Annotated in this window: 49 protein-coding genes and 1 pseudogene (1 of these 50 running past the window's edge); 28 read left to right on the forward strand and 22 right to left on the reverse strand. The window is 47.6% G+C overall.

The window, feature by feature from the left end:
* Positions 1–221: 221 nt before the first annotated feature.
* The 6 genes from Tanf_RS07945 to Tanf_RS07970 form a co-directional block, all read right to left on the reverse strand.
* The gene (locus tag Tanf_RS07945) at positions 222–2678 is read right to left on the reverse strand and encodes a TonB-dependent receptor (RefSeq protein ID WP_014226387.1); all 2457 of its coding nucleotides are present in this window, start codon (positions 2676–2678) and stop codon (positions 222–224) included.
* Positions 2679–2744: 66 nt separating this feature from the next.
* Complete coding sequence (locus Tanf_RS07950; RefSeq protein WP_014226388.1) at positions 2745–3260, reverse strand: KdsC family phosphatase; 516 nt, start codon at positions 3258–3260, stop codon at positions 2745–2747.
* Between the two features lie 5 nt (positions 3261–3265).
* Complete coding sequence (locus Tanf_RS07955; RefSeq protein WP_046825494.1) at positions 3266–4030, reverse strand: Rossmann-like and DUF2520 domain-containing protein; 765 nt, start codon at positions 4028–4030, stop codon at positions 3266–3268.
* Positions 4027–4590 carry a nitroreductase family protein gene (locus Tanf_RS07960; RefSeq protein WP_014226390.1) on the reverse strand — a complete coding sequence of 188 codons (564 nt, stop codon included), beginning with the start codon at positions 4588–4590 and terminating at the stop codon, positions 4027–4029. The genes Tanf_RS07955 and Tanf_RS07960 overlap by 4 nt, the downstream gene beginning before the upstream one ends.
* A 301-nt stretch (positions 4591–4891) precedes the next feature.
* Positions 4892–5980 carry a phosphotransferase enzyme family protein gene (locus Tanf_RS07965; protein WP_014226391.1) on the reverse strand — a complete coding sequence of 363 codons (1089 nt, stop codon included), beginning with the start codon at positions 5978–5980 and terminating at the stop codon, positions 4892–4894.
* A gap of 78 nt (positions 5981–6058) precedes the next feature.
* A complete protein-coding gene (locus tag Tanf_RS07970) occupies positions 6059–6313 on the reverse strand; it encodes a type B 50S ribosomal protein L31 (RefSeq protein WP_041590973.1) in 255 nt (84 codons plus the stop codon).
* 223 nt (positions 6314–6536) lie between these two features.
* On the opposite strand from Tanf_RS07970, the gene Tanf_RS07975 reads away from it, so the two are divergent.
* From Tanf_RS07975 to Tanf_RS08000, 7 genes and pseudogenes are all read left to right on the forward strand, one after another.
* Complete coding sequence (locus tag Tanf_RS07975) at positions 6537–7532, forward strand: class II fructose-bisphosphate aldolase (RefSeq protein WP_041590974.1); 996 nt, start codon at positions 6537–6539, stop codon at positions 7530–7532.
* Between the two features lie 193 nt (positions 7533–7725).
* Positions 7726–9096: a DNA repair protein RadA gene (gene radA / locus Tanf_RS07980; RefSeq protein WP_046825495.1), complete on the forward strand. Its 1371-nt coding sequence runs from the start codon at positions 7726–7728 to the stop codon at positions 9094–9096.
* A 2-nt stretch (positions 9097–9098) separates the two neighbouring features.
* Positions 9099–9458 (forward strand): nucleotidyltransferase family protein, encoded by a 360-nt coding sequence (locus Tanf_RS07985; RefSeq protein ID WP_371706612.1) that lies wholly within the window; start codon positions 9099–9101, stop codon positions 9456–9458.
* Positions 9442–9786: a HepT-like ribonuclease domain-containing protein gene (locus Tanf_RS07990; RefSeq protein WP_014226396.1), complete on the forward strand. Its 345-nt coding sequence runs from the start codon at positions 9442–9444 to the stop codon at positions 9784–9786. Before Tanf_RS07985 ends, Tanf_RS07990 begins: the two co-directional genes overlap by 17 nt.
* Before the next feature lie 28 nt (positions 9787–9814).
* Positions 9815–9973, forward strand: a pseudogene (locus Tanf_RS15565) (DNA repair protein RadA); the annotation flags it as partial.
* A gap of 108 nt (positions 9974–10081) precedes the next feature.
* Positions 10082–11221, forward strand: coding sequence for a hypothetical protein (locus Tanf_RS07995; RefSeq protein ID WP_046825497.1), 1140 nt, complete (start codon positions 10082–10084; stop codon positions 11219–11221).
* Positions 11222–11306: 85 nt separating this feature from the next.
* Positions 11307–12893, forward strand: coding sequence for an NAD(P)/FAD-dependent oxidoreductase (locus tag Tanf_RS08000; RefSeq protein WP_046825498.1), 1587 nt, complete (start codon positions 11307–11309; stop codon positions 12891–12893).
* On the opposite strand, the gene Tanf_RS08005 is transcribed toward Tanf_RS08000, so the two are convergent.
* The 6 genes from Tanf_RS08005 to fabD form a co-directional block, all read right to left on the reverse strand.
* Complete coding sequence (locus Tanf_RS08005; RefSeq protein WP_046825499.1) at positions 12884–13336, reverse strand: hypothetical protein; 453 nt, start codon at positions 13334–13336, stop codon at positions 12884–12886. The genes Tanf_RS08000 and Tanf_RS08005 overlap by 10 nt on opposite strands.
* Before the next feature lie 422 nt (positions 13337–13758).
* Positions 13759–14337 carry a sugar O-acetyltransferase gene (locus tag Tanf_RS08010; RefSeq protein WP_014226402.1) on the reverse strand — a complete coding sequence of 193 codons (579 nt, stop codon included), beginning with the start codon at positions 14335–14337 and terminating at the stop codon, positions 13759–13761.
* Complete coding sequence (locus Tanf_RS08015; protein WP_046825500.1) at positions 14327–15520, reverse strand: class I SAM-dependent rRNA methyltransferase; 1194 nt, start codon at positions 15518–15520, stop codon at positions 14327–14329. Before Tanf_RS08015 ends, Tanf_RS08010 begins: the two co-directional genes overlap by 11 nt.
* Positions 15517–16113 (reverse strand): 3'-5' exonuclease, encoded by a 597-nt coding sequence (locus Tanf_RS08020; RefSeq protein ID WP_014226404.1) that lies wholly within the window; start codon positions 16111–16113, stop codon positions 15517–15519. Before Tanf_RS08020 ends, Tanf_RS08015 begins: the two co-directional genes overlap by 4 nt.
* Complete coding sequence (locus tag Tanf_RS08025; RefSeq protein ID WP_046825501.1) at positions 16110–16649, reverse strand: DUF5063 domain-containing protein; 540 nt, start codon at positions 16647–16649, stop codon at positions 16110–16112. Before Tanf_RS08025 ends, Tanf_RS08020 begins: the two co-directional genes overlap by 4 nt.
* Before the next feature lie 4 nt (positions 16650–16653).
* Positions 16654–17535, reverse strand: a complete 882-nt coding sequence (gene fabD, locus Tanf_RS08030; RefSeq protein WP_014226406.1) for an ACP S-malonyltransferase — start codon at positions 17533–17535, stop codon at positions 16654–16656.
* A 130-nt stretch (positions 17536–17665) separates the two neighbouring features.
* Here fabD and Tanf_RS08035 point away from each other — a divergent pair, with 130 nt between their 5' ends.
* From Tanf_RS08035 to dnaB, 4 genes are all read left to right on the forward strand, one after another.
* Positions 17666–17863: a Sec-independent protein translocase subunit TatA/TatB gene (locus Tanf_RS08035; RefSeq protein WP_014226407.1), complete on the forward strand. Its 198-nt coding sequence runs from the start codon at positions 17666–17668 to the stop codon at positions 17861–17863.
* A 15-nt stretch (positions 17864–17878) separates the two neighbouring features.
* Entirely contained in the window at positions 17879–18730 is an 852-nt protein-coding gene (tatC, locus tag Tanf_RS08040; protein WP_014226408.1) for a twin-arginine translocase subunit TatC, read from the forward strand.
* 193 nt (positions 18731–18923) lie between these two features.
* Positions 18924–21161: a transglycosylase domain-containing protein gene (locus Tanf_RS08045; protein WP_140230647.1), complete on the forward strand. Its 2238-nt coding sequence runs from the start codon at positions 18924–18926 to the stop codon at positions 21159–21161.
* A gap of 96 nt (positions 21162–21257) precedes the next feature.
* Positions 21258–22793, forward strand: a complete 1536-nt coding sequence (gene dnaB / locus Tanf_RS08050) for a replicative DNA helicase (RefSeq protein WP_014226410.1) — start codon at positions 21258–21260, stop codon at positions 22791–22793.
* Positions 22794–22811: 18 nt separating this feature from the next.
* Here the strand turns inward: dnaB and Tanf_RS08055 are convergent, their stop codons facing one another.
* Entirely contained in the window at positions 22812–23456 is a 645-nt protein-coding gene (locus tag Tanf_RS08055; RefSeq protein ID WP_046825502.1) for a 3-keto-disaccharide hydrolase, read from the reverse strand.
* Positions 23457–23495: 39 nt separating this feature from the next.
* Positions 23496–25181 (reverse strand): energy-dependent translational throttle protein EttA, encoded by a 1686-nt coding sequence (gene ettA / locus Tanf_RS08060; protein ID WP_046825503.1) that lies wholly within the window; start codon positions 25179–25181, stop codon positions 23496–23498.
* Between the two features lie 248 nt (positions 25182–25429).
* On the opposite strand from ettA, the gene purH reads away from it, so the two are divergent.
* The 9 genes from purH (at position 25430) to Tanf_RS08105 (ending at position 37034) form a co-directional block, all read left to right on the forward strand.
* On the forward strand, positions 25430–26953 hold the full coding sequence (gene purH, locus Tanf_RS08065) for a bifunctional phosphoribosylaminoimidazolecarboxamide formyltransferase/IMP cyclohydrolase (protein ID WP_046825504.1): 1524 nt from the start codon (positions 25430–25432) through the stop codon (positions 26951–26953).
* A gap of 37 nt (positions 26954–26990) precedes the next feature.
* Positions 26991–28010 (forward strand): rod shape-determining protein, encoded by a 1020-nt coding sequence (locus Tanf_RS08070; protein WP_014226415.1) that lies wholly within the window; start codon positions 26991–26993, stop codon positions 28008–28010.
* A gap of 72 nt (positions 28011–28082) precedes the next feature.
* The gene (gene mreC / locus Tanf_RS08075) at positions 28083–28934 is read left to right on the forward strand and encodes a rod shape-determining protein MreC (RefSeq protein WP_046825505.1); all 852 of its coding nucleotides are present in this window, start codon (positions 28083–28085) and stop codon (positions 28932–28934) included.
* Positions 28927–29445 (forward strand): rod shape-determining protein MreD, encoded by a 519-nt coding sequence (mreD, locus tag Tanf_RS08080; RefSeq protein WP_014226417.1) that lies wholly within the window; start codon positions 28927–28929, stop codon positions 29443–29445. The genes mreC and mreD overlap by 8 nt, the downstream gene beginning before the upstream one ends.
* Positions 29432–31294, forward strand: a complete 1863-nt coding sequence (gene mrdA, locus Tanf_RS08085; protein ID WP_046825506.1) for a penicillin-binding protein 2 — start codon at positions 29432–29434, stop codon at positions 31292–31294. Before mreD ends, mrdA begins: the two co-directional genes overlap by 14 nt.
* Positions 31284–32729, forward strand: a complete 1446-nt coding sequence (gene rodA, locus Tanf_RS08090) for a rod shape-determining protein RodA (protein WP_014226419.1) — start codon at positions 31284–31286, stop codon at positions 32727–32729. The genes mrdA and rodA overlap by 11 nt, the downstream gene beginning before the upstream one ends.
* A gap of 150 nt (positions 32730–32879) precedes the next feature.
* Positions 32880–34616 (forward strand): lysine--tRNA ligase, encoded by a 1737-nt coding sequence (lysS, locus tag Tanf_RS08095; protein ID WP_041591406.1) that lies wholly within the window; start codon positions 32880–32882, stop codon positions 34614–34616.
* Positions 34617–34647: 31 nt separating this feature from the next.
* Positions 34648–35646 (forward strand): NAD(P)H-dependent glycerol-3-phosphate dehydrogenase, encoded by a 999-nt coding sequence (locus Tanf_RS08100; RefSeq protein ID WP_014226421.1) that lies wholly within the window; start codon positions 34648–34650, stop codon positions 35644–35646.
* Between the two features lie 41 nt (positions 35647–35687).
* Complete coding sequence (locus tag Tanf_RS08105; protein WP_014226422.1) at positions 35688–37034, forward strand: glucose-6-phosphate isomerase; 1347 nt, start codon at positions 35688–35690, stop codon at positions 37032–37034.
* A gap of 113 nt (positions 37035–37147) precedes the next feature.
* Here Tanf_RS08105 and Tanf_RS08110 read toward each other — a convergent pair whose 3' ends face one another.
* Complete coding sequence (locus Tanf_RS08110) at positions 37148–38674, reverse strand: capsule assembly Wzi family protein (protein ID WP_236684415.1); 1527 nt, start codon at positions 38672–38674, stop codon at positions 37148–37150.
* Positions 38675–38789: 115 nt separating this feature from the next.
* Between Tanf_RS08110 and rpsF the strand changes: the two genes are divergently transcribed.
* From rpsF to dnaA, 6 genes are all read left to right on the forward strand, one after another.
* Entirely contained in the window at positions 38790–39146 is a 357-nt protein-coding gene (rpsF, locus tag Tanf_RS08115) for a 30S ribosomal protein S6 (protein WP_014226424.1), read from the forward strand.
* Positions 39147–39148: 2 nt separating this feature from the next.
* Positions 39149–39433 (forward strand): 30S ribosomal protein S18, encoded by a 285-nt coding sequence (gene rpsR, locus Tanf_RS08120; protein ID WP_014226425.1) that lies wholly within the window; start codon positions 39149–39151, stop codon positions 39431–39433.
* Positions 39434–39453: 20 nt separating this feature from the next.
* Entirely contained in the window at positions 39454–39900 is a 447-nt protein-coding gene (gene rplI, locus Tanf_RS08125) for a 50S ribosomal protein L9 (RefSeq protein ID WP_014226426.1), read from the forward strand.
* 105 nt (positions 39901–40005) lie between these two features.
* Positions 40006–41148: an N-acetylmuramoyl-L-alanine amidase family protein gene (locus Tanf_RS08130; RefSeq protein WP_046825507.1), complete on the forward strand. Its 1143-nt coding sequence runs from the start codon at positions 40006–40008 to the stop codon at positions 41146–41148.
* Positions 41149–41169: 21 nt separating this feature from the next.
* Positions 41170–42054 (forward strand): MlaD family protein, encoded by an 885-nt coding sequence (locus Tanf_RS08135; RefSeq protein ID WP_041590468.1) that lies wholly within the window; start codon positions 41170–41172, stop codon positions 42052–42054.
* Positions 42055–42417: 363 nt separating this feature from the next.
* The gene (gene dnaA / locus Tanf_RS08145; protein WP_041590470.1) at positions 42418–43821 is read left to right on the forward strand and encodes a chromosomal replication initiator protein DnaA; all 1404 of its coding nucleotides are present in this window, start codon (positions 42418–42420) and stop codon (positions 43819–43821) included.
* Positions 43822–43832: 11 nt separating this feature from the next.
* On the opposite strand, the gene Tanf_RS08150 is transcribed toward dnaA, so the two are convergent.
* Both Tanf_RS08150 and rplS read right to left on the reverse strand, forming a co-directional pair.
* Complete coding sequence (locus Tanf_RS08150) at positions 43833–46226, reverse strand: ABC transporter permease (RefSeq protein ID WP_080948594.1); 2394 nt, start codon at positions 46224–46226, stop codon at positions 43833–43835.
* 357 nt (positions 46227–46583) lie between these two features.
* Positions 46584–46940, reverse strand: a complete 357-nt coding sequence (gene rplS / locus Tanf_RS08155) for a 50S ribosomal protein L19 (protein WP_046825509.1) — start codon at positions 46938–46940, stop codon at positions 46584–46586.
* Positions 46941–47198: 258 nt separating this feature from the next.
* On the opposite strand from rplS, the gene Tanf_RS08160 reads away from it, so the two are divergent.
* Together Tanf_RS08160 and Tanf_RS08165 are read left to right on the forward strand one after the other, a co-directional pair.
* The gene (locus Tanf_RS08160) at positions 47199–50201 is read left to right on the forward strand and encodes a serine hydrolase domain-containing protein (RefSeq protein WP_046825510.1); all 3003 of its coding nucleotides are present in this window, start codon (positions 47199–47201) and stop codon (positions 50199–50201) included.
* 398 nt (positions 50202–50599) lie between these two features.
* Complete coding sequence (locus tag Tanf_RS08165) at positions 50600–51337, forward strand: lysophospholipid acyltransferase family protein (RefSeq protein WP_041590472.1); 738 nt, start codon at positions 50600–50602, stop codon at positions 51335–51337.
* A 20-nt stretch (positions 51338–51357) separates the two neighbouring features.
* On the opposite strand, the gene Tanf_RS08170 is transcribed toward Tanf_RS08165, so the two are convergent.
* The 5 genes from Tanf_RS08170 to Tanf_RS08190 form a co-directional block, all read right to left on the reverse strand.
* Entirely contained in the window at positions 51358–52827 is a 1470-nt protein-coding gene (locus tag Tanf_RS08170) for a phytoene desaturase family protein (RefSeq protein WP_046825511.1), read from the reverse strand.
* Positions 52828–52866: 39 nt separating this feature from the next.
* On the reverse strand, positions 52867–54093 hold the full coding sequence (locus Tanf_RS08175) for a beta-ketoacyl-[acyl-carrier-protein] synthase family protein (RefSeq protein WP_074452610.1): 1227 nt from the start codon (positions 54091–54093) through the stop codon (positions 52867–52869).
* Between the two features lie 104 nt (positions 54094–54197).
* The gene (locus tag Tanf_RS08180; RefSeq protein ID WP_046825513.1) at positions 54198–55913 is read right to left on the reverse strand and encodes an SGNH/GDSL hydrolase family protein; all 1716 of its coding nucleotides are present in this window, start codon (positions 55911–55913) and stop codon (positions 54198–54200) included.
* Between the two features lie 20 nt (positions 55914–55933).
* A complete protein-coding gene (locus Tanf_RS13855) occupies positions 55934–57403 on the reverse strand; it encodes a hypothetical protein (protein ID WP_052449053.1) in 1470 nt (489 codons plus the stop codon).
* A gap of 6 nt (positions 57404–57409) precedes the next feature.
* Positions 57410–57671 carry the end of a M13 family metallopeptidase gene (locus tag Tanf_RS08190; protein ID WP_046825514.1) on the reverse strand. It continues 1772 nt past the right edge of the window, so 262 of the gene's 2034 nt are visible here — the last part of the coding sequence; its start codon lies off the right edge, out of view; its stop codon occupies positions 57410–57412.

The raw sequence follows: 57671 nt of genomic DNA on the forward strand, positions 1-57671 counted from the left end.
ACACCCCCCCAGAAAAATCTTTCCTCTATCTTCTTGCAGCAGGCTCTCCTCTCGAAAGCGGGTGCAAAAGTACGGAATATCTTCTTTCCCTACAAATATTTTATGACCTTTTTTTGAAGAAAAAGCGCAAACATCAAATAATCAAGTAAATTAAAAAGCAAAAAAACATGCATTAAATAATGGAGAAAGGAAAAAATGAGTAAGATCATCTAATGATTCGATTAAAAATCGACTGTCAGACGAAAATTAAGCTGACGACCGGTTAAATAATTTGGCACCGCATACTGATGACTATACACATCCGTGATCCAATAATAAGAGCTCGTATTGTAAATATCGAATATATTAAATACATCAAGTCCTAACCAGATACTTTTGAAATTTCGAAAAAATCCCCGCTCCATCCAAGCATCTTCTCCCCCGGCCAGTTGGTAAGTAAAGCCGAGGTCTATACGACGATAAGGCGGTGTTTTGTAATTGCTTCCGTCATATCCCCGACGGGGCACGGTGACCGGTAGTCCCCCGGTCAGCACACCGCGCAGATTAAGCATGGCCCGACGGTAACCGGGAAAATAGTCCTGAAAATAGAGTGAAATATTATAGGCAGGGCTATTGGGCATTGACGCACTGACTGTTTCACGGCCATTCCGCTCAATCGTCTGGCGTGATTTCATCAACGACAAACTAATCCAGGAATCGGTTCCGGGCACAAATTCGCCGAAAAGTTTCATATCCAATCCGGCAATGTAGCCTTTCGCACAATTCTCCCCATAATATCGTATCTTCACATTATCTAATGTATAGGGGTTAATATTGCTCAGATTCTTATAATACAGTTCCGTCGTCAACTTAAAGTTCCGGCTGCCGACCTTAAATCCGTAATCGCCTCCCAAAATAAAATGAATCGACCGTTGCGATTTCAATTGATCATTCAGCCGGATCACCGTATTTCCATCTTTATCCTTCACCTCGGTGCGTAATTCTTTATAGAAAGGAGACTGGTAATACAGTCCGGTCGCAAAACGAAGGGTCAAGTCCTGATTGGCATTCGGAATAAAGCCCAGCGAAGCGCGCGGACTGAAAAGAAACTCCTTGCTATATGTCCAGTAGCTGCCACGCAGACCACCAACAAGCGTGAACAGTCCCTGCTCGGTACGAAACTTGAACACATCCTGAAAATAAGCTGAAAAACGGCTACTGTTCAATTTGTTATCTGAAAAAAGATTCGCAATCACATTCACCTCCTTACCGGTCTGTGGTAACGAATAACCGGACGAATCACGGCTTTCCCATTCACTGATTTTATCGATGATACGTTCCATCTGCGCATTGACACCCCATTTCAATGTTTGATGAGCTGTAAGCTGTGTCATCCCATACAGTCCGACATGACCAACGGTCGCTTGCAACCTGTTTCGTGCATGTTCATGATAGGATGCCAGAGCAATGGATTGTTCCCCCTCAGCAGTCTTTTCATCTCCCTCCTCACCGGCTTTATCCAGACGATAATTTCCGGTCAAATCGTAACTTTCCTCTTCGTTGCTCCGAAAAGCAAAAGCTTGCAATCCCAGTTCCGATTTTACACTTAACTGATGTTTCAACGTCAAAGCCCCATAGATCGTTTCAAACTTGTCACGTTCCCGACCCTCGAAAAACACATGAAACTTTTGCCTATTCTTCACCGTTCCAAATGTGGTTTCCAACTCGATCGGAATATATTTGTAATGGTTAGACGAGAGGTTTCCCAGGAAATTAAGCTCCCATTTCGGCGCAGGTTTATAAGTCATAAACGTTTGCATATCTACGAAACGCGGCACATATTCGGCACGGCCGACTAAATTGTTCAAAAGCGAGCTTGACATCTTGTAACGTATGCCCGTAACCTGTGTAAACTTATCATTTCCTGTTCCCACATAAGCACTGGCAGTGCTTATGTTCATATTCGAAGCGCCAAGCACACCGACCGAAGCCGATCCTTCCAGTTTTACAGGTTTCTTATATGAAATATCCAAGACAGAACTCATCTTATCTCCATAACGAGCATCGAAACCGCCAGCCGAGAACTGCACCTTTTCTGTCAGGTTCGGATTGACAAAGCTCAATCCTTCCTGCTGGCCCGAGCGTATCAACAAGGGACGAAAGACCTCCATCCCGTTCACATAAACCAGATTTTCATCAAAGCTTCCGCCCCGCACCGAATATTGAGTGCTCAGTTCATTGTTCGACGACACTCCTGCATACGTTACAATCAGACTTTCGATACTTCCCCCCGAAGGATCGGGAAGAATCTTCAAACGACCGGCATCGAGCGTCTCCATCGTAGTCGTCTGCCTGCGAATTGCCGTAACCGACACTTCATTCAGCTGAAGAGAAGTATAGTTCATTTGTACGTTCACACGCATATCTTGTGCCAAACGCGGAATGACTCGCTCTGCTTTATTGTATCCGAGACACGAGAAAAGCAGCACAACGGAATCGCCCGGCGAAACCGACAACGAATAGAAGCCTTTTTCATCGGTCATCGCCCCAATCAGCGTATGCTTCACTTGTACGGCAACCAATTCTAACGGATTTCCGTCAGCATCCCGCACATTTCCAGAAACTTTCACCTTGCCCTGAGCATTTAATCCCAGGACCATCCACAAAAACAGGAGCGATGCCAACGTACGATTTCTCATTTTTCCTTTATTTTACGTGAGTATTAACGTAAAAAAAGCCCAATGCGTATATTCCGAACGCAATTTTCACCAACCGAAAGCTTTATCCGTCATCCATAGTTGCTGTGCTTTCATCGTTTGTTCAATCACTTCGCGGGCAATACCGTCGCCACCGCTCAAGGGTGAGATATATTTTGCGATGTGTTTGATCTCCGGTGCTGCCGTAGCCGGCGCAACAGGCAAGCCGACACGGCGCATCACTTCATAGTCCGGGATATCGTCGCCGGCAAATACGATCGATTCTTCTTCCAGCCCGGTCTTCTGAAGAAAATCTTCGTAATCTTTTATTTTGACGGTGCTACACATATAAATATGCTGCACCCCGAGACGTTCAAAACGGAGACGTACATTTTCCGTGTAGGCACCGGTGATGATGCCCACCTGATAACCATGCTTAACAGCCAATTGCAACGCATAACCGTCTTTGATGTTGACGGTTCGGGCCGGATCGCCATGGTCGGTCAGCGGAATTTTGTCGGACGACAGTACACCGTCCACATCGAACAGAAAAGCTTTTATTTTTGTCAAATCATAAGGTATCATAATGTTCAAGACTGAGATAACAGGTGAATATTCTTACTGATTAATTCGTACAGTTCACGCACAACCGGTTCGGTCAGCATGGCCGATTGTTGTTCAATCACCTTGTGATCGTATCGTACCGCCGGCCCCGTCTGTGCATCAGCAGGAGAAAGGGTATGTATTTTTGTGGCCGTTTCATCGATTAGCGGCAACAGCACGGCGGGATCTATCCCCTGCTCACTCAAAATCCGATCAGCAAGGACATACATGTGGTTTGTAAAGTTACAGGCAAAAACTGCGGCCAGATGCAAATAACGCCGTTTTTCGAAAGAGAGCAGCCGTACATCGGAAGAAATCTTTTCGGCAAGTGTTCGCAGACGCTGTTCGCTTTGTGCTGAGTCAGCTTCGATAAAGCAAGGAACATTCCGAAAATCGACCGGTCGTTTTTTTGAGAACGTCTGTAACGGATAAAGCACGCCATAGCGGCGGGCATATCCGCGAAAAATATCCATCGGCACACTACCTGCCGTATGCAACCAAAGCCCTTCGTTCGGGGAAACCTGTGTGACGATTTTATGCAAAACCGCGTCTTTCAGAGCAAAGACATATAGATCGGCATCCGAACGTAGCGCGCCGGTATCCGTTGTCCACGCACACGCGTGCTCTGCAGCCAGCCTTTGTGCATTTTTTTCGGTACGGCTATAAATCTGACAGATACATAGTCCGGCCTGCCGCATCGCTGCGGACAGATGAGTCGCTACATTTCCGGCTCCGATAAAGACGACCTTCATGCCTGAGTCGCTTCCTCCGATGTACCGGGCAACGCGAATTTACCGATATGTACCTTCTCCCACAGCAGGTGCGATTCATCGAACGGTTTACGTTCCTGGTCCTTGTGCCCGAAACCAATGATGCACAGGACCCCCATCTGATACGGTATATCCAACAAATCGCGGACATATTGCTCCGAGTCGCGTTCATCGGCCGTCAGACGGTTTCGGACATGACACCAACAGCTTCCAATTCCTAAATCCTCAGCCTGCAACTGCATATATATCGCGGCAATGGAAGCGTCTTCGACCCACACATCGCTTATCGTCATATCCCCCAACACCACAACGGCCAACGCACATCCTTCAAGAAACCCGCCCCCGGCACTTTTACACCTCGCCAACTGCGTCAACATATCCTTATCTTCGACCGTGATAAACTGCCACGAATGCGAGTTCTTCGATGTGGGAGCCATCAAGGCGGCTTTCAAGAGTTGCTGCACTTCTTCCGGTGCGATCAGTTCGTCCGTAAACTTCCGCGTGCTGCGTCGACGGGTAATCAGAGCATTGAAATCTTCCATACCATAATATTATAATAATGCGAGGACAAAATTAGAGAAATTTTCCGAAATGGAGCTCTTCGGAAAGATTAACACAACGAAAAAAAGAACACCTCGCCACCAAAAAACTTCGAGGGTGTGTCAAAACGCAATGTTTGGACACACCCTCTTTAGGTATGTAAGAATGGGTGAAATTGGGAGGCGCTAAGGATGAGAGCGAGGGAGCATACTAACGTATGTGGCCGAGCTCGCATTCCGCAAACAACGAAGCAGTTCGCTCGTTATGACATACTGCCGAGTCTGTATAATGTTCTGCGGCTGGCTACAGCCATTCTTTCATAAACGCATTCATCTCCTCGGCATGCGCCTCAAGACTTTGCAACAATTTAAACTGAGCGCGTGTACGAATCAAGTTATGCTTCGGCTTGTGCGTTTTATAATACGTGTCGCCATTGAGGTAATCGGTCAGGAAACGTACCGTCTGCATATACGTCAACAGACGTCCTCCGTAAGGAAGCAAACCGATTTCGAGCGGCGTAAGGAAAGATTTCGCCTTTTCCATGTATCCGCGCGTATATGCTTTGAAGATCTCCATGTTTACCTCCACACGATCAAGCTGCTCATCATCTTCGGCTCCCGTATTGGCTCCGGTACGGATAAAATCGCCGATGTCGGACAAGACAAACCCCGGCATTACGGTATCCAAATCAATCACACATAACACCTTCCCATCTTCGTCGAACAAGATATTGTTGACTTTCGTATCGCAATGATTCGTACGTTTTTTCAGTTTGCCTTCACGATACAGTTCTTCCTGAACGCACATTTCCTCGGCACGCTTCTCAATTTCATCAATGAGGTCTTTCACCTCATCCGCACGTCCGGCTGCATTCGCCTGAACCGCTTCGTGAAATTGCTGCAACCGGAATTCCATATTATGAAAGTTCGGGATTGTTTCGCCCAATGCTCCTTCGGGCAAATCGGACAACATCGATTGAAAATCGCCAAAAGCGCGTCCGGCTTCATAAGAAGAAGAAGGATTCACTTCTTCCAAACTTCGACTTCGAGGAATCATCAGGCAAACGCGCCAATAACTTTCGCCATCGAAATAATACCGTTTCCCGTCATCGGCCGGAAGGAAAGTCAGCACCTTACGATCGATGTCCTCCTCTCCGCGTTCCTGCAATTTCGCGCGGATATGCGATGTAACCGTATGAATATTATTTTGGAGCATCTCCACATTGGTGAAGATGTGATGATTAATACGTTGTAAAACATAACCGGGCATACCGGATGCGACAGTTACTTTCAACGTATCGTTGATATGTCCGTTACCGAGAGGTTCGACAGACAGAATCTTTTCTTTAATACCAAATCGACTGAGGATTTGTAGATATTTTTCGTTTGTCATGGCTCTGAATCATGCTTATGCAGACCCAAAAAAGGACGCTCCTTCGGCGTCCTCTTCTCGATCGTACATGTTTTACATTTACTTTTTGTTCCGGTTGCCGTAACGGCTCATAAACTTGTCCACACGACCGGCCGTATCCACCAATTTCGCCTTACCCGTATAGAACGGATGCGAACTGCTGGAGATTTCCAGTTTAACCAGCGGGTAAGTAACCCCGTCAATCTCTATCGTCTCTCTCGTATTGATCGTAGAACGTGTGATAAACACTTCTTCGTTCGACATGTCTTTGAAAGCAACCTGACGGTAATTTTCCGGATGAAGTTCCTTTTTCATTATTCTTCTATTTTTTATTGTTATGATTTTACTTCCAAAATATGGGGTGCAAAAGTATTCATAATTGTTTAAACAAGCAAGAAAAAAACGGTAAAATTCTAATTCATAGCATTGCCCCGTATGATTTATACACACAGCCATAAAAAAAATGACGTGCATGAATTCATTCCTAATTTTTTTCGTACCTTTGAACCTGATTTTTTCACCTATAACACAAGAAACAATGATAAATTACAAAGACTTAGGCTTGGTGAACACGCGTGAAATGTTCAAAAAAGCAATCCATGGGGGCTATGCTATTCCGGCCTTCAATTTTAACAACATGGAACAGATGCAAGCCATTATTCAGGCTGCAGTAGAAACAAAATCGCCGGTGATTTTACAAGTTTCGAGCGGGGCGCGAAAGTACGCTAACCAAACGATTCTGCGTTACATGGCCGAAGGAGCCGTTGCTTATGCCAAGGAACTCGGATGCCCGAATCCGCAAATTGTTCTCCATCTCGATCATGGTGATACTTTCGAACTATGTAAAAGTTGCATTGACATGGGATTCTCTTCCGTCATGATCGACGGTTCGCATCTTCCGTATGACGAGAATGTTGCACTGACTAAGCAAGTCGTTGAATATGCTCATCAGCACGATGTGACAGTAGAGGGCGAATTAGGTGTTTTAGCAGGTGTTGAAGATGATGTCGCAGCAGAACATCATACCTACACGAGGCCGGAAGAAGTCGTTGACTTCGTAACGAAAACCGGCTGTGATTCACTGGCAATCTCGATTGGTACCTCGCACGGCGCCAATAAGTTCAAGCCCGAACAATGCAAACGTGATGCAAACGGACGCCTTGTACCTCCACCTTTGGCTTTCGATATCTTAGAAGCAGTAGAAAAAGAATTACCGGGCTTCCCGATTGTACTCCACGGCTCGTCGTCCGTACCGCAGGAAGATGTAGACACCATCAACAAATACGGCGGTGCCTTGAAAGATGCGATCGGCATTCCGGAAGAACAGTTGCGTAAAGCTGCCAAATCGGCCGTTTGCAAGATCAACATCGACTCCGACAGCCGCTTAGCCATGACAGCAGCCATTCGCAAAGTGTTTGCCGAGAAACCGGCCGAATTTGATCCGCGTAAGTATTTAGGTCCGGCACGCGATGCAGCCAAGGCCCTTTACATCCACAAGATTAAAAATGTATTAGGGTCGGACAACAAGCTTTAATCGATACGATAGCATAAGCGCAAAAAGGGGCTGCCTGAAGAAAAACGGACCGTCCTTTTTTGTGCTGTCATTTTAGTCCCCCTCTCCTACCTCCTTTCAATTCACCACCCTGATCCTTGTATATTCCACTCCACGAAAAGGGAACAACATATCCGATATTTTTCTTACCTTTACCTCTTCGAAAAAATAATGTATGGCTAAAGTTAAATCGGTATATATCTGTTCCGACTGCGGTGCCGAATCGCCCAAGTGGGTCGGCAAATGTCCGTCGTGCGGCGCGTGGAACACCTATGTAGAAGAACTTGTAAAGAAAGAACCTGCTGCATGGCGGTCTGTTCCGGGAATCGTACATGAAGGCATGAAGCCCCGGCTGCTGCGCGACGTCACGGCAAAAGAAGAAACACGTATCGATATGCACGATGCGGAGTTGAACCGTGTGTTAGGCGGCGGGTTAGTCAAAGGTTCGCTGGTACTTGTCGGGGGAGAGCCGGGCATCGGAAAATCTACGCTGGTATTGCAAACCGTTTTGCAGATGAAAGATTTGCATACGCTCTACGTTTCGGGCGAAGAGAGCGCTCAACAGTTAAAGATGCGTGCCGACCGTCTGGCCGGAAAAGACACCAATATGGGCAATTGCCATGTGTATTGCGAAACGAATCTCGAACAGGTTTTCGTACAGGCGCAGAACCTCCAACCCGATCTCTTGATCATCGATTCCATCCAGACGATGTTTACCGACCGGGCCGAATCGTCGCCGGGCAGCATCACTCAGGTGCGCGAGTGCAGCGCAGCCGTGCTGAAGTTTGCCAAAGAGACGGGAACGCCCGTGCTGATGATCGGACATATCAATAAGGAAGGCAGCATAGCCGGGCCGAAGGTACTCGAACACATTGTCGATACGGTATTGCAGTTCGAGGGCGACCAGCACTACATGTATCGCATCCTGCGGAGCATCAAGAACCGTTTCGGAAGCACTTCCGAGTTAGGCATCTATGAGATGCGGCAGAGCGGATTGCGGCAGGTCGAGAATCCCTCCGAACTGCTTCTGACCGAAGGTCACGAGGGACTTAGCGGCGTAGCCATCGCGGCAGCAATGGAGGGCGCCCGTCCTTTTCTGATCGAGACGCAGTCGCTCGTCAGCAGCGCTGTATACGGGACGCCTCAGCGCAGTGCGACGGGGTTCGACCTCCGGCGGATGAATATGTTGCTGGCCGTGCTGGAAAAACGCGCCGGCTTTAAACTCGTACAGAAAGATGTTTTCCTGAACATCGCAGGAGGGCTGCGTGTAAGCGATCCGGCCATCGACCTGCCGGTGATCAGCGCCGTATTATCGTCGAGTTTGGATATCCCGATTGATCGCAGCACGTGCATGGCGGGCGAAGTGGGGCTTTCGGGCGAGATACGTCCGGTCAACCGTATCGAACAACGCATTCAGGAGGCAGGGAAGCTCGGATTCACACGCATGATCGTTCCGCAGATGAAAGGATTGGAAGCGTTGAAAAGCAAGATGAAAATCTTTCAGGTCAGAAAAGTAGAAGAAGCCTTCCGGGAGTTATTCGGATAAGGATGATTTTAACAGGCGAATTAAACACATTATCTTTGTATCCGCATAACAATGACAGAAAAGATATGGACAAATTGATGATTGATAAATTATCCGATTTTTTCCGGACACAACCGGTAGATAAAGCATGGATTTTTGGATCTTATTCGCGCAACGAAGAAGAAGAAGGAAGTGATATCGATGTACTTGTTCGTTTTTTAAAAGGAATAAGAATTACCTTATTTTCCTATGCCTCTATGCAATATAAGATAGAACGGTTATTGAATAAAAAGATAGACTTGGTCGAAGAAGGACAACTGAAAGACTTCGCCGAAGATAGTGCCAATGCCGATAAAATACTGATATATGAGAGAAAAAAATAAAGATAAAGCACGTTTGTTGCACATCATTGAAGCGATTGATAATATTTTCGAGTTTACGAATAACAAAACATTTGAAACATACAGGCAAAATAAAATGTTGCGTTTTGCTATCATTAAGAATCTGGAAATTATAGGCGAGGCAGCCTACTTGCTGACGAATGAGTTTAAAAAAGAATATTCGGAGATAGAATGGCATGCTCTCATAGGGATGCGACATGTATTAGTTCACGGCTATTATCAAATCCGGGATGAGATCGTATGGGCTACCATAGAAACCGATTTACCCCCTTTGAGAGAAAAAGTTCAACTGATTCTAAAAACATTATAAAGAATGCTGTGTTGTCGTCAAGCTATGCCCTGTCAACCGTATCGAACAACGCATTCAGGAGGCAGGGAAGCTCGGATTCACACGCATGATCGTTCCGCAGATGAAAGGGCTGGAAGCGTTGGAAAGCAAGATGAAAATCTTTCAGGTCAGAAAAGTAGAAGAAGCCTTCCGGCAGCTATTCGGATAAGGATGATTTTAACAGGCAATACAGATAGCGGAAGTTTTTTGATCTACTGCTGCAAGATTGCGAATAATCGATATATTTTCGCCTGTAATTGCATACAAAACGAAGCATATGACCAATCGTATTTTGTTTTACCTCTGTGGATGGTTCCTTGGTTGGGGAGGCTTCTGTTCGTGTCAGCATCCTGACGGAGTTGATCCTGATGGTCGTGTGGGGCAACTTGTTGCAGACGCAGGCATAACAGACCGACAACTGATAAAAGCAAATGAGTTTAATGCAGCGCTGACGGCCGGAGGAAAAAAACAAGCCAGCGTATATGTCTATCATCGGCATACGATCGTACGTTATCCCGGAGAAAAAAGTGCTCGAAAATTAGCGGCGCGGATCGTATTGATGGGGTACACCGATGTATTATTGTCCGTTCATCCTCAAAATGGGAAATCTTTTGCAGAGTTGGCTAACAAGGCATGGATACGAATTTTCAACAGTTATTTAAACAGCCATAATGTACGTGTACATGCTCTAATGTTTAGCGAAGCGTCTCAGTTCGATAGAGCGAAGAACAAAGAAATCTATATCCATGCATCCGTTATTCAGCAATACAATCGCACAGTGCATGCGAATGAACGCTTCGCAGGAGCTTCGGCCGATTGGGAGCCTCATTCGCTTAAACCGAACAGTACATTGTCTTCGGAGGCAAATCTGCTTATGCTCGACCGATGGAATAATGATCGGTATGGTAAACATGCGGCAAATGATCGTTTATTAAAACGAACGCTTGAAATGTTAGCTTTGGCGAAATTTTATTTAGACGAAATTGGCCGTGTGTATCATTTACCGGAGCTTTCTCTGAATGAAGCAATCAACTATTCTTTTCAGGAACGACAAAACAAGGGCCAGTTGAGCTTTGGCGATATAAGCCGGTTTATAACGGACGGCCACTGCAAGGATGTAAATGTGATGGCATATAATCATAATAAGGAAGAAGTTTGGCGTCGAGCACAAAGCAACCTTGCCGCCGCGGATAAAGGAGGTCATACGAATAGTGTTTATATCTGTATTAAAACACGGTTGGGAGACGATGAATCCGATGCTACGTCGCTTAAGCCGCAAGGATGGGATTATCTGATTGAAACATTCTATTACTTGCACAAACAAGCTGCCGGATATGCCTCTATGAAAGGAATCGCGGTCTACGATTACAGCGATACGGAGCAAATGTGGCTTCAACAATCATCTGTCGCTTTTTAATACAGTCATGAAGCGTTGTTTTGCAGAAACCTCATAAAAGCATATAGCGCCTCTCATCTATTTCAATAAATAATTCGTTTTAATTATGATCAAAGAACTGTCATTACGTATATTACCCGAAGAAGCGGCGAACGAAGCATCGTTGCGCAGAGTCGTTTGCCGCGAAACGGGCGAGAAACCCGAAACCGTATGTGCCGTGCGCGTACTGAAACGCTCGATCGATGCGCGACAGCATACGGTCTGGGTCAATGTAACGGTGCGCGCCTTCATCGATGAAGAACCGGCAGAGGCCGAATTTATGCCCGTCGAATACCGCGACGTATCGACGGCCAAACCCGTCGTTGTCGTCGGAGCCGGGCCGGGCGGACTGTTCGCGGCCTTGCGATTGATCGAACTGGGGTTGCGCCCCATCGTCATCGAACGCGGAAAAGACGTGCGGCGGCGCAAGATAGACATCGCCCGGATCAGTCGTGAACACACGGTCAACCCCGAATCGAACTACTGCTTCGGCGAAGGCGGCGCCGGCGCCTACTCCGACGGCAAACTCTATACCCGAAGCAAGAAACGCGGCTCAGTCGATCGCATCCTCCGCATTTTCTGCCAGCATGGCGCCAGCACAGCCATCCTCTCGGATGCTCATCCCCATATCGGGACGGATAAACTCCCGCGCGTCATCGAAAATATGCGCGAGCAGATTTTGCGTTGCGGCGGAGAGGTGCATTTCGAGACTTGCATGGAGGCTCTCCTCTTACAAGCGGACGAAGTGAAAGGCATACGAACGCGTGACGGACGCGAGTTTCACGGCCCCGTAATCCTTGCCACCGGACACTCGGCACGCGACGTTTATCGTTACCTCGCAGCACGGAACATCCCCATCGAAGCCAAAGGAATTGCCGTCGGCGTGCGGCTCGAACATCCGCAGCAACTGATCGACCGCATCCGTTACCATCGCAAAGACGGACGCGGAAAATACTTGCCCGCCGCCGAATACAGCTTCGTGACGCAAGCCGCCGGACGAGGCGTATACTCCTTCTGCATGTGCCCCGGAGGATTCGTCGTGCCGTCGGCCACCTCGCCCGACGAGGTCGTCGTCAACGGCATGTCGCCCTCCAACCGCGGATCGCGATGGGCCAACGCCGGATGGGTCGTCGAAATCAGACCCGAAGACCTGCCCGACTACCTTTGCCAAGGCATGCCCGAAGGAGACGCCTCCCTCCCACCCGTTTTATCCGTCATGGACTTTCAGGAACGCCTCGAACGCCTCTGCCGCCTGAACGGTGGGATGACCCAAACGGCTCCCGCCCAGCGCATGGCCGACTTTGTACAGAAAAAGAACTCGTCGCACCTGCCCGTTTCGTCCTATACACCGGGATTGCTTGCCTCGCCGCTTCATTTCTGGATGCCGGAGTTCATCACGACGCGTCTACGCGAGGGATTCCGCCATTCCGACCGCGTGTCGCACGGTTTTCTCACCAACGAAGCCGTACTGATCGGGGTCGAAACGCGCACCTCCTCGCCTGTGCGTATCCTGCGAAACAGAGACACCTTGCAGCACGTCACGCTTCAAGGCCTCTTCCCTTGCGGCGAAGGAGCCGGTTATGCCGGAGGAATCGTATCGGCAGCCATCGACGGCGAACGCTGCGCCGAACAAGTGGCCGAGGCTTATGGCTGAGGCCCTTCTTCTTTCTTCTTCCACGTACCCAGATCAACGATAATGCGCGCGCTCCGATAGTCCGTCTCGAATCGTGTACCCGAAAACAGACTCATTAAACTGTCTAATTTGTAAACGCAGCGACGCAAATCGCGCAAAAGCTCCGAAAGACTTTGGTTATGTCCTTTCCGCTCCACGATTAAATCGCGCGGACGCGTTATATACGCATCGTAAGCATCGATCAAACGCTTGCATTCGTCCAAAACCTCCTCCGTAATGCCATAATCGGCCAAATCACGCTTTATCGCCTCCATACGCGTATACATATCCTTCGCCTTGGCCAGCGAAACCGTGTCCGGCATGTTCGATAACGCACCTTTACTCGTTCGCAAATGGTCATGCAACTCCTGATTATCATGATCCAATGCATAAACAGACGCCCGTTTACCCAAATCCGTCACCATCGAAAAAAGTCTCGAAGCGGCCTCTGCCTTGTCAGCCGTTGCTCCCGTCGTAACAATCAGGCTTTCCCCGCCCGCTTGCTGAACTTTGCCTAAAAGATCACCAAAAAGAATACGTTCCTTTACAAAACGTGTATTACTCTACCATACGGTTTCGTGTGCAACCAATACACCCTCTACACTCCTACGCATCGATACGTAATTTTCATTTTTCGTTGTCATAACTCCCTTCATTTAAACTTTATATACAACGATCCGGGAATAAAAAAATTTAACAAAACTCACTCTTTTTATCTTTCTTACACAACAAGATTTGATTCTACCCCTGTCAGAACGATAAAACGCCCTGCCCAAAGAGAAAAATGCCATGGCAGAACGAAAAAACGCTCCGTCAGAGGCAAAAAAAGCCTTCCCCCTTCTTTTTTTTACGTCAGCCGACGGATAACACGGCAGGGATTGCCGACGGCCAATGAGTCGTCAGGGATATCTTGTGTTACGACGCTTCCGGCGCCGATCACGCAACGGTCGCCAATCGTAACGCCGGGACAGATCACGGTGCTGCCGCCGATCCAGCAGTCAGCCCCGACGGTAACGGGATAAGCATACTCCCTTCCCTCGCGCCGCAGGCGATAATCGAGTGGATGATGTGGCGTATAAATCTGCACGTTGGGAGCAATCAGCGTATGCGCGCCGATGCGGATATAAGCACCGTCGAGAAACGTACAGTTGGCATTGATAAAAACGTGCTCGCCGAGGATGATGCCGTGTCCGTGATCGCAATGAAACGGTGGGCAGATGACGGTCGAGGCAGGGATACCGGGGATCAACGCTTCGAGCACGGCTCGGTACCCGTCGTCGTAAGTCGACATCATACGCAGCTTTGCCAGCAGCTGCTTGGCATGCTTGAAACCGGCCTGCATGCCCGCATCCGAAAAATCCGGCCATTCGCCGTTGCGCATCTTCCGGATTTCGGCATTCGTCAGCGCCTGCTCTTTACTCCACATGCAGCACCAATCCTTTCAGATACTCCCCTTCGGGATGATAGATATTGACCGGATGATCGGCCGGCTGAGTCAACTGATGCAGAATCCGCACATGGCGTCCCGATTGCGCCGCCGCACTGAACACGGCCAGCCGGAAATCGTTGCGGCTGACCACCTGCGAGCAGGAGAAAGTAAACAAAAGGCCGTTGGGACGAATCTTTTCAAACGCAAGCGCGTTGAGTTTGCGATACCCCTGCAAGGCATTGCGAAGCACGTCGCGATGCTTGGCAAATGCGGGCGGATCGAGGATGATCAGATCGTACAAATCGCCCGCTCGGTCAAGATAATCGAACGCATCTTCGGCAAACGCTTCGTGACGCAGATCGTCCGGGAAGTTCAACGCCACGTTCTCTTTCGTCAGCGATATGGCCTTGGCCGAGCTGTCGACCGAATGCACAACCCGTGCGCCTCCCTGCATGGCGTATGCTGAAAATCCGCCCGTATAACAAAACATATTCAGCACCGAGCGTTCCCGCGCATACTGTTCAACCAGCCGGCGGCTCTCGCGCTGATCGATAAAAAAGCCTGTTTTCTGCCCCTTCTCCCAGTCCACACGAAACTTCAGCCCGTTCTCGACGGCGATATGCGCTTCCGTCCGATGCCCACCGTACAGATACCCGTCCATCGAATCGAGACCGGCTTTATAAGGCAACGTCCCTTCCGACTTGTAATAAATATGATGAATCACCTCGCCGAGCACTTCACGCAGCGCCTCGGCGATCTCCTTTCGCAGATGATGCATCCCCACGGAATGTGCCTGCATCACCGCCGTGTCGCCATATATATCGATCACGAGGCCGGGCAGACGGTCGCCCTCTCCGTAAACGAGACGATACGTGTTGTTGTCGGCGCGGCCTGCCAGCCCGAGCATCCGACGCACCCGGCAGGCCGTCCGTATCCGTTCCGTCCAAAACGCATGATCGATCGACACCGGCTCGAGCGAGAGCAAACGCACGGCAATGCTTCCGATCTGATAGTGTCCGATACCGAGGAAAGACCGCCCGGCACTGTACACTTCGACCAAGTCGCCTTCACTCGGTTTCCCTTCGATATGAGCAATGGCACCGGAGAAAATCCACGGATGAAAACGCAGCACCGATTCCTCCTTCTTCGGCTTAAGGTAGATTTTACAGTATGATGTCATGATTCTTCGGATTTCAACAGTTGATAGATGCGCAGACAAGCCCACGCGTCAAGCGCGGCGTAATTCTGCTGGGCGTCCGTCAGAATATCGGCATCCCAATTCGTAAGACGTGTACGTTTCGAGATTTTTTTCCCGAACAGAATCGCGTAGATTTTTTGCAGGCTCGCCTCTTCGATGCCATACGAAGGCATGATTTTCTGCAAGTCGATAAAGCCCGCCGGTCTGAGGTCTTTGACGCGCTCGCGCATCATGTGGAAGTCGTCCGGTAACGACAACCCGATTTTCGTAATCCGTTCGTCTTTCAAAAACGCAATCAATGGTTCAGGGATGCCTCCCAGATGATTAAGCCTGAAAAGATAGCAGACATTTTCGGTCGAGAGTTGCATAAGTGCGACTTTGTGATGCTGATTTTTTTTGAAGCTCGGGCGTGTTTCCGTATCAAATCCCACACAACGGCTTGCCGACAGGATACGAACAGCCTGCCCGACCTCCTCAGGGCGATCTACCACGACGATATGCCCCGGAAACGACTCCACAGGCAACGTCACAATTTCTTCTTTCGTAATTTTCGAAAGGTTCGGAGTATACGTCATACCGTCTGTTCTGTCAGGTACATATCTTCGTTATACCGCACGGCATGGAGCGCCTTCAAGGCGTTGAGGAGCGATTGTCCCCAGTACATCCGGAAATTCTCCGTACAGAGTGCCAGCGACAGACGCATCGTTTCTTCATAGCCCTGCCGGAAGAGCGAAACGAAGTTACCGAGGTCCTGATACATGTCGGACAGGTTTTCGGAAATAAACGCCGCAACAGGCGTATCGCTGTATTGCATGTCGGGCACAAAAGTCTCCAGATACGTATCGTATTCGCCCAGCAGCGCAGCGAGGCGATCGCGGAGGGCATGATACGTCTCTTCTGTGACGAAGTGCAAGACTTCGGCATCGTCATCCGCCTCCGTATCGGGCAGCAGCGTTGCTTTCAAATAAAGTAGAGGAAGCAACTTGGTCGCCTTGTCGACAAAGGCCGGCAAGTCATGCCCGACGGATTCCATCCACGAGCAAAACTCGAACGCCACGGTAACAAATTCCAGCGTATTCTTGTCGTAAACCGGGTTGCTTCCCTTCTCCATCGGATTATTGTTTTCCTTCGGTTGCAACGTTACCGCTTATTTTCTTGATCAGTCCCTGCAACACGTTACCTGGCCCCAGTTCGACGAAACGCGTAGCGCCGTCGGCCACCATGTTTTGCACGGTCTGTGTCCAGCGCACGGGCGAGGTAAGTTGAGCGACAAGGTTTTTGCGGATCACGTCCGGATCGGTTTGCGGACGGGCGTCCACATTCTGATAGACCGGGCAAACAGGCTTGCTGAATGCGGTTGATTCAATCGCCTCGGCCAGCTCGGCACGTGCCGGCTCCATCAGCGGCGAGTGGAATGCTCCGCCTACCTTCAGCTTGAGCACACGTTTCGCGCCGGCAGCCGTTAACTTCTCGCATGCCGCATCAATACCGGCCATGCTCCCGGAAATCACGATCTGCCCCGGGCAGTTATAATTGGCGCAGACCACGACTTCACCCGTAATCTCAGCGCATATTTTTTCGACGATCTCATCCGGCAGTCCAATCACGGCAGCCATCGTCGACGGCGTCAGCTCACACGCCTTCTGCATGGCTTGCGCCCGTTCTGAAACCAGTTTCAGACCATCTTCAAACGACAATGCCTGCGCTGCTACGAGTGCAGAGAACTCACCTAAGGAATGTCCGGCCGTCATATCGGGTTGAAAGTCGGCTCCCAACGTGCGGGCCAAAATAACCGAATGCAGAAAAACAGCCGGTTGAGTAACTTTCGTCTGTTTCAAATCCTCATCCGTTCCGGCAAACATCAGATCCGTAATACGGAACCCGAGAATGGCATTCGCCTGTTCAAAAAGTTCTTTAGCAAGAGGGTTCTGATCATACAGATCTTTTCCCATTCCAACGAATTGTGCCCCTTGTCCGGGGAATACGTACGCATTCATAACAAATTCTTCTCTTTTATTTTTAGATGCTGCAAAAGTAATAAATTTAGTAAAAAGGATCGTCGAATCATTTTCAAATTGTATCTTTGCCTTCCGGACAAAACGAATTATTAATTTTATTTATTTACATATGAACCTGTTATTGTTTTTGGGAAATTTAGGTACCGGTGAAATCATCATTATTGCCATCATCGTTTTATTACTCTTCGGTGGGAAAAAGATTCCCGAACTGATGAAAGGGTTGGGCAAAGGCATTCGGAACTTCAAAGACGGAGTCAAAGGTATTGAAGACGATATCAATTTGAACGACACGGACACGACAAAATAAAAGCACGCAATAAACATGTCACAGCTAAATGACGAAATGTCTTTCTGGGATCACCTGGAAGCACTTCGGTGGACTCTGTTTCGCTGCATTTTGGCTCTTTTTGTTTTTACGATTGCTTCTTTCTCCGTGATGCGTTATCTATTCGATCATGTTATCATGGCTCCTTGTTACGGCGATTTTGCCACCTACCGGCTGATGTGTAAGGTGACGTCGAGCGTATCGTTCCTGCCGGACTTTTGTGATTCGGCTTTTAAGGTAAACATCGTCAACATCAAACTGGCTACACAGTTTTTCACGCACATGTCTTCTTCTTTCTGGCTGGCATTGCTTCTGACGTTTCCTTATTTAGTGTATGAGGTCTGGAAGTTTATTCGTCCTGCGCTCTACGAGAATGAGATGAAAAGTGTTCGGTGGGTTTTTTCGTTCGGGACTCTGATGTTTTTTATCGGATGCAGCGTAGGGTATTTTATCGTGTTCCCGATGACGCTGCGCTTTTTGGCAACTTATGAGTTGAGTACGGCTATCACGGAGCAGGTTTCGCTCGAATCGTATATGGACAATTTTCTGATGATGATCTTCATCATGGGCCTTGTTTTTGAGATGCCGTTGCTGTCGTGGCTGCTTTCGCAAATAGGCATTTTGAACCGCTCGTTCTTCCGTACCTATCGGCGTTATGCCATCGTGGGTTTATTGGTGGCGGCAGCGTTTATTACTCCCAGTGGTGATCCGTTCACCCTGTCGCTTGTCTTCTTCCCCTTGTACAGCTTGTATGAGTTGAGCGCTTTCTTTGTCAAAAAAGCTCCGGAAGAAGCGGGAGATGATTCGGATGAGCTGCTGTCGGCAATACCTGCCGAAAAAGATTTGTAATGCAATGACAAAAGAGAAAATCAAAACGATCCTGCCCAAAGCGATTGCCGGCTATCGCAAAACATCGGCATGGATAAGTCGCAAACTGCATTTGACGCCGAAGCGACGCAACTATCTGATCACCACACTTTGGTCGCTGACAGGGGTGTTTATTTTTGTAAGTGTCCTTGTCTTTATAACCATCGGAAAAGGAATGATCGGTTATGTTCCTCCTATCGAACAGTTGGAAAACCCGATCGACCGTTATGCGACACAGGTCATCTCGTCCGACGGTAAGATGCTGGGCAGCTACTCGTACGGCAAGGATAATCGCATCTATGTCAGCTATAACGATTTGTCTCCCGAACTCGTCAAGGCATTGATTGCGACGGAAGATGTTCGTTTTACGAAGCATTGTGGCATTGATGTACGCGGTCTGTTTCGCGCCGTTGTCAAACGTGGCTTGCTGATGCAAAAAAGCGGCGGCGGCGGCAGTACGATCACTCAGCAGTTAGCCAAACAACTGTTTTCTCCTCGTGTGGAAAATCTAAGCGAACGTTTGTTGCAAAAACCGATCGAATGGGTGATTGCCGTACGTTTGGAGCGTTACTATACAAAGGAAGAAATCATCAATATGTATCTGAACAAGTTCGATTTTCTTCACAATGCCGTAGGCATTCAGTCCGCTGCCCGTGTTTATTTCGGACAGACACCGAAAACCTTGAAAGTGGAAGAAGCAGCTACCCTTGTGGGGATGTGCAAAAACCCCTCGTACTACAATCCGGTTCGTCATAAGGAGCGTACGCGCAATCGCCGCAATACGGTGCTCCGTCAGATGAAAAAGGCCGGATACCTTGATGCGGCTGCATACGATTCGTTATGCGCTATCCCCCTCGAACTGCATTTCACACGGATGGATCATAGCGAAGGGCCAGCACGCTATTTTCGTGAATATCTCCGTCTGATGCTTACGGCAAAAAAACCGATACGAAGCGATTATGCGGCATGGCAATCACAAAAATTTTCGGACGATTCGCTGGCATGGGAAACCAACCCGTTGTATGGCTGGTGCAATAAAAACAGAAAAGCCAACGGTGAACCGTATAATATCTATACCGACGGATTGAAAGTCTATACGACGATCGATTCGCACATGCAGCAATATGCCGAGGAAGTCGTGGTCGAACATTTGAGCCAGACCTTGCAGCCGGCCTTTTTCAAAGAAAAGAAAGGACGTGATTATGCACCTTTTTCTCAACGTGTTTCCAAAGAACAGCGGGAAGAAATGCTGACGCGCGCCATGGTGCAAAGCGATCGCTACCGTACAATGAAAAACGCCGGTAAGTCGGACCATGAGATTAAGAAGAGTTTTGAAACACCGGTCGATATGCAAGTCTTCAGTTGGTCGGGAACGATCGACACCACCCTGACTCCGATGGATTCGATACGTTATTACAAAAGTTTTCTGCGTACAGCCTTTATGGCTATGGACCCGCGAACCGGATATGTAAAAGCTTACGTAGGCGGGATCGACTACAATTACTTTAAATACGACATGATTTCGACCGGCAGACGTCAGATCGGGTCGACCATGAAGCCTTTCCTGTATTCACTGGCCGTCATCGAAGGAGTTGATCCTTGCGATAAAATGCGACATGTTCAACAGATACTCGTCGATGAAAACGGTAAGGAATGGGCTCCTAAAAATACGGGAGCCAAACATATCGGTGAAGAAGTGACCATTCAATGGGGGTTACAAAACTCATCGAACTGGGTAACAGCATATCTGATGAAACAACTGTCTCCTTACATGCTGGTACGACTGTTGCGTTCGTACGGCATGAAAGGACATATCGACCCGGTCGTTTCGATGTGTTTGGGTACACCCGATATTTCCGTCAGCGAAATGGTAAGCGGATACAGCGTTTTTCCGAACAAGGGGATTCGCGTCGAACCGCTTTACGTGACCCGTATCGAAGATTCGTACGGCAATACGATCGCTTCGTTCTCGGCACAAGTCAACGAAGTACTGTCCGAAGAAGCCTCGTACAAGATGATCGGTATGTTGCGTAGCGTAGTAGATGGCGGTACGGGAAGCCGGTTGCGCTTCCGATATGGTATACGTGCCCCCATGGGTGGCAAAACCGGCACGACACAGAACAACTCCGACGGCTGGTTTATGGGATTTACCCCCAGCCTCGTAGCCGGATGCTGGGTGGGCGGTGAAGACCGTTCGATCCACTTCGACAGGATGAGTGAGGGACAAGGCGCTTCGATGGCCTTACCTGTTTTTGCTTTGTTCATGCAGAAGGTGTATGCCGATAAAACATTGGGATATTCGGAAACGGAAAACTTTGATGTACCGTCGCAATATGCCGTATCGTGCGGTTCTTCAAAAGATAACAAGAGTCAGGAAAACGAGGCAACCGGATTCGACGACTTTTTTAACTGATCGATGTTAATAACCTTGTTATAAATTCTCTTTTTTCAGGGCCTCCGTCTGCCTGAAAACTTGTATTTTTGAGGCCCGAATTATCAAAAACAAGACATGGCAGAAGGACAAAAGAAAAATGCGACACGGAAGAAACCCGCCGTCGTACAAGTCTCCGATGTGGGAAGATTACAGCCGCAGGCTCGCGATCTTGAAGCGGCTATCCTTGGAGCGTTGATGCTTGAAAAGGAGGCATTCTTCAAAGTAAACGAGACACTTAAACCCGAGAGTTTTTATGAAAAAGCCCACGAGCTGATTTATCAGGCGATTTTAGATTTAGCCGCCCGTCAGCAACCCATCGATATGCTAACCGTTGTGGAACAGTTGAAAAAAAACGGCGATCTGGAAACGGTCGGAGGACCGCTCTACATCTCGCGCTTAACCGAAAACATAGCCAGTACGGTGCATCTGGAATACCATGCGCAGATCGTCGCACAGAAATATTTAGCACGTGAATTGATCCGCTATACCGGTATGATTCAAGGGAAAGCATTCGATGAGACGGTCGAGATCAAAGAATTGATGCAGGAGGCGGAAGGTGAACTTTTCAGAATCTCCCAACAAAATATCAAGAATGAAGCGACGCAAATCGATCCGGTGATCAAACAAGCCCGCGAGTTATTAGAAAAAGCAGCCAACCGGGAAGAAAATCTGAGCGGTTTGGCAAGTGGTTTTACATACTTGGATAAAATCACATCGGGCTGGCAAAACTCCGACCTAGTGATTATTGCCGCTCGTCCGGCGATGGGTAAAACGGCTTTTGTGCTTTCAATGGCCAAAAACATGGCGCTCAATTTCAACATTCCCGTTGCAATGTTTTCGCTCGAAATGAGCAATGTGCAACTTGTGAACCGTCTGATCGTAAACGTATGTGAATTATCCGGCGAGAAAATCAAAAGCGGGCGATTGGAAAAGTACGAATGGGAACAGCTCGAATATAAAATCAAAGATTTATACGGTGCCCCGATTTATGTGGATGACACCCCCAGCCTTTCCATTTTCGAACTACGTACCAAAGCGCGACGTTTAGTACGTGAACATGGGATTCAATGTATCTTCATCGATTACCTGCAGCTGATGAACGCCAGCGGTATGAACTTCGGCAGCCGTGAGCAGGAAGTGAGCACCATCTCCCGGTCATTGAAAGGGCTGGCCAAGGAACTCAAGATTCCGATCATTGCCTTGTCGCAATTAAACCGTGGGGTCGAATCGCGTCAGGGAATCGAAGGAAAACGCCCGCAATTAGCCGACTTGCGTGAGTCGGGAGCCATCGAACAAGATGCCGATATGGTATGCTTCATCCACCGTCCGGAATATTACAAAATCTTTGAAGACGAAAAAGGAAACGACCTGCGCGGTCTGGCCGAAATCATCATCGCAAAGCACCGTAATGGCGCCACAGGCGATGTCCGTCTGCGTTTCAAAAGCGAATTTGCGAAGTTTATGAATCTGGACGAAGATCTGGCTGCAAAGGAATATGCGTCGAGCATGAACCAGATCGATCATACGGGAGAGAAAAAAGATATCTCTCCGTATAGACCGAATGTCGAAGACTTTCTTTCCGTGCCGTCGGAGAGTCCCTATCCCTTCTGACCGGAGTGAGGCTAAGTCTCAACCGGCCGGAGTTACCTTCACGGTACGGAACTGGATCAGGCCGCCTTCGCTTTGCAGACCGAGATAGCCTTCTTTCACATTACTCGTTCCGGTGTTCTGCAACAGATCGTTAATGTACACTTTGATAACACCATTTTTAACATCGATTTTGGCTCTGTTCCATTCTCCGACAGGTTTTTCGTTCGAGTCGGCACGTTTTTTAACGACCGGAAATTTCGGACGTTCTTCACCTGCCGGTTGTTTATACTCTGCAAGATCAGCGCCTTCGAGCAGAATAAAGTCACCGGCATCACCGGCATGCAACTGGCATTCGATACCGTTCGGGAACGGAGTCTTCGGATCACTGATCATCAGGAAAATTCCGCTGTTCGAAGGCTTATCAACCCACGCCCATTCGACCTCCAACGTAAAGTCGGCATACTTCTTTTTCGTGTACATATAGCCGAACGGGTTACCTTGAATAAGGATGACACCATCCTGCACGGAAAACACGTCTTCGGCCGGTGTATTTCCGTCAGCTACTACAAAGTTCCAATTCGACAAGTCACTGCCGTTGAACAAAATTTCCGTTTGTGCATGGCTGCTTCCTGCGGTCATACACGCCGCCACGATCACGGACAGCAAAAAATTTTTACGTTTCATGATAGAATAAATATAAAATAGAGATGATACGATCACAGATTATTTGACTAACTGCCTATATCTAATTCGCTTAGGTTCGGTAAAGCCGACCTGCCTGCGCTTGTATTCTTCGTAATCCGAATAACTGCCTTCGTAAAAGACGACTTCCGAGTTCCCCTCAAACGAAAGAATATGGGTGCAGATACGGTCGAGAAACCAACGGTCGTGTGAGATGACAACAGCGCAGCCGGCAAAGTTCTCCAAGCCTTCTTCCAACGCGCGGAGCGTATTCACATCGATATCGTTCGTCGGCTCGTCAAGCAGCAGCACATTGGCTTCGGCTTTCAGAGCAAGCGCCAGATGCAATCGGTTGCGTTCGCCTCCCGACAGCACGCCGCACAACTTCTCCTGATCGGCTCCGGCGAAATTGAATCGGGAAAGGTAAGCCCTCGAATTGATTTCTTTTCCGCCGACACGTATAAAATCATTTCCGCCCGAGACCACCTGATACACAGATTTATTCGAGTCAATATCCTTGTGCGTCTGATCGACGTATCCGACTTTGACCGTCTCGCCGACTTCAAACTCGCCCTTATCGATGGTTTCCTGCCCCATAATCATCTTAAAAAGAGTCGTCTTTCCGGCACCGTTCGGTCCGATGACTCCCACGATACCGTTAGGCGGCAGCATGAAGTTGAGACTGTCGAACAGTAATTTATCTCCGAATGCTTTGGCTACATCATGCGCTTCGATCACCTTATTACCCAAACGAGGACCGTTCGGAATAAATATTTCGAGCTTCGTTTCACGCTCCTTCTGGTCTTCGTTTAGCAACGATTCATAGGAGTTCAGACGCGCTTTCCCTTTTGCCTGACGGGCCTTCGGCGCCATGCGTATCCATTCCAGCTCGCGTTCAAGCGTCTTCCGGCGTTTGCTCGCTTGCTTTTCCTCCTGCGCCATACGTTGTGTCTTCTGATCGAGCCACGACGAGTAGTTGCCTTTCCACGGAATTCCTTCCCCCCGGTCAAGTTCGAGAATCCATCCGGCTACATGGTCGAGGAAATAACGGTCGTGTGTGATGCAAATCACCGTGCCCGCGTATTGTTGCAGGTGCTGTTCGAGCCAGTCGATCGATTCGGCGTCGAGGTGGTTCGTCGGCTCGTCGAGCAGAAGCACGTCCGGCTGTTGTAACAGCAGACGGCACAACGCCACACGGCGGCGCTCACCTCCTGACAACGTATCGACAACCTGATCTTCAGGCGGGCAGCGAAGGGCGTCCATCGCACGTTCGAGTTTGCTGTCGAGGTTCCATGCGTCCATCGCATCGATCTTATCCTGAAGCTCCGCCTGACGGTTCATCAGCGCCTCCATCTTATCCGAATTTTCAAGCACCTCCGGATCCCCGAATTTTTCATTTACCTCTTCAAACTCTTTCAGCAAGTCGACCGTTTCCCGTACCCCTTCCTGCACAATTTCTTTGACGGTCTTACCGGCTTCAAGATGTGGGTCCTGCTCCAGATAACCGACTGTATAACCGGGCGAAAAAACGACCTCGCCCAAAAAGTCCTTATCAAGCCCGGCAATAATTTTCAACAATGTCGACTTTCCGGAACCGTTCAAACCGATTATCCCAATTTTGGCTCCGTAAAAAAACGAAAGGTAAATGTTCTTCAGCACTTGTTTTTGCGGCGGAAAAATTTTGCTTACTCCCACCATCGAAAAAATAATTTTCTTGTCGTCAGCCATATTTTTAGCAGTATTGTTTATGATAGGGCAAAGATAAAAAAAGTTTCCGAATAAGCTGAAAACCCACAAATGCGGCAAGTATAGAAAGATGTTTCATATCATTTTTGAAATCCGAGGAAGAATGATAACATATATTTTGACTATTTTCTACGCTTTTTCCACCTTCATTATGGTGCTATATGAAAATAAATCAATATTTTTGTGCGACTTTTTCGAAAAACAGAAAAAGGTAGAGGCCAATTAGTAGAATGACAGACAGTAGAAAAATTAAACGAGCGCTAGTCTCGGTATATCATAAAGACGGATTAGACGATATTTTAAAAAAGCTTCATCATGAGGGGGTCGAATTTGTATCAACGGGTGGTACGCAAGGTTTTATTGAGTCGTTAGGGCTTCCTTGCGAAGCGGTAGAGACCTTGACGGGCTACCCTTCCATTCTGGGCGGACGCGTAAAGACGCTTCATCCTAAAATTTTGGGGGGAATCCTGGCGCGTCGTGAGCAAGAAGAAGACCGTCAACAACTTTCGCAATACGAAATACCCAGTATCGATCTGGTGATCGTAGACTTGTATCCGTTCGAAGAAACGGTGGCATCGGGAGCCGATGTAGAAGCGATTATCGAAAAGATTGACATCGGCGGTATTTCGTTGATCCGCGGAGCTGCGAAGAATTTCCGAGATGTGGTAATTATTGCTTCCAAAGCACAATATAAACCGTTCATGCACCTGCTCGACGAGAAAGGAGCGCAAACAACGATCGAAGACAGACGATGGTTTGCGAAAGAAGCTTTTGCCGTTTCGTCTGCTTACGATACGGCGATCTTCCGCTATTTCGACGGAGACGAATATTCAGCGTTCCGAGGCACTTTCGATGAGGCCAAACGGATGCGTTACGGTGAGAATCCGCATCAAAAAGGAGTATTTATCGGAAAATTCGACGCACTGTTCGATCAGTTGCACGGTAAAGAGATTTCATATAATAATCTGCTGGATATCGATGCGGCCGTGTCACTCATCGACGAATTTGACGAACCGACTTTCGCCATCCTCAAACACACGAATGCGTGTGGCATAGCCTCACGCCCGACTCTGCTTCAGGCATGGACGGATGCACTGGCAGGCGATCCCGTTTCAGCTTTCGGAGGTATCCTCGTGACAAACGAAGTCATCGACCGCGAAACGGCCGAAGAAATCAACAAAATTTTCTTCGAAGTCATTCTTGCACCCGATTACATGACGGATGCGCTTGACATACTGAAACAGAAAAAAAACCGCATCATTCTGCTGCGAAAACAAAAAGAACAGCAAACGGAACAATTCCGCTCGCTATTGAACGGAGTGCTCATACAGAGCCGCGACCTGAGCATTCAAACGGTAGCAGACCTCGAACCGATGACCTACGAGATACCGGACGAACGCGAGAAAACAGACCTCTTGTTTGCCAACAAGATCGTGAAGCATAGCAAATCAAACGCCATCACGCTGGTCAAGAACAAGCAGCTTTGCGCCAACGGCGTAGGACAGACTTCGCGCGTAGACGCGTTGAAACAAGCCGTTGAAAAAGCGAAGCGCTTCGGTTTCGACCTGCAAGGCGCCGTCATGGCTTCGGACGCCTATTTCCCTTTCCCCGACTGCGTGGAAATTGCAGACAAAGCCGGCATCACCGCGGTAATACAACCCGGAGGATCGGTCAACGACCATCTTTCGGTCGAGTATTGCAATGCACACAAAATGAAAATGGTGAGGACCGGTGTCCGCCATTTCAAACATTAAAAATAACATTTAAAAGATATTAAAAAGATAACGAGATATGGGATTATTCTCTTTCACACAGGAAATAGCCGTCGATCTGGGTACAGCCAATACCATCATTGTTTGCGACGGTAAAATCGTAGTGGATGCGCCTTCCGTCGTCGCGCTGGACCGGCGGACCGACAAGGTGCTCGCCGTCGGAGAGACGGCACGACAGATGCATGGAAAAACGCACGAAAACATACGGACGGTTCGTCCGTTGCGCGACGGAGTGATCGCCGATTTTTACGCTGCCGAGCAGATGATCCGGGGTATGATCAAAATGATCAAGTTCAAGAACCGCTGGTTTTCTCCGCCGCTCCGCATTGTCGTATGTATTCCTTCAGGCAGTACGGAAGTGGAAATCCGCGCCGTACGTGACTCATCCGAGCGCGCCAGCGCACGCGACGTATACATGATTTACGAACCGATGGCCGCCGCTTTGGGGATCGGTATCGATGTGGAAGCGCCCGAGGGCAATATGATCGTCGATATAGGCGGCGGAACGACGGAAATCGCCGTGATCTCACTGGGCGGAATCGTATCGAACAAATCGATACGAATAGCCGGCGATGACCTGACAGCCGACATTATGGAATACATGCGTCGCCAGCATAACATGAAAGTGGGAGAAAGCACGGCCGAGATGATCAAAATCAATGTCGGCTCAGTCTTGACATCGCTCGAAAACCCACCCGAAGATTTCGTCGTGCACGGTCCGAACCAAATGACAGCCCTGCCGATGGAAGTACCAATCTCGTATCAGGAGATTGCACATTGCCTTGACAAATCCATCTCGAAGATGGAAGCTGCGATCCTGAGTGCATTGGAACAAACCCCCCCCGAACTGTATGCCGACATTGTGCGTAACGGCATCTATCTGGCCGGCGGAGGCGCTTTGATGAGAGGACTCGACAAGCGATTGACAGATAAGATCAATATTCCTTTCCATGTCGCAGACGACCCGTTACATGCCGTGGCTAAAGGTACCGGTATTGCATTGAAGAATATAGACAAATTCAAATTCCTGATTAAATAAGCACGTTCAGGCATGCCACACATTCGGCATGCCTGAACTGCGAAAACGTACAGACGAATACTTGTTCCGACTATGCATAAGTTGCTTGAATTCCTGATCGGAAAAAGGCATTGGATTTTATTCTTTCTACTCGAAATTGTTTCGTGCATGCTTTTGTATCACAACCATGCGTACCAACGAAACCTGATGCTCAGTTCATCGAGTACGATAGTCGGGCATATTCTGTCGATTTCCGGCTCAGCAAAGTCATACATGGGGCTGCGCGAAGAGAACAATGTCTTGTTCGAACAAAATGGTCAACTGGAGTTACAAGTCATGGAATTGCAACAGGAAATCGAGCGGCTCAGGGCACAGACACTCTCATACGACAGTTTGTTTACCGACTCGGATACGCTACCTTATCATTACATCACGGCCGAAATTGTCAACAATCGTATTGCCGGCTTATCGAATTATATCACGATCAACAAAGGATCGCGCCACGGAGTGAAGCCCGACATGGGGGTTGTTTCCACGCGGGGCATCGTCGGTGTCGTTTCGACGGTAAGCGAGCATTTTTCGGTCATCATTCCGTTGTTGAACCCCAAATTGAGAATCAGCAGCAGGCTTCAGCGTGGGAGTTTTTACGGTTCGCTCTCGTGGGACGGCCGCGACACACGCTATGCCTATCTCGAAGAATTACCGAGACATGCCGTATTCGAAGAAGGAGATACGGTGGTGACAAGCGGCTATTCGGCCGTATTCCCCCCCGGTGTCATCATCGGTACGGTAGCCGAGTTTGACGAAAAGCGCGATTATACGTTTTACTCGCTAAAGGTGAAGTTGGCGACTGACTTTATGACCTTGAAAGCTGTCAGAGTCATTCGGAACGATTATCAGCAGGAACGGCTCGAGGTGGAAAAGGAGGCACGGAAGAATGATTAAGAACCTGTTTAAAATATCGTTAAGTTTCATTTTCTTTGTGGCGCTGCAGGTATTGGTGCTAAACCATATTCATCTGTTCCACCTCGTCACGCCTTTCCTTTATCTCTATATCATTCTGAAAATCCCGCTGGACCTCACGCGCGTACAAATAATTTGGATTGCTTTCCTGACAGGGCTGACGATCGATATTTTTTCCAATACGCTGGGTATGCACGCTGCTGCCTGCACGTTGATCGGGATGGTACGTAATCCGCTACTCACGGCATTAATCGACCGTGACATCCACGAAAGTGCGACCCCCTCATACACAACCCTGGGGGTCATCCCTTTCATGAATTATACGCTTGGAATGGCACTCATCCATCACCTGACACTGTTCCTGATCGAATCTATTTCACTGTTCGACCCGCTTTTTCTATTGCTACGTATTTTCTCCAGTGTGGTCTTGACGACGTTGTGTATCTTCATGGTCGAAGCATTTAATTGGGGGGGGCGAGGTGGAACATCCTAAAACGAACCATGCATACGAAATCCGTCGGTATACTCTGATCGGGGCGGTTATTTTTGTGATTCTTGTCTATGTCGTTCGTTTGTTTCTCCTGCAGATTGTAGATGTGGAATACAAAGCTTCGGCCGATAACAATGCCTTCCTGAAAAAAACGCTTTACCCTGCACGAGGCGTGATTTACGATCGGAACGACAAGCTGCTCGTCTACAATCAGCCGGCATACGATGTGATGCTTATCATGCGTGAAATACAGCCGTTTGACACGCTTGATTTCTGCCGTACGGTAGGCATTACGAAAGAGATCTTCGACAAGCGGATTGCCGACATCAAGAACCGTTCGCTCAACCCCGGATATTCATCGTACGTCCCGCAGGTCTTCATGAACCAGCTTTCGACGAACGAATACGGTATCTTACAGGAGAAACTCTACAAGTTTCCGGGTTTTTACATTCAGAACCGCACCGTCAGGGAGTACACTTACCCCAATGCCGCCTTGCTATTGGGCAACATCGGTGAGGTGAACCGTCGTGATATTCGGGCCGACGACTATTACGTGCAAGGCGACTATGCGGGTCGTGCCGGTGTCGAACGTTCGTACGAGAAAGTGCTGCGGGGCGAGAAAGGTGTGGAGATTCTGCTGCGCGATGCTCACGGACGCATCAAAGGACGTTATGAAGAGGGGTTGCACGATAGGGCTCCCATTTCGGGAAAGAACCTGAAACTGGCGATCGACATCGAATTGCAAATCTATGCAGAACAATTGCTACAAAACAAACTCGGAAGTATCGTCATGATCGAACCGTCCACGGGCGAAGTGCTATGCATGGCCACATCGCCGAGTTACGACCCGAACCTGTTGGTCGGGCGGCAACGGGGCAAAAACCATCTATTACTGGAAAATGATCCGCTGAAACCACTCTTCGACCGTTCCATCATGGGAACGTATCCGCCCGGATCCACCTTCAAACCAACGCAGGGGCTGACATTCCTGCAGGAGGGCGTCATCACGCCGGAACGGATGTACAGTTGCGCACACGGATACACGTTCCGAGGCGGGAAACCGGCTTGCCACGGGCACGGGTCGCCTCTGGCATTAGTGCCGGCCATCGCCACCTCATGCAACTCGTATTTCTGCTGGGGGCTACACGACATGTTAGACAATCGCAAACGCTACCCAAGCGTGCAGGATGCATTTGAGAAATGGAAGGAGCACATGGTTTCAATGGGCTTCGGCTATCAGCTCGGTATTGATCTGCCGAGCGAACAGCGCGGCTACATCCCCAACAGTAAGGTATATGACAAGTACTACAAAGGGCACTGGAACTCAAGTACGATCATCTCCATCGCCATCGGCCAGGGAGAAATCCTTGCCACCCCGTTGCAGATATGCAACTTTGCCTCGACGATTGCCAACCGGGGGTACTATATCGTGCCGCATGTGGTAAAGGAGGTTGAGGATACCGCGTTAGATTCGATCTATACGCACAGAAAACGGACGTCGGTAGATACGAAACATTATAAGGTGATCGCTCAAGGCATGCGCGCCGCCGTATTGGGCGGTACATGCCGCGGGTTGAACATGAAAGACGTGGAAGTATGCGGTAAAACGGGGACAGCCCAGAATCCACACGGCAAAGACCACTCGGCCTGCATGGCGTTTGCGCCTTACGACCATCCGAAGGTGGCGATTGTGGCGTACGTTGAGAACGGAGGCTTCGGAGCTACAATTGCCGTACCGATGGTGCGGTTGATGCTCGAACGATATTTCTACGGTGAGGTAACCCCTGAAAGCCAACGGATGTATGAAGACCGAATTTTAAACGCTGTTATTTTACCGAGCCATGTACTATAGAAGAATAAGCGTATGGAAATCGGTAGACTGGCTGACGATCGGGCTCTATATTTTGATGATCGTTGCCGGATGGTTCAGTATCTGCGGAGCGAGTTATGAATATAATTCGGCAGGTTTGTTCGACCCGGCCGGACGTCCCGGCTCACAGCTTATCTGGATGGGGACGGCGCTGGCGGTGATCTTCGTCATTTTGATGCTCGATAAAGATTTTTTCGAGACGTTCTCGTATCCGATCTACGGAGCCGTCTTTTTACTTTTGGTCGCCACGATTTTTTTAGCGCCCGACATCAAAGGTTCGCGCTCGTGGTTAGTGTTCGGACCGTTGCGTATTCAACCGGCCGAATTTGCCAAGTTCGCCACGGCGCTGGCCGTAGCCAAGCTGATGAACTCGTATAATTTCAACCTTTTCACATTCCGCAATTTCTCACTTGTCCTGCTGCTTATTCTGGCGCCGATGGCCTGTGTCGTGATGCAGAAAGAGACAGGTACGGCACTCGTCTTTCTGGCCTTCGGGTTGATGCTCTACCGCGAAGGCATGTCGGGTTATATCTTGCTGGCCAGTGTCTGTGCAGTGACATTTTTTGTTATTGTCATGAAATATAATGACATGATGCTGGGCATAACCCCCGTAGGCGAGTTGATTGTTGCAAGCCTGACGCTCATCATCACCCTTTTTCTGGTGTTGTATCTGTGCCGCGACAGACTGGCGGTACGCATCATGCTCTACGTATTGGGTGCAGCATTGGCCGGCGGACTGCTGATATCGTTCTACCTGCCCGTCAATTTTGTATGGATCATTGTCGGAGTTATTGGTCTTACCGTGCTGATGCTGATTTTTCTTTCACTCAAAAACCTGGCATGGTCTTACGCACTGATCGCGCTGTTTGCCGTAGCATCGATCGGTTTTATGCTCTCGGTCGATTACGTATTCAACGATATGCTTGAGCCTCATCAGCAACAACGCATCCGGGTATCGCTCGGATTAGAAGACGATCCGGGCGGGGCGGGATACAACGTGAACCAGTCGAAGATTGCCATCGGCTCGGGTGGTCTGCTGGGTAAAGGGTTCCTGAACGGAACGCAGACAAAGCTGAAATACGTGCCGGAACAAGATACCGATTTTATCTTTTGTACGGTAGGCGAAGAGTTCGGGTTTGTCGGTTCGTTCTGTGTTTTATTTCTTTTTGGGGCGATGATCATCCGGCTGGTAAGCTTGGCCGAACGACAAGACACAAGGTTCGGCCGTGTCTACGGTTATTGCGTTGCTTCCATATTTTTCTTCCATTTAGTCATTAACATCGGCATGGTACTCGGACTGACACCCGTCATCGGTATCCCGCTACCGTTCTTCAGTTACGGGGGGTCGTCGCTTTGGGGGTTCACCATATTGCTCTTTATCTTCCTGCGCATCGATGCCACACGACGCGAAGGATAAACCCTCCCCCTCCATTCATCCGACGCTTCCGACAGTACATGGAGATAGAATCAGATGGCATGTTTTTCGGAAGTCAAAAATAAGGAAATCCGTGAGCTATCCGAATATTTTTTGTATTTTTGCACGATTATTACCATTTTTGACCAAGTAATGAACGTATTAGATTTAAGCGAACAGGAAATCGTCCGGCGCGGCAGTCTCGAACAGTTACGCAAGATGAACATTGACCCGTACCCGGCTGCCGCATATCCGGTCAACGGATATGCCGAAGAAATAAAGGCGAACTTCAACGACGATGCCCAACCGCGGCAGGTAACGATTGCCGGACGTATCATGAGCCGTCGTATCATGGGCAAAGCATCTTTTATGGAATTGCAGGATTCGACCGGACGCATTCAAGTATATATCACCCGCGAGGATCTCTGTCCGGACGAAAATAACACGGAACAATACAATACCGTGTTCAAAAAGCTGCTCGACATCGGCGATTTTGTCGGTATCAAAGGATTCGTCTTTCGTACGCAGATGGGTGAAATATCCGTTCATGCACAAGAACTGACGGTACTCTCGAAGTCGTTACGTCCGTTACCTATAGTCAAAGAAAAAGACGGTGTGGTCTACGACGGTTTCAATGATCCGGAGTTGCGTTACCGGCAGCGCTATGTCGACCTGATTGTCAATAACGACGTGAAAAATATTTTCTTCAAGCGCAACCAAATCTACACTTCGATGCGTGAATATTTCAATGCCAGAGGCTACATAGAGGTGGAGACGCCGATTCTGCAATCTATTCCGGGAGGAGCGGCGGCGCGTCCGTTCATCACACATCACAATGCCCTCGACATCAATCTGTATCTTCGCATTGCCAACGAGTTATACTTGAAGCGTCTGATTGTCGGTGGCTTTGAGGGCGTTTACGAGTTTTCGAAAAACTTCCGTAATGAAGGCATGGACCGTACGCATAATCCCGAATTTACCTGCATGGAGATTTATGTAGCGTACAAAGACTATCATTGGATGATGGAGTTTACCGAACAGATGCTTGAAAAGATTTGCCTCGACGTGAACGGCACGAAGGAAATAACGGTTGGCGATAAGACCATTCGTTTTAAAGCTCCGTTCAGACGCGTGACCATGATTGAGGCCATCCATGAACATACGGGGATCGACATTACGGGAATGAATGAAGCGCAGTTGCGCGAAATGTGTAAACAACTCAACATCGAGATCGATGAGACGATGGGTAAAGGTAAACTGATCGACGAAATCTTCGGCGAAAAGTGTGAAGGGAACTATATCCAACCCACGTTTATCACCGACTATCCGATCGAGATGTCGCCCCTCTGCAAACGTCACCGGAACAATCCCGACTTAACCGAACGTTTCGAGCTTATCGTTAACGGGAAGGAACTTTGTAACGCATATTCGGAGTTGAACGACCCGATCGACCAGCTGGAGCGTTTTCAGGAACAGTTGCGCCTGAGTGAAAAAGGAGATGATGAAGCCATGTTTATCGATATGGACTTTGTACGTGCGCTCGAATACGGCATGCCTCCGACGAGTGGCATGGGAATTGGTATCGACCGGCTGGTGATGTTGATGACCGGGCAGACGACGATTCAGGAAGTGCTGTTCTTCCCCCAAATGCGTCCGGAGAAGACCGTGAAGAAAGACGCGCCCGAAAAATATGCTCTGCTAGGAATACCGGCCGAATGGGTGCCGGCCATACAGAAAGCAGGCTTTGTAACGGTCGAGATGCTGGATGGTGCCAACCCGCAATTGTTGAGACAATTGCTTTTCGAGTTGAACAAGAAATACCATCTCGGTCTGGAACTACCTGCGTTACAAACGGTCGAAGCATGGATTCAATCTGTTACGGGGCATTAAAAACGAATCATCAATAACCCATTTCTACGACATGAAAGATATTTTCGGAAAAGTGGCGATTATGGGAGGCGGAAGCTGGGCTACGGCGTTGGCTAAAATCGTGCTGTCTACTCAGCCGAATATTCACTGGTATATGCGTCGTCCGCAAGCGATCGAAGATTTCAAGCGGATGAAGCATAATCCCGGTTACTTGTCGGCCGTATCGTTCGATACCGATCGCATCGATTTTTATTCGGACATTAATGCAGCCGTCAAAGATTCCGACATCCTGATTTTTGCCACCCCCTCTCCTTTTCTCAAGCAGCATCTGCAAAAACTGGAAACGCCGATACGGAACAAAATGATCATTTCCGCCATCAAAGGCATTGTACCGGACGAGAACATGCTGATTACAGACTATCTTGCACAGTGTTATCAGGTCCCGCTGGAAAATCTTGCGATCATCGCAGGGCCGTGCCATGCCGAAGAGATCGCGCTTGAACGGCTTTCGTACATTACGTTGGCATGCAGAGACCTGCCAAAGGCTGAAGACCTTGCCCGAATATTTCACAACAACTATCTGAAAACGTCGTGTTGTCAAGATGTAAAAGGGATTGAATACGCCTCTGTGCTGAAGAATGTGTATGCGATCGTGGCGGGTATCTGCCATGGAATGAAGTACGGCGACAATTTTCAGGCCGTTCTGGTGTCAAATGCCATCAAAGAGATGCAACGCTTTCTCGATTCGGCACATATCCTGCCGCGTGACATTACACAATCGGCCTATCTCGGAGACCTGTTAGTAACCGCCTATTCGCGCTACAGCCGCAACCGTACGTTCGGAACAATGATCGGGAAGGGCTATTCGGTCAAAACGGCACAACTGGAAATGGAGATGATTGCCGAAGGATATTACGGTGCCAAGTGCATTCACGAGATTAATGAGAAATATCGGGTCGATATGCCCATCCTGAACGCATTGTACGATATTCTTTACGAACGGAAATCGCCGATGACGATCATTCGCCAACTGGCAGAAACTTTCACATAAAAACGGAACGTTGAAAACCAATATATAACAGAAACAGAAAGATGAAAACAATAACATTAGACATTGATAAAGTACTTGGTGCAGTGACTCGCAAACAAATCGACGCACTTGCCCCGAAAGTGACCCAAAGCATGGAGATGCTGCACAAAGGCACAGGACCGGGAAACGATTTTCTCGGTTGGTTGAACCTCCCCTCATCGATCACCGATGAGGAGCTGAAAGACATTGAAAAGACGGCGTCTCAACTGCGCAAATGCAAGGCTGTCGTTGTGATCGGTATCGGTGGCAGTTACCTCGGTACAAGAGCTGTCGTCGAGGCGCTAAACAACAGTTTCGATGGGCTGCAAACGTCGAAACGCAAAAACCCGGTGTTGCTTTACGCCGGAAACAATATCGGTGAAGATTATCTTTTTGAGTTGTGCGCTACGTTGGATGGTAAAAAGTTCGGCATCATCAACATCTCCAAATCGGGGACAACAACCGAGCCGGCCATCGCTTTCCGCATCCTGAAGAAACAGCTCGAAACAAACATCGGTGTCGAAGAAGCCCGGAAATACATCGTGGCCGTCACTGACCGTTCGCGGGGGGCGTTACGCACACTGGCCGACAAGGAAGGATACAAGACGTTCGTAATCCCAGACGATGTGGGCGGACGCTACTCGGTACTTACCCCGGTAGGCTTGCTTCCGATCGCTGTGGCAGGTATCGATATCCGCACCCTCGTACAAGGAGCTGTCGATATGGAAAAAGCTACCGATGTGAAAAAGCTGTTCGACCAGAATATCGCAGCCATTTATGCCGTAACGCGCAATGCCCTTTATGACAAAGGTAAAAAAATCGAGATTTTAGCGAATTTTCATCCAAAGCTACACTACATCGGTGAATGGTGGAAACAGCTTTACGGCGAAAGTGAAGGAAAAGATCACAAAGGTATCTTCCCCGCATCGGTCGATCTGACTACCGACCTGCACTCAATGGGACAATGGATACAGGAAGGTGAGCGTACCATCTTTGAAACGGTGATCTCAATCGCTAAGCCCGATCATAAAATGACTATTCCGAGCGATAAAGCCGATTTGGACGGACTGAATTACTTGGCCGGGAAACGCATCGACGAGGTCAACAAAATGGCTGAGTTGGGTACCCAACTGGCACACGTAGACGGTGGCGTGCCTAACATTAAAATCACCTTGCCCGAACTGAATGCCTACTACATCGGACAGTTGTTCTATTTCTTCGAAAAAGCATGTGGAATCAGTGGCTACTTATTGGGTGTCAATCCATTCGACCAACCCGGTGTAGAGGCCTACAAAAAAAACATGTTCGCTCTGCTCGACAAGCCCGGCTACGAAAAAGAAAGTAAAGCGATACGCAAAAAACTCAAATAAACTCTACTTCGGGGAGGCAAAAAGACCAAGAGTGATGATGTTGGGTAGCCCCCCCGAGGACGAGTCCTTCCGCCCCCCCCCCCCCTTTTTTCTTTAGATTGAGAAAAGGGGGCTTAAAAACGTAGTACCCCTTGTTTTATTACAGAGAAGCTTAGTCCCCAATGATTTCCAAGCAACGAACCGCGGTCTATTCCGGCAGCTACTCCAAATTCCCAGTCAGGCAGTTCGCGCTCCTCTTTCCCGCTGCGTGAACGATACGTATAACGCCAGTCGGTCACTATCGAAAAAAGGGTAAGGTTACGCAAAGTCGGTGCATACGGTGTTCCAAAGCTCTCGACCGAAGAGGCTTTTACCCGGTAAGTCACATCCCTGCAAACTTGGCCCGAGATGCCCAGATGCCATGCACGTACCCGGTTATGACGGAAACCAAGCAGTCCGTTTTTATTATATTCCGGCGAAATCAGAAACGGAGAGCCAAGCGAACGGTTAAAATACGAAGCGCCTGTCGTATATTCGCCGTTATTGTAGTAATTATCTGCTCCGCCTCCGTAGCCCGGATACTTATCATGGTCAAACTCGATAAAATGAAGCGGGCCGCTCTGATCCATGGTAGAGAGATGCTCCACAACCACCTTATTTAGCCATCGCAGACGAGGCAGACGGAGTTCAATCCCTCTCAGTCCATCCCACGTGTTGTACCACTCCATACCTGATCGGTCATCGAAAAAATGCTGGTAATATCCGAAAACCGACCAGTCTCCGGCCTCGTATCCGAGACGAAAATCGTAGGAACCGTAATGGTTCCCCAAGACATTGATCCGGTCTGAAATGCTCGCATCACTCCCCCCCGACGTACCCGCCACAATACGCAGGAAATCTTTCAGTGATTGGGGTTGTTTGCCCAACCGGGGATGAGTGGATGCTCCTCCCCATTGCGCAAAATGACGTGCGCCGAATATCAGCGAAACGGGAAAATCTCCCTGCAAATCTTTTATTTGTAGATAAATCGACTTGTGATGCCACAATACATTCCGCACGTATGTTTGCTTTGCTGCTCGGAACGACTCCAAATAGTCCGTATCAAACGAACGCCCGACGGCAAAATTTCCTTTCGCCTGCAACCACCCCGAGGTGCCGGGAATGTTCAGGAAACGGGGTGCATACAGATTGATCTCCGGAATAGGACGAGCATTTGACGAAAGCACCAGATCGCCACTGCTCAACTGCCGGTCTCCAAGCGACTGATTATATCCGTCGTTTCTTCCTTCACGACTTCCTATACTCAAATGAAACCGGTCTTTATATGATAGCTCCGCATAAAGTTCTTGCAGATAAACATTTCGATAACGCGACGTTGAGGCGATCCATTGCATTCCCGCATCCCAGCGGAAGTTTCTCCCTATTTGTTGCCGGTGATAGACAGCGGTACAAAGGTAACCGTTATTAGCCTTCAAAGGCACTTTCCCGTATCGCCCATTTACAATCCCAAAAGGCGTAAGGCCATTCGAAGCCACCGATCCGAATGTTCCGATATAATATAATGTACGAGGAGGTAAGGAATCCGGTTGTTCGGCATATCCCTCCCAATAGAAAACCGTACCAACAGCAGCTAAAAGATAGCGAAAAAATCGTACCATCATCCCGTATTACATGATAAACCGCCGCAAAGCTACGAAAAAAAACTTCATCGGGAAAAGTTGGATATATCAAGAAAATGACTACCTTTGCACCGCAAATTTTAAAACAGTAACATTTATGAACAATTACGAAACCGTTTTCATTTTAACTCCCGTTTTATCTGACGCACAGATGAAGGAAGCGGTAGACAAAATCAAAGCAGTGCTCTCTGCCGAGAATGCAGAGATTGTGAATGAAGAAGATTGGGGCTTGCGTAAACTGGCTTATCCGATCGAGAAAAAGACAACCGGCTTTTATTGGCTCATCGAGTTTAAGGCGAATCCGGAAACGATTACGACATTGGAAACACAATTCCGCCGCGACGAGCGCGTAATCCGCTTCCTGACTTTCCGTCAAGATAAATATGCGGCCGAATATGCTGCGAAGAGAAGAGGTTTGAAGAAAGCATCGAAAGAAACAGAAAAGGAAAATTAATCATGACAACAGCAAATACAAACAGCAATCAGACGGAAATCAGATACCTGACCCCGATGTCGTCGGATGTGAAGAAGAAAAAATATTGCCGTTTTAAAAAGAGCGGAATCAAGTATATCGATTATAAGGATCCTGAATTTCTGAAGAAATTTCTGAACGAACAGGGTAAGATTCTTCCGCGCCGTATCACCGGAACTTCATTAAAGTTTCAGCGTCGTGTGGCACAGGCCGTGAAGAGAGCGCGCCATTTGGCATTGCTTCCCTACGTAACCGATTTGATGAAATAATTTTAAGGAGGAGACAGAATATGCAAGTTATTTTGAAAGATGATGTAGTAAACTTAGGCTACAAAGACGATATCGTAAACGTGAAAGACGGTTACGGACGTAACTTTCTAATCCCGCAAGGTAAAGCAGTGATTGCTTCGGAGTCGGCACGTAAAGTGTTGGCTGAAAACCTGAAACAACGTGCCCACAAATTGGCTAAGATCAAAGAAGATGCACAGGCACTGGCTGCGAAACTCGAAGGCGTTTCGTTGACGATTGGCGCAAAAACAAGTTCGACCGGTACGATTTTCGGCTCGGTAACGAATATTCAGATTGCTGAAGAATTGGCTAAGAAAGGATTCGAAATAGATCGTAAGACAATCCTTATCAAGGATTCGGTAAAAGAAGTCGGCTCATATCGTGCCATACTGAAACTCCACAAGGAAGTTTCGGTCGAAATTCCGTTCGAAGTTATTTCGGAAGCCTGATATTCCGATTTGCCATAAATGTTAAAAAGGCCTCTATTGAGGCCTTTTTTTATATCTATTCGGAAATTATTATATTTGCTGCATGATTCGTAAAAGATATATACGATGAACAGATTACGGTTTCTTTTCGTCATATCGGCAATCTGTGTATTGCGCGGGATAGCTCAGCCTCTTTTAGCTAAAGGAGATACTTTTATCGTAGTAATCGATGCCGGTCATGGCGGGAAAGACCCCGGAGCCAAAGGGGTAAAGACGAATGAAAAGACAATCAACCTTGCCGTTGCCCTCAAGTTAGGGAAAATGATTGCCGCCGGACATGATGACGTGCAGGTAATTTACACCCGTAAAACAGATAAGTTCGTGGAATTGAGCGAACGCGCCAATATCGCCAACCGAAATAAGGCCGATCTGTTTATCTCTATTCATACCAATTCGTTAAAGAAAAAAAATGCTTCGGTAAAAGGGGGAGAAACGTATACCCTCGGTCTGGCAAAGACGCAAGAAAATTTAGAAGTTGCCATGCTGGAAAACTCTGTTATTCTGTTAGAAGAGAATTATAAACAGCGTTATGAAGGCTTCGATCCGAATTCTTCGGAATCCTATATTATCTTCGAGTTTATGCAAAATAAGCATATGGAACAAAGTGTTTCGTTTGCCTCAGAGATTCAAAAAGAATTCGTGGCAGCCCGGCGTGTAAATCGTGGAGTTCGGCAGGCCGGATTTCTTGTGTTGAAAGCTACAAGCATGCCCAGCGTACTTATCGAGTTGGGATTTATTTCCAACCATGAAGAAGAGCGTTACATGCACTCGGTCGAAGGACAAAACAAATTGGCTAAAGCGATATATAATGCCTTTTCGCGTTATAAGCGAGATTATGTTCGTAAGCAGGGAGGAATCACGAATACTCAGATAATCGGCAAGGCCGAAAATACGTTGCAGTCTCAGAAAAAGGAGCAGCAAAACGCAAAGGAAACGGCGAAAAATAGGCCTCGTTCTGAAACAAACGAAAAGAGTCGTGGAACAATCGTTTACAAAGTACAGATTCTGACTTCCGACAAACGGTTACCGGCGCACTCTCCCAAACTGAAGGGTTACAAAACAAGCTTCTATCAGGAAGGTAAAATCTACAAATACACGTACGGAGAATCATCGGACTTCAAAGAAATTCAAAAGATCCAGCGAAAAATATCCAAAGATTTCCCGGAAGCCTTCATTATCCGGATGAAGGACGGAAAACGTTTAAAATAAACTTATAAAACTGCAAAAACAATGAAGATGAAATTTAGCAAAGAGGCAACAATCGGTGTTGTATCCATTATCAGCCTCGTATTGTTATATATTGGCGTGAATTATCTGAAAGGGATAAACCTCTTTCGCCCGGCCAATCATTATTACGTAGCTTGCTCGAATGTTAAAGACGTAACCATATCGAGCCCTGTTTTTGTTGAAGGCTTTAAAGTCGGACTCGTACGAAGTATCTCTTATGACTATTCAACAACCGGAAAAATTCTTGTCGAGATCAGTCTGGAAGAAAGCATGCGCATCAACAAAGGCAGTTATATCTCTTTGGAAAAAACGCTTCTGAGTGGAGGTGAATTGCATATTCACTTAAACAAATACGTGGATGAATACTTGAAGTCCGGTGATACGATTGAAGGACGGTCTCCCGAAGATATGATGGCCTCGGTACAAGAAAAGATGTTACCGCAGATCATCGATCTGCTCCCCAAGTTAGATTCAATCTTGTACAGCTTGCAGATATTGGTAAGTCATCCGGCACTCTCGCAGTCGTTAGATCATATCGAGAAAACAACGGCAAGCCTCGAAATTTCGTCGCGGCGATTAAACCAGTTACTCGGTAATGATGTGCCGGTTATTGCCTCAAACTTAAAAACAACAACCGATAATTTTGCCGCCTTGAGTGAGGAGATGAAAAATCTGAATTTAAAAGGCAGTATCCAGTCGTTGAATTTAACGATCGATAATTTGGGACAAACGACCATGAAATTAAATGCAAAAGACAACTCACTGGGACTTTTACTTAATGACACACTGCTGTATAACAATCTGAATGAGACGGTCGTAAACGCATCCAATCTGCTTATCGACTTGAAACAGAACCCAAAACGGTATGTTCGCTTTTCATTGTTTTGATCCCTTAAAAGAAAAATAAACTTAGAGCTATTCTATATAAAAAAAAAACTTGCTTTTTTAGAAATAGAAGAACAGACCGTTTGTTGGCGACTTTTCCGTGAAAAGAAGAAAAGTTTATGCAATGTGTAAAAAAAGAACACTCCGATATAAAACAGTCGTATTTTCAAGAAGTCATGTTCTCAAAGCAATCATAAGATATAAAGAATCAGCACAGTATACACAAACAGTTCGTATACAATTTCCTATTGAGCGTCAACCTGCCTATACCGGGACGATCTTCATTTTTTATTTTGAAAATAATGTCGACCTTTACAACTCGAAAATCAAATTGAATATTGTGGAATTATTTATCTATTGTTAAATATGGGATCAGACTGTCAATTATTATGGAGTAGATGCTTATCCATTATCAAAGATATCGTGCCGGAAGCCGCTTATAAGACATGGTTTTTACCGATTGTTCCTTTGTCTTACGAAGACCATAAGGTCACGATTCAGGTACCCAGCCCTTTCTTTTACGAATATTTGGAAGCAAACTACGTCAGTGTACTCAAGATGACGATCCCCCGTGTCTTTGGCGAGGGAACGATTTTGAATTATCGCGTAATGGTTGATCAGGGTTCTTCAAATGGAACGGTAGATTATCCGACCGAAAACGGCGTTGCCGCTCCTCAACGGAATACGCCGCTCGATGTGAACAAAGTCCCGTTCACTCCCTTTTCGCAGGTGGCTCCGCAAGATCTGGATTCACAATTGAATCGGAAATATACTTTTGAAACGTTCTTCGAAGGAGTCAGCAACAAATTGGCACGCACAGCCGGCGAGGCTATTGCAAACGATCCGGGAAAAACAACCTTTAATCCGTTGTTTGTCTATGGACCCTCAGGGGTTGGGAAGACTCATCTGTGTCATGCCATCGGTATTCGCATTCGGGAGTTGCATCCGGAAAAACGTGTATTATACGTGTCGGCGAACCGTTTCCGCATACAATATACGGATGCTGTACGGAAAAATACGTCGAACGACTTTTTGAACTTCTACCAAAGTCTGGATGTCTTGATTCTGGACGATATCCACGAACTGGTGGGGCTGGTCAAAACGCAGCAAGCGTTCTTTCATATATTCAACAACTTACATCAATTAGGTAAACAACTGGTACTGACGTCGGATAAGGCACCGGTCGATATGCAGGGTATGGAAGAGCGACTGATCACACGTCTCAAATGGGGACTCACAGCCGAACTGGGACGTCCCGATCCGGAATTACGCAGAAAAATTCTGCGTAATAAGATCGCTCACGAAGGATTGGTTATTAACGATGACGTGTTTAACTATATCGCCGACAACGTGACGGATAATGTCCGTGATTTGGAAGGAGTTTTAGTCTCCTTGATGGCCCATTCGTTGATAAACAACAAAAGTATTGATATGGCAATGGCTCAGCGGGTGATTGCCCAGACGGTAAGGATTGAAGAAAAGCAACTCTCTATTGAGAAGATTCAGGAGACGGTATGTCACTATTTTAACCTCGAAGAGGCACTGATTCAAACCCCTTCACGGAAAAGAGAAATTGTACAGGCACGTCAAATCACAATGTATCTGGCCAAGAAATATACCGAATCGTCATTTTCGCATATCGGTAAAATCGTTGGAGGAAAAGATCATGCCACCGTTTTGCATGCTTGTAAGACCGTCAAAGATCAGATGGAAATAAATAAAACTTTCCGTTCGACCGTTGAAACCATTGAAGGTTGTTTAAAAAACTAATGAATAAATCCCTATTCGCTTTTCAGCGTTTTAACAGGGTTGATCGTAGCGGCACGCCAACTTTGCCACGAGACCGCCGCAACGGAGAGCAGCAGTACAGATAATCCCGCGAACAGGAAAACCCACCAGTCAAGAGTGGTTTTGAATGCGAATATCTCGAGCCATTTTGTCATCGCCATATAAGCTCCCGGCACGGCTAACAAAAAGGCTATTCCTATCCAGATCACAAAGCGATAATTCAGCATACGAAGGATGTCGGAGGGCTGTGCTCCGTTTATTTTACGGATACCGATTTCTTTTGTCTTCCGTTTCACGATGAAAGCCATTATAATAATCAATCCCAATGTGGCCACCAGCAGACACAATGCCGAAAAGATATGGGTAAGTTGCTCTGCATGCAATTCGTTATAGTAGATGCTGTCGTACACATCGTGCAGGAAGGTGTACTGTGCCGGATATTCCGGGTTGATTTCCTGCCATACACGGTTAAATGTGCGGAGAGCTTCTTTTGTATCATCGGGTGAGAGATAGACCATAAGGCAATGTTGAAAGAGGGCGCGTTGCAGCAGTAATTGAGGGATAGCATCGTCATAAGTCGTCGTATAGTTAAAATTTTCCGTTACCCCTACAATCATCCCTTTGTTGATGTAATCAACTCCGCCCTGTCCATGACGAATATGCAGCCGCTGTCCGACAGCTTCGTTCGGAGTGTTGAACCCGAGTATTTCCGCCGCTTTTCGGTTGATAACGTATTCTTCCGTTATGTCAGGCGCAGGTTTGCCGTCTATCGAGTCGAAAAGCATTTGCTCTTCTTCTTCGAGGGTACGTAATCCTTTGCTAAAGCTCGTTCCCGAAAGAAGGCGGATACCAAAGAATGGGATAAAATCTTCACCGACAACCAATACCGGAATTCGTCGACCTTCGTCTTCGCTCTCCTGATCGGTACGTACATACACGCCGTCGCGAATGGCTGATCCGGGCAACTGCATGGCGGAGGTTACTCGACGAATCTCGGGATGCTTAGCCAGATCGGTTTTCAACAGTCCGTAGCGTCGTATCACGCTCGCCGGCTGTTCTCTCATCACTAAAATCGTGCGCTCTTTACCTCCGACTTGCATGGTACGGATCAGCCCGATTTGGCGTGAGATACAAACGCTCACAATGACTACAAACATAACTATCGCATATTGCCCGATCAGCATATACCTGATATTCGACAGTGTAAAACCCGTACCGTAAGAATGAAACTGCATGCTTAAAAAACGTGTGGAAGACATCTGACGGATAACCGGTATAACGGACGTTATCATCACCAAAATCGGAAATAAAACGCAGAGCAAGAGTAGAACTTTTGTATTTGATGTTACTTCGGGAAATAAACCGGGCATCACCGATTGTGCCAGAAGTAGCCCGGCAAGCACCGCAGCGCCTCCAAGAATCAGCGCCAGCAGACATTCGTCCCAAAAGACGCGCCACGATGAAGCACCATTGAGTCGTAACAACTGATAATATCGGCGATTGAACGAAAAAATCAGTCCGGCATTCAGCCATAGATTAAAAAGGACAATTAACAGCAAAAGTAGATTGGCGCAGGCAATTAAATAAATGTAATAGATGTTACTGTTGGGTTCGTGTTCACGCTGGAAATGGCTATGCAAATGAATATCGGTCAGCGGAAACAGCAAAGGAAATACCTTACGCGGAGCATTGCTGTTCAGTTTTTTCAGATTGGCGGTAATCCCTTGTTGCAAGTCTGCTATATTGGTTTGAGGATGGAGCAATAGATAAACATATGAAAATAAGTTCGTAGCATCGTCCGGTAAATGAACAAGTAAATCCGTATGGAAATGAGACGTTTCCGGAAAATCTTCAAAAACGCCGCTGATAAACACTTTCCGGTCGGCAAATTTACGTCCGTTAACGAGTTCGAACTCTTTCCCTACGGGGGAAGCATCGCCAAACAACCGATTGGCATAACTGCGGCTGATTACAGCTTTCTCCGGAGAGTCCAAAACCGTATGCGGATCACCGTCTAAAAGTTTAAAATCAAACACCTCAAAAAAATTTCCACTTACAAAATAGAAATGATCCGTCAAGTAATTTCTCCCTTCATGCCGTAACTCTCCACTCTCACTCTTGTGCATCCTGACGACGGCTTCTATCCCCGCGACACCTGCTAATGCCGGATCGGACGGTGCAAATCCGTGGATACGCACATCGATCGGTTCATTCTCTGTCTGAAAAGATAACCGGACAATCCGTTCGGCATGGCGGTGAAACCGGTCGTACCTCATTTCCTTGCGAACATAGGCATACGACAACAACAGACATGCAAAAATAACCGACAGTCCCAACAAGTTGACCAATCGCAATGATTTGCTTTTATTCAATCGCCTTAACAACATCTTATTTCGTTCTTTAGATTCTTCCGATCATGTTCTTCCAAAAACGATGCCAACATGTTAAACATCCAAATACAAGCTAATTATCAAAATCATTTCCGCTTTATTGTGTCTAAAAATTAGACATTGCTGTCCATTTTTTTGACACTATAGCCTTTTGCATAAATGTCGCTAATACCACTGATTTTTTTATTTCAATTAGGTGCTTCGGTCGCAACAAACGTAAAAAATTACGAAGGATGCTCTCCTTCGCTTTCATCCGTCTCCTCCAAAAAGTTCATGCATGCTTACACAGTAAAAAAAGGTGTACCAAAACATTGCGTTTTGACACACCCTCTTTTAATTTTGTTACGAGATCGATTAAATCGTAGAAATTCTCTTTTCTTTGATACGCGCTTTCTTTCCGGTAAGTTTACGCAAATAATACAATTTGGAACGACGTACTTTACCAACTTTATTAAGCACAATACTCTCAATAAAAGGTGATTCGATCGGAAATATTCTTTCCACACCCACATTTTCGGACATTTTTCGAACCGTGAAACGCTTCTTGTCGCCTTGTCCCGAAATGCGAATAACCACACCTCGATACTGCTGAATACGCTCTTTGTTTCCTTCTTTGATTCGATATGAAACCGTAATCGTATCGCCGCTCTTGAACGCGGGATGTTCTTTTTTAGTAGCAAACGCTTCCTCTGCAACCTTAATTAAATCCATTGTTTATAGCTCTTTATATGTTTATAACTCGAACAAAACGCAACATAACGGGTCTCACTCTTCCCCGACAGCGATTACGTAAAGCGGGTGCAAAGATACAAAAAAAAACAGATACACACGCTTTTTCAAAGCATGTTTTTATGTCTATCCGAACGGAAAAAATCCCTTTGTATGATCGCCTGTTGATAAAAAGCAAATGAATTATTGTTGTTTTTTGTCCTCAGGCGTGTATTTTTGCGGGATATAAAAACATAACGCATGAACAGGATCAATTATATTTTCAGGATCAATTATATTTTGCTGTTTTGCTTGTTGGGGCTGAAGATGACGTCGCAAGTGGAGCCAACCTTATTCCGGAAAGCAAATAAAGCGAAGATGAACCATTGGGTTGATTCCATATATCGGACAATGACGGAAGACGAACGGATCGGACAGTTATTTATGGTCATCGCCGAACCGAAGTCGGATGCTGCCAATATCCAAAAGATTGAAGGCTATATTACGAATCAGAAAGTGGGCGGTGTACTTTTTCACAAAGGCAATCCGTTGACGCAGGCTGAAGTGACGAATCAACTGCAAAAAATTTCGCGCGTACCCTTATTTATCGCTCTTGACGGAGAGTGGGGATTATCAATGCGCCTAAGCGAAACAACACGTTTTCCCAAAAACATGATGCTGGGGGCTATTGAAGACCTCCGTCTGATTGAAGCTTACGGAGCCGAAGTCGGACGGCAATGTCGGGAGATGGGTATCCATATCAACTTCGCACCGACCATCGACGTGAACAGCAATACGGACAATCCCGTTATCGGTCTCCGTTCGTTCGGGGAAGCTCCTGATGCCGTGTCGGAAAAAGGCGTAGCGTATGCGCGCGGACTTGAAAGCACGGGCATCTTCTCCGTAGCGAAACATTTTCCGGGACACGGCGATACGTCGAGCGACTCACATCATACCTTACCCGTTTTACGCCGCTCGATAAAAGAGATGGACCGTATTGAACTGTCTCCTTTCCGTTATTATATCCAGGCCGGATTTGCAGGCATTATGACGGCTCATCTGTATGTGCCGGCACTTGACAAGAGAGAGAGACGGGCGGCTTCGATGTCGGATGCTATCGTTACGGATCTGCTGCAGAAGAAAGACGGCTTTCAGGGACTTTGCTTTACGGATGCTCTCGCCATGAAAGGTGCCGAACACAACAAGCAGGAAAGCCCTTCGGTTCTGGCCTTAAAGGCCGGTAACGACATTGCTCTCGCCCCAAACAAACTGGCCAAAGAAATAGAAGCCGTAAAAGCAGCGATTATCGATGGGACACTCTGCAAAGAAGTTATCGCTTCAAAGTGCAAAAAGGTCTTGTCGTATAAATATATTGCCGGATTGAGCCATGATCGTCCGATTAAAATCGAAGGCCTTTCCGAACGGTTGAACTCCACCCATGCGACCTGGTTAGCAGCCAGGTTAAACGAAGAAGCGATTACGTTATTAAAGAACGAATCGGACTATCTACCTCTGAAACAACTCGAAAAGAAAAAGATTGCCTTGCTTTCCATCGGCGATACGTATGACGAAGAATTTCAATCTACATTGGGTAAATATGATACCATTGATCATTACAGGATTACCCTATCGACAAAGGAAGCGGAGATCGAGACTATCGTGCGCGATTTAGAGAAATATGATGTGATTATCTGTGGTGTCTATACGGTACGAATCAACGAGCATCCCGCATTAGCAAAACTCGCCGCACGGAAAGATTGGATATATGTTTTCTTTACCCTGCCTTACTTCTGCAAAGAGTATAAAGTGTCTATCAAGCATGCCAAGGCTGTAGTCATGGCGTATGAAGGAACTCCTTTCGCACAGGAATATGCAGCGCAAGCAATATTCGGCGGTATCCCGACGAAGGGTAAACTGGCTGTTACCATCCCCGGGTTGTTTTATGCGGGAACGGGCATCTTTACGGAAAAGACGCGTCTGGGGTATCATCTTCCCGAAGAGGTGGGGATGGATGCCGCCCGTTTGGCGGAAATCGATGACATTGTCAAAGAAGGATTGCGCAAAGAAGCCTATCCGGGATGCCAAGTATTGGTAGCCAAGAACGGAACGATCATATACGACAAATCGTTCGGATACTATGATTATCAACGAAAACAGAAAGTAACGAGCCATTCGGTGTATGATCTCGCATCGGTTTCAAAAGCAACCGGTACCTTGCTGGCCGTAATGAAAACTTACGACGACCGGTTGATCACATTGAACGGCCTTGTCTCCTCATATATCCCGTCCCTACGGGAAACCAATAAAGTGCATCTGACGATTGAGGAACTGTTGTATCACCAGTCCGGCATCGTACCGTCCATTCCTTTTTATATGAAGGCCATCGATGAAAAAAGTTATACAGGCAAGTTATACAGTCGTACCCAAAGTTTCACCCACCCCGTACGTATAGATGCACACACTTACGCCCGTAACGATTTCAAGTTCCTCCCTCACCTGGTGTCGAAAACGAAGAAGCCGGGGTTCACGGCCGAAATCGCGAAACATCTCTATGTGCACGATTCGTTCAAGGATATCATCATGCAGGAAATCAAAGAGTCGAAACTGGGAGAACGCGGCAAATACAGATACAGTTGCGTGAACTTTATTCTGTTGAAGATGGTTGTTGAGCAGCAAACCGGGCAACCGATGGACAAGCTCCTGCAGACCCATTTCTTCGACCGGCTGGGAGCGTGTACAACGACTTACAATCCGTTGCATAAAATGGACACGATGGTCATTGTTCCGACTGAAAACGATGAGTTTATACGTCGGCAATTACTGCGTGGTTACGTACATGACGAAGCAGCCGCCTTTCAGGGAGGTGTTTCGGGAAATGCCGGTCTGTTCTCCAATGCGGGCGATCTGGCCAAACTGCTGCAATTGTATTTGAATGGTGGTACGTATGGCGGCGAATCGTATCTTTCAACCGAGACGTGCAAGCTTTTTACACAAAGCAAAAGTCCTACCTGCCGCCGTGGGCTCGGATTCGATAAACCCGATACCGGCAATCCGGAGGCGTCGCCTTGTGGAACATCGGCGCCCGCCTCGGTCTACGGACACACCGGATATACCGGAACGGCCTTTTGGGTAGATCCGGACAATCAATTAATCTATATCTTCCTAAGTAATCGGGTTCATCCGACGCGTTCTAATGGGAAACTGTCATCGCTGGAAATTCGCACACGCATCCAAGATGCAATCTATCGCGCAATAAAGAAATAGAAGAAGAGGCTGCCCGCAAAGTCTTCGACTTAGTCAGACAGCCCCTCCCCTTTCTCTACCTGTTCATTGTTCGTTTTATTCTATCCTTTTGCTGTTCTTATTCAGCATGATATGACCAACATATCCTAAAAGAACGAGCACAAGCCCTAAAACAAGCATGACATTACTCCCGGCACTTCCGCTTATTGCAGGGATTGCCAATACGATCACTCCAATCAGAAGAACAAGAACTCCTAAATACCTTAATGCACTCATGGTTTGATATTTTAATTATTATTACATGCTAATTTTAAGCACAAATAAAGGAATAATTCTTTGATTCGAAAAATATTTCGGCAAAAAAATGATGAATTGAATCAAATAACCTTTTATATTTGCCCTTAGAAAAAGACAAACAGATGTTGAGAATACTTTATGCCGTTTACTTTGGGTTGATCGCAATCCCTGTTTTTGTGGTACATACCATTCTGACTGCCCTGATCGTTACCGTCGGTTGCCTGCTGGGAGGAGAAAAATTCTTTTCGTTCTATCCGGGGATGCTCTGGTCGAAGGTGACATGCCGGCTGGCCATGTGTCCGGTCAAAGTGTATGGACGCGAGCACCTGCATAAAGGACAATCGTATGTATTTGTGGCCAATCATCAAGGGGCATTCGATATTTTTCTGATATACGGTTTTCTGGGTGTCCCCATGAAATGGATGATGAAACGGGGACTGGCTAAAATTCCTTTTGTAGGTTATGCTTGTCGTGCCGCAGGATTTATTTTTGTCGATAATTCATCGCCGAAAGCAGCACGACGCAGCATTGCCGAAGCAGAACAAAAACTTAAAAACGGGGCATCGTTAACGGTTTTTCCGGAAGGATCACGATCAGAAACGGGGAAAGTCGGGCGTTTTAAGAAAGGAGCCTTTCAGATAGCGTTGGACCTCCATTTGCCGATTGTTCCCATTACGCTGAACGGACCTTACCATGTCTTACCGATCGGATCGTGGCGTGTACGGCCTCATCGCATGGAGATGGTGATTCATCCCCCCATCCATGAGACGGAACAACCGATAGCTTCAGGTAGTTTGCAGCAATATGCCGATACCACAAAACAAATCATCACGTCTGCCCTTTGGGAAGAGTTTAAGTAGCTGACCGGCTCTCTTTTCCCTTATCCTCTTCGAAAGTCTTTCGTTACCGTCTTCATACCAAGAATTTCGGCACAAGTAAAGAAAGACGTTACAGATACGCCAAGAATACCGTGCAAGCTCAGATTCTGTCCTGTTAAAAACAAGTTAGGAATCGGCGTACGCGGCATTAGCACGGTGCTTATCGGAGAAGTACAGTCTTTTCGGATACCGTACGCCGAACCGTCGACCGTATTCGTATAACGGCGGTACGACAAAGGCGTACTGGTATATATCTCTTCGACGGCATCGCGCAGCCAGGGAAGCCGGCGCACAGCAAAAGCAATGCATGCCTCGGCCTTTGCACGCTTTATCGCAGCATAGTCTGCATCACGAGGCCTATCTTTCCAGCGTTCCACCTCAGCCCACGACATGGGGGTAAGCAAATCGATGTTCGGTGTATAGCTGTCACCGTTTTCCGGTATCTTATAACTGATAAACATACCGGAAAGCTCTTTATCAAAACGATATCGCCAAAGGTCGGACGTCTCGTCATGAAGGTAAATGTTGCGGTTGCAGTAAGGCACACTGTCGGGACGCAGCCGGACGTTAGCTGTAAATACACCGGCCGTATTAGGCAGATGCGTGATGCGTTTGCGAAAAGCTTTACGGATACACCGGCTCTCTTCGAGTATCGAATACGTATAGGCCGGATGGGCGTTAGAGATAAAAAAGCGGGCGGTAAGCTGCTCGTCACCGTTCACCTCTACTGCCGTGATTCGACCGTTCGTTTCGATCAGCCGGGTTGCCCCTGCCCGGGGACGCACAGTACCTCCCATTGCCTCGATCTGCCGTACCAAACGATCGGCAATCTGCGATCCTCCGCCACGCAACCGCCATGCACTCTGGATATAAGAATTATGAATCTGAGCAAACGTATAGAGCGGCAGCTTGTCGGCATCCAGCTCCATCTTGAGTGAAGTGCCCGAAAGTACCTTTCGCAACAGCGGATCGTCGATTGTTTCATGCAGAAATTCATACGCCGAACGTCCGAACAAGGGAAGAACATATTTTCCATTCATTACGTCTGGATTGAACACGTCGAGCAGATGCTGGCCGACCGTTTTCAGAAAAGCGGTATAAGCCTCCAACTGTTTGCGCTGATGCGGAAAGGATTCTGCCAATGTATCGACAAAACGTTCGTGTCCGTTGGCAAAGAAGTAAGGCCGTTCCCCGATAATCACTTCGTCGAACAGATCGTCCATTCGTTGCCACGGCAAATCGAGCAGCCCAAAATAACGGAAGAAAGGATAAAGCGATTCGCCTTCACCCAGTCCTCCGACATAATGAAAACCCGTGTCGAACGTTACACCTTTTCGCCGAAAAGTCTGTAAGCAACCGCCGACCTGTGTATGTTGTTCCAGTACGCATACATTCAACCCGTGACGGGCTAATATAAAACCGCACTCCAGACCGCCCAAGCCTCCTCCGATAATAATTACGTCGTAATTCACTGTAATATATATATATTGACAGGCAGATGATACTAACGGTCAGCCGTTCATATTTCGGATAACAAGGGTCGAGTTTGTTCCGCCGAAGCCAAACGAGTTCGACAGAAACATATCAAAATGCTTATCGATGCGTGTTGCGGGAATATTGAGTTTAGCCGAGTCTTCATCAGGATTTTCAAAATTGAGATTCGGCGCGATAAAATCATTTTTCATCATCAGCATCGAGTAGATGACCTCGCTTGCTCCCGCCATCCACATCTCATGTCCGGTCATAGACTTGGTCGAAGTAACTTCCGGCTTCCAGTCGTCAAACACACTGTCGATAGATTTCGCTTCATTCTTATCGCCCACAATGGTTGAAGTCGCATGTGCATTCACATAGCCGATCTCGCGGATGTCTATGCCCGCTTGCTTAAGCGCCATACGCAATGAGCGTACCGGTCCTTCGACGTTCGGCACCGAAATATGGTCACCGTTCGACGAAAAACCGTATCCGCACACTTCGGCGAGAATCGGTGCCCCCCGGCGTACGGCCGATTCATAATCCTCGAGGACCACCGTTGCGGCGCCCCCACCGGGCACCAATCCGTCACGGTCACGGTCGAACGGGCGGGAAGCTTTCGTCGGCTCACTCTCTCTGACCGAGAACGCACTAATCCCGTCAAAGCTACTAACGGCAAACGGGTTAATCTCTTGGGCTCCCCCACAAATCACACAGTTTTGCAGTCCGTCACGGATCAGCAACATGCCCAGACCTATCGCATGCGATCCGCTCGCACAAGCGCCTGAAACCGTCAGGTTCATACCTCTTAACTTAAAGATGCACGAGAGATTCATCGTCACCGTCGAATTCATTGACTGAAAAATCGCTCCCGAACCGATCAAGGTCGTGTCCTTCTTTTCACGCAAGATGTCCACACTTCTGACCATGGCTTCGGAAGTGCTGTCGTTCCCATAAAGGATACCTACTTCATGCTGTTCGATATAACCGGTATCCAACCGTGCCTGCGCCATCGCTTCACATGTGGCGACGTAAGCATATTTGGCCTGCTCGGGCATATATCCGCGTTGACTGCGGCTGAGTATCCCTTTCAATTCGGGAATTTCGAGATGCCCCGTCAGCGCCGAACGAAATCCCATTTCCTTACGGACAGGATCATAGATTATTCCTGATTTTCCATGATAAAGCGATTCTCGCACTTCGTCCAGATTCTTCCCGAGGCACGAATAAATACCCATCCCGGTAATCACTACTCTTCTATTCACGTTGTTCTTGTTATGTTATCGTCCGTATAAAATTTAATAAAAACAGACAAAAAAAACCAGTCTATGGATACACAAACCCCAAAATACAACCTCCTCACTCTATCTTATTCCGCTACCTTCGCGGCGATCCGTTCATATCCTTTTGCATTGGGATGCAAACCGTCTCTGAAAAGTGTTTCATCGATCTTCCCGTCGGGTTTGAGAAAGTAACTGCCCACATCACAGTATTCGTAACCCAACGGAAGCACAGCCTGCTCAATCTTGCGATTCAGTCCGGCTACGCGTTCCTCCATCGCACGACGCGGATAAAGGGCAACGACTTTGATGGCCGCCTTGGGCTGACGCTCGCGAATCGCGGCCAGCAGAAAGAGTAGTCCTTCGACGATATCTTCGTCGCTATCGAAAGTCAAATTATTGGTACCGATATTCAGCACAACCTTTTCGGCTTCAAATCCGTCCAGCTCGCCATGGTATACTCGCCAGAGTACATTCTGGACATAGTCCCATCCGTAGCCCATGTTACGGTATCCCGCCGGCACAAACACTCTGTTCCAACTTTCCTTGCCATCTTGAATCCTGTGCGCTCCTCCCCAATAGTGGGTGATGGAATTACCCATGATGACACGCCGCGGAGCCTGTTCGGCATTCTGGCGAAGGATATCCTGATGCCTCGCCTGCCAGTCGTACGTACCCGGCTCACGGCGTTGCGTCACCGGAATCATGGTGCTCTTCGTTCCTTTCGGCATACGCAGAAGCTGACGCAAAAATGTTTCATGATGCCCGGCCAAAACGACCATGCCATAATCGTTCGGGTGAATCCCTTCGGCCGTTGTCTCCGTTGTGCGGACACTTTCGTCGAACGTCATCAGATGCAGGTCTTTGACTTCGTTCTTGAGTTGGTCGTACGCCTTCTGTGCCGCCTCATTCGCTTCCGCCACCTGAGTACGTGTCAATGCCTGCACCTCGTCCTGATTAAATCCGGTATGCTGCACGATCACAATCGGAGCGGCATGCTTCGCACGAATGGTGCGCACCGCTTCGATGGTTCGACGCGTTTTCTCTTCGACTGTAAATTTACCGAGATTCGGATAGCAATCCAGCAAATAGGCCGCTCCGTCTACTTCGTTAATATACTTAAGCACCTCCGGTTCGAGTTGTCCGTTACCCGAAAAACCGAAATTCACGACCGGCCAATCGAGTTTACGAGCAAGGATATTTGTCCATGCATTGCCCGGTCGCGAGGCGCATGCGCCTTGTGCAATTGAGGTACCGTAAACAACGATCGGCTTTTCCCTTCGCACCGGTTCGACCTTAAAGATCGATCCTTCGGGGACTCCGATTTCCATCCACGTCACCGAATTATAAAGCGGAAGATACAGTCGATATTCACGTTCCATCTTCGAACTCAGGTCGGTATACGTATAAACGATCGTATCTCCGAAAAGGTATTTAACTCCGTTATCCATCCAGTGTCCCTGTTTGTCGACGGAGTACAAATCCACTCCTGAGACACCGGTCGACGGCATATGCGGCATGTTCAGTCCACCACTCACCGTATATCGAACGCGTATTTCGGGAGCATTCGTATAAAAATAGATCGCCAACCCGGCAGCGTTGCGCGATAATTTCCAAACCGGCTCACGTACCTCGGCGCGGGCACGATCGGGAAGGCGTGCATAGCTATTCTTCATCTCATCAGCCCAGCCGCGTTGCTGAATGCAAGGTATTTCACTCTGTTGCGGATTGAACCACTTTATGGCCTGCGCCTGCATACTCATCGAGATCAGGCACAGACCTATTACAGTATCTATTTTATTCATACTTGAAAAATTTGTTTGTTTTATGGTATCACTATTTTTCGTACCGTACCGTTGCTCAACGACACGATATACATTCCCTGCGGCAACGTGAAGCAAGTCTCGCCTTCGTTCAGGTTTTGTTTTCGAAGCAATGCGCCGATTATTGTGTAGATATGCACTGTCACAGGACGAGTTACCGTCAAGCAAAGCTGCTCTCTTTGTGTGCGAAACGACACCTCCGACTCGACCACAATATTAGCTACCGGCTCCGTCAACGACACCTCATACGTCATCGTCAATTGGGGATATGCAAGATTTGTCACGGTACAAGTCAACGTTTTGCCCACATACGATTCGGCAAACGAGAAAAGTCCTTCTCGATGAGCATCAGGAATCACGGGAGTCCCTTTATCCGTCCAAACAAAAACGGATGCCGTACCGTTCATCTTATACTCGCTCCTCAGATCGATTTTGTCGGATGGAGCTGACAACGTCACTTTGGCTTGCGGCGCATAAGAACGCAAATACGACAGCTGGGGTAACGTGGAAAAAGTAAAGCGGTTTCTTTCACACATGATTTCCAGCTCATTCGACGGATTAGGCGGTAACTTTAACGTATGCATCCCATTATTCATCAATGATACAAATTCAATGTTCAGGCATCCCGACACATCTAACTCCGGGACATTGTTGGAATAAAAAGCTAACGTTTTCAATGCCGTACACCCGGACACATCAAGAGACGTCAGGTTGTTTTCGTAGGCGCGAATCAATCTTAACGATTTACAGCCAGATACATTTAGAGTTGTCAATCTGTTTTGATAACAAGTCAGTCGTTCTAATTTTGTCAAATTCGAGACGTCGAGTGATGTGAGTTGATTCGTACGCAAAGCCACATCTTTCAGTTTCCGATTATGAGAGAGATCAATGCTCTTCAGTTTGCCGTTGGCCGCATAAAATTCTACAAGTTCCGTATTGTTCGACAGGTCTATTTGTTCGAACCGATTCCCGCTCGAACAGAGAAACGTAAGCTTCGGGTTATGCGTCACGTCCAGCTTCGTCAACTGATTATAACGACAACAAAAATGTGTTAGATGGATATTGGTAGAGATATCGATCGACTTGAATTCGTTATCGAAACAATCGAGATAAGTCATCTTCGTATTGCCGGTAACATTCAACGATTGCAACAGATTCTTCTCACAATGCATGACCAATAGATCGGTAAAGCCACTGACATCCAAATTGCCTCCCAGTTTCTTCCCCTTCCAGTCTATGGTTTCCACATGCCCGTTCGCATTCCATTTCAGTCCGGAGACGTTCTTCCAATCTACTACATCAAGCGAAGCAACGCCCAATTGTTCATAATTCTTTTTCCCTTTTTCCGCCGAATTTTGGATTAAGAACGCTTTCAGCTTTGCTACTTCCTGCGTGTTATACGTCTGTGCCGTCAGGCGCAAAGCACCTGACAGACAGACGATACTTGAAAATAAGATCACGATTTGTTTCATTATGTACTACCAGATCGTTACCCGTTTTTCTTTGGCGATATACATCGGACTGTTCTCCGTGATACCGAATGCCTGATACCATGCATCGATGTGCGGCAGTTCGCCGTCTACGCGCCATTTACCCAAGGCATGAGGATCGGTCTTCGTGCGACGAAGAATTTCTTCGTCCCGAATATTCCCGGCCCAAACGCCTGCATACGCAAGGAAGAAACGCTGGTCGGGCGTAAAGCCGAGCTTGTTCTCCAGTGTTTTGCCGGCTATCGCATTT

The sequence above is a fragment of the Tannerella forsythia genome (assembly GCF_001006485.1).
Taxonomy (GTDB): Bacteria; Bacteroidota; Bacteroidia; order Bacteroidales; family Tannerellaceae; genus Tannerella; species Tannerella forsythia.

What these genes read in the sequence shown, in the direction of transcription:
- Tanf_RS08135 (WP_041590468.1), top strand. Translation starts at nt 41,170, where the DNA reads ATGAAGATGAAATTTAGCAAAGAGGCAACAATCGGTGTTGTATCCATT.
- rplI (WP_014226426.1), top strand. Translation starts at nt 39,454, where the DNA reads ATGCAAGTTATTTTGAAAGATGATGTAGTAAACTTAGGCTACAAAGAC.
- Tanf_RS07970 (WP_041590973.1), bottom strand. Translation starts at nt 6,313, where the DNA reads ATGAAAAAGGAACTTCATCCGGAAAATTACCGTCAGGTTGCTTTCAAA.
- rpsR (WP_014226425.1), top strand. Translation starts at nt 39,149, where the DNA reads ATGACAACAGCAAATACAAACAGCAATCAGACGGAAATCAGATACCTG.
- dnaA (WP_041590470.1), top strand. Translation starts at nt 42,418, where the DNA reads ATGGGATCAGACTGTCAATTATTATGGAGTAGATGCTTATCCATTATC.
- Tanf_RS07955 (WP_046825494.1), bottom strand. Translation starts at nt 4,030, where the DNA reads ATGAAGGTCGTCTTTATCGGAGCCGGAAATGTAGCGACTCATCTGTCC.
- mreC (WP_046825505.1), top strand. Translation starts at nt 28,083, where the DNA reads ATGCATAAGTTGCTTGAATTCCTGATCGGAAAAAGGCATTGGATTTTA.
- Tanf_RS08150 (WP_080948594.1), bottom strand. Translation starts at nt 46,226, where the DNA reads ATGTTGTTAAGGCGATTGAATAAAAGCAAATCATTGCGATTGGTCAAC.
- radA (WP_046825495.1), top strand. Translation starts at nt 7,726, where the DNA reads ATGGCTAAAGTTAAATCGGTATATATCTGTTCCGACTGCGGTGCCGAA.
- Tanf_RS07960 (WP_014226390.1), bottom strand. Translation starts at nt 4,590, where the DNA reads ATGGAAGATTTCAATGCTCTGATTACCCGTCGACGCAGCACGCGGAAG.
- Tanf_RS08110 (WP_236684415.1), bottom strand. Translation starts at nt 38,674, where the DNA reads ATGATGGTACGATTTTTTCGCTATCTTTTAGCTGCTGTTGGTACGGTT.
- rodA (WP_014226419.1), top strand. Translation starts at nt 31,284, where the DNA reads ATGTACTATAGAAGAATAAGCGTATGGAAATCGGTAGACTGGCTGACG.
- ettA (WP_046825503.1), bottom strand. Translation starts at nt 25,181, where the DNA reads ATGGCTGACGACAAGAAAATTATTTTTTCGATGGTGGGAGTAAGCAAA.
- fabD (WP_014226406.1), bottom strand. Translation starts at nt 17,535, where the DNA reads ATGAATGCGTACGTATTCCCCGGACAAGGGGCACAATTCGTTGGAATG.
- Tanf_RS07950 (WP_014226388.1), bottom strand. Translation starts at nt 3,260, where the DNA reads ATGATACCTTATGATTTGACAAAAATAAAAGCTTTTCTGTTCGATGTG.
- mreD (WP_014226417.1), top strand. Translation starts at nt 28,927, where the DNA reads ATGATTAAGAACCTGTTTAAAATATCGTTAAGTTTCATTTTCTTTGTG.
- Tanf_RS08045 (WP_140230647.1), top strand. Translation starts at nt 18,924, where the DNA reads ATGATCGGTTATGTTCCTCCTATCGAACAGTTGGAAAACCCGATCGAC.
- Tanf_RS07990 (WP_014226396.1), top strand. Translation starts at nt 9,442, where the DNA reads ATGAGAGAAAAAAATAAAGATAAAGCACGTTTGTTGCACATCATTGAA.
- Tanf_RS07965 (WP_014226391.1), bottom strand. Translation starts at nt 5,980, where the DNA reads ATGACAAACGAAAAATATCTACAAATCCTCAGTCGATTTGGTATTAAA.
- Tanf_RS08010 (WP_014226402.1), bottom strand. Translation starts at nt 14,337, where the DNA reads ATGTGGAGTAAAGAGCAGGCGCTGACGAATGCCGAAATCCGGAAGATG.
- purH (WP_046825504.1), top strand. Translation starts at nt 25,430, where the DNA reads ATGACAGACAGTAGAAAAATTAAACGAGCGCTAGTCTCGGTATATCAT.
- Tanf_RS07945 (WP_014226387.1), bottom strand. Translation starts at nt 2,678, where the DNA reads ATGAGAAATCGTACGTTGGCATCGCTCCTGTTTTTGTGGATGGTCCTG.
- Tanf_RS08100 (WP_014226421.1), top strand. Translation starts at nt 34,648, where the DNA reads ATGAAAGATATTTTCGGAAAAGTGGCGATTATGGGAGGCGGAAGCTGG.
- Tanf_RS08105 (WP_014226422.1), top strand. Translation starts at nt 35,688, where the DNA reads ATGAAAACAATAACATTAGACATTGATAAAGTACTTGGTGCAGTGACT.
- rplS (WP_046825509.1), bottom strand. Translation starts at nt 46,940, where the DNA reads ATGGATTTAATTAAGGTTGCAGAGGAAGCGTTTGCTACTAAAAAAGAA.
- Tanf_RS07985 (WP_371706612.1), top strand. Translation starts at nt 9,099, where the DNA reads ATGATTTTAACAGGCGAATTAAACACATTATCTTTGTATCCGCATAAC.
- Tanf_RS08160 (WP_046825510.1), top strand. Translation starts at nt 47,199, where the DNA reads ATGAACAGGATCAATTATATTTTCAGGATCAATTATATTTTGCTGTTT.
- Tanf_RS08070 (WP_014226415.1), top strand. Translation starts at nt 26,991, where the DNA reads ATGGGATTATTCTCTTTCACACAGGAAATAGCCGTCGATCTGGGTACA.
- dnaB (WP_014226410.1), top strand. Translation starts at nt 21,258, where the DNA reads ATGGCAGAAGGACAAAAGAAAAATGCGACACGGAAGAAACCCGCCGTC.
- Tanf_RS07995 (WP_046825497.1), top strand. Translation starts at nt 10,082, where the DNA reads ATGACCAATCGTATTTTGTTTTACCTCTGTGGATGGTTCCTTGGTTGG.
- Tanf_RS08055 (WP_046825502.1), bottom strand. Translation starts at nt 23,456, where the DNA reads ATGAAACGTAAAAATTTTTTGCTGTCCGTGATCGTGGCGGCGTGTATG.
- Tanf_RS08035 (WP_014226407.1), top strand. Translation starts at nt 17,666, where the DNA reads ATGAACCTGTTATTGTTTTTGGGAAATTTAGGTACCGGTGAAATCATC.
- Tanf_RS08165 (WP_041590472.1), top strand. Translation starts at nt 50,600, where the DNA reads ATGTTGAGAATACTTTATGCCGTTTACTTTGGGTTGATCGCAATCCCT.
- rpsF (WP_014226424.1), top strand. Translation starts at nt 38,790, where the DNA reads ATGAACAATTACGAAACCGTTTTCATTTTAACTCCCGTTTTATCTGAC.
- Tanf_RS08130 (WP_046825507.1), top strand. Translation starts at nt 40,006, where the DNA reads ATGAACAGATTACGGTTTCTTTTCGTCATATCGGCAATCTGTGTATTG.
- tatC (WP_014226408.1), top strand. Translation starts at nt 17,879, where the DNA reads ATGTCACAGCTAAATGACGAAATGTCTTTCTGGGATCACCTGGAAGCA.
- Tanf_RS08015 (WP_046825500.1), bottom strand. Translation starts at nt 15,520, where the DNA reads ATGACATCATACTGTAAAATCTACCTTAAGCCGAAGAAGGAGGAATCG.
- Tanf_RS08005 (WP_046825499.1), bottom strand. Translation starts at nt 13,336, where the DNA reads ATGGTGACGGATTTGGGTAAACGGGCGTCTGTTTATGCATTGGATCAT.
- Tanf_RS08180 (WP_046825513.1), bottom strand. Translation starts at nt 55,913, where the DNA reads ATGAATAAAATAGATACTGTAATAGGTCTGTGCCTGATCTCGATGAGT.
- lysS (WP_041591406.1), top strand. Translation starts at nt 32,880, where the DNA reads ATGAACGTATTAGATTTAAGCGAACAGGAAATCGTCCGGCGCGGCAGT.
- Tanf_RS07975 (WP_041590974.1), top strand. Translation starts at nt 6,537, where the DNA reads ATGATAAATTACAAAGACTTAGGCTTGGTGAACACGCGTGAAATGTTC.
- Tanf_RS08025 (WP_046825501.1), bottom strand. Translation starts at nt 16,649, where the DNA reads ATGGAGAAGGGAAGCAACCCGGTTTACGACAAGAATACGCTGGAATTT.
- Tanf_RS08000 (WP_046825498.1), top strand. Translation starts at nt 11,307, where the DNA reads ATGATCAAAGAACTGTCATTACGTATATTACCCGAAGAAGCGGCGAAC.
- Tanf_RS08020 (WP_014226404.1), bottom strand. Translation starts at nt 16,113, where the DNA reads ATGACGTATACTCCGAACCTTTCGAAAATTACGAAAGAAGAAATTGTG.
- Tanf_RS13855 (WP_052449053.1), bottom strand. Translation starts at nt 57,403, where the DNA reads ATGAAACAAATCGTGATCTTATTTTCAAGTATCGTCTGTCTGTCAGGT.